Source organism: Corynebacterium sp. Marseille-P3884 (genome assembly GCF_017942225.1).
Taxonomy (GTDB): domain Bacteria; phylum Actinomycetota; class Actinomycetes; order Mycobacteriales; family Mycobacteriaceae; genus Corynebacterium.
Window position 1 is genome coordinate 1 of sequence record NZ_JAGKSD010000017.1, and the last position, 52450, is coordinate 52450.

General features: G+C 61.9%; 53 protein-coding genes and 4 pseudogenes. 32 read left to right on the forward strand and 25 right to left on the reverse strand.

Features of this window, described 5'->3' with window-relative positions:
- The 3 genes and pseudogenes from J5Y21_RS09705 to J5Y21_RS09715 all read left to right on the forward strand — a co-directional run.
- Positions 1–994 (forward strand): helix-turn-helix domain-containing protein (locus J5Y21_RS09705; RefSeq protein ID WP_210575067.1); only part of this gene is annotated, 994 nt, incomplete at its 5' end.
- A 153-nt stretch (positions 995–1147) separates the two neighbouring features.
- A complete protein-coding gene (locus J5Y21_RS09710; RefSeq protein ID WP_210575069.1) occupies positions 1148–2638 on the forward strand; it encodes an NAD-dependent succinate-semialdehyde dehydrogenase in 1491 nt (496 codons plus the stop codon).
- A gap of 105 nt (positions 2639–2743) precedes the next feature.
- Positions 2744–3379 (forward strand): annotated as a pseudogene (locus tag J5Y21_RS09715) (aromatic amino acid transport family protein); the annotation flags it as partial.
- A gap of 205 nt (positions 3380–3584) precedes the next feature.
- Here the strand turns inward: J5Y21_RS09715 and J5Y21_RS09720 are convergent.
- From J5Y21_RS09720 to J5Y21_RS09735, 3 genes are all read right to left on the reverse strand, one after another.
- Positions 3585–3959 (reverse strand): hypothetical protein, encoded by a 375-nt coding sequence (locus J5Y21_RS09720; RefSeq protein WP_210575071.1) that lies wholly within the window; start codon positions 3957–3959, stop codon positions 3585–3587.
- A 246-nt stretch (positions 3960–4205) separates the two neighbouring features.
- The gene (locus J5Y21_RS09730) at positions 4206–5978 is read right to left on the reverse strand and encodes an acetyl/propionyl/methylcrotonyl-CoA carboxylase subunit alpha (RefSeq protein WP_349236986.1); all 1773 of its coding nucleotides are present in this window, start codon (positions 5976–5978) and stop codon (positions 4206–4208) included.
- A 58-nt stretch (positions 5979–6036) separates the two neighbouring features.
- Positions 6037–6909 (reverse strand): sulfurtransferase, encoded by an 873-nt coding sequence (locus J5Y21_RS09735; RefSeq protein ID WP_210575073.1) that lies wholly within the window; start codon positions 6907–6909, stop codon positions 6037–6039.
- Positions 6910–7186: 277 nt separating this feature from the next.
- Here J5Y21_RS09735 and J5Y21_RS09740 point away from each other — a divergent pair, with 277 nt between their 5' ends.
- Positions 7187–8248 carry a Cj0069 family protein gene (locus J5Y21_RS09740; protein WP_210575075.1) on the forward strand — a complete coding sequence of 354 codons (1062 nt, stop codon included), beginning with the start codon at positions 7187–7189 and terminating at the stop codon, positions 8246–8248.
- Between the two features lie 97 nt (positions 8249–8345).
- Here the strand turns inward: J5Y21_RS09740 and J5Y21_RS09745 are convergent, their stop codons facing one another.
- On the reverse strand, positions 8346–8810 hold the full coding sequence (locus J5Y21_RS09745; RefSeq protein ID WP_349236987.1) for a BCCT family transporter: 465 nt from the start codon (positions 8808–8810) through the stop codon (positions 8346–8348).
- A 357-nt stretch (positions 8811–9167) separates the two neighbouring features.
- Here J5Y21_RS09745 and J5Y21_RS09750 point away from each other — a divergent pair, with 357 nt between their 5' ends.
- Together J5Y21_RS09750 and J5Y21_RS09755 are read left to right on the forward strand one after the other, a co-directional pair.
- Entirely contained in the window at positions 9168–10127 is a 960-nt protein-coding gene (locus J5Y21_RS09750; RefSeq protein WP_210575077.1) for a DUF4282 domain-containing protein, read from the forward strand.
- Positions 10128–10245: 118 nt separating this feature from the next.
- Positions 10246–12057, forward strand: coding sequence for a sodium:proton antiporter (locus J5Y21_RS09755; protein WP_210575080.1), 1812 nt, complete (start codon positions 10246–10248; stop codon positions 12055–12057).
- Positions 12058–12092: 35 nt separating this feature from the next.
- Here J5Y21_RS09755 and J5Y21_RS09760 read toward each other — a convergent pair whose 3' ends face one another.
- The 9 genes from J5Y21_RS09760 to J5Y21_RS09800 all read right to left on the reverse strand — a co-directional run bounded on the left by J5Y21_RS09760 (position 12093) and on the right by J5Y21_RS09800 (position 18773).
- The gene (locus tag J5Y21_RS09760) at positions 12093–12470 is read right to left on the reverse strand and encodes a hypothetical protein (protein WP_210575082.1); all 378 of its coding nucleotides are present in this window, start codon (positions 12468–12470) and stop codon (positions 12093–12095) included.
- Between the two features lie 20 nt (positions 12471–12490).
- The gene (locus J5Y21_RS09765) at positions 12491–13081 is read right to left on the reverse strand and encodes a nucleoside triphosphate pyrophosphatase (RefSeq protein ID WP_210575089.1); all 591 of its coding nucleotides are present in this window, start codon (positions 13079–13081) and stop codon (positions 12491–12493) included.
- Positions 13082–13098: 17 nt separating this feature from the next.
- Entirely contained in the window at positions 13099–13317 is a 219-nt protein-coding gene (locus J5Y21_RS09770) for an acyl-CoA carboxylase subunit epsilon (protein WP_210575091.1), read from the reverse strand.
- Positions 13318–13361: 44 nt separating this feature from the next.
- Entirely contained in the window at positions 13362–14879 is a 1518-nt protein-coding gene (locus tag J5Y21_RS09775) for a carboxyl transferase domain-containing protein (RefSeq protein WP_210575093.1), read from the reverse strand.
- Between the two features lie 168 nt (positions 14880–15047).
- A complete protein-coding gene (locus J5Y21_RS09780; protein ID WP_210575095.1) occupies positions 15048–15524 on the reverse strand; it encodes a carboxymuconolactone decarboxylase family protein in 477 nt (158 codons plus the stop codon).
- Positions 15525–15642: 118 nt separating this feature from the next.
- Complete coding sequence (locus J5Y21_RS09785; RefSeq protein WP_210575097.1) at positions 15643–16353, reverse strand: hypothetical protein; 711 nt, start codon at positions 16351–16353, stop codon at positions 15643–15645.
- 55 nt (positions 16354–16408) lie between these two features.
- Complete coding sequence (locus J5Y21_RS09790; protein WP_210575099.1) at positions 16409–17152, reverse strand: hypothetical protein; 744 nt, start codon at positions 17150–17152, stop codon at positions 16409–16411.
- A gap of 75 nt (positions 17153–17227) precedes the next feature.
- Positions 17228–17965, reverse strand: a complete 738-nt coding sequence (locus J5Y21_RS09795) for a hypothetical protein (RefSeq protein WP_210575101.1) — start codon at positions 17963–17965, stop codon at positions 17228–17230.
- 31 nt (positions 17966–17996) lie between these two features.
- Positions 17997–18773 carry a hypothetical protein gene (locus J5Y21_RS09800; protein ID WP_210575103.1) on the reverse strand — a complete coding sequence of 259 codons (777 nt, stop codon included), beginning with the start codon at positions 18771–18773 and terminating at the stop codon, positions 17997–17999.
- Positions 18774–19154: 381 nt separating this feature from the next.
- On the opposite strand from J5Y21_RS09800, the gene J5Y21_RS09805 reads away from it, so the two are divergent.
- Positions 19155–20558, forward strand: coding sequence for an aromatic amino acid transport family protein (locus J5Y21_RS09805; protein ID WP_210575105.1), 1404 nt, complete (start codon positions 19155–19157; stop codon positions 20556–20558).
- Between the two features lie 41 nt (positions 20559–20599).
- Positions 20600–20959, forward strand: coding sequence for a DUF2200 family protein (locus J5Y21_RS09810; RefSeq protein ID WP_210575107.1), 360 nt, complete (start codon positions 20600–20602; stop codon positions 20957–20959).
- Positions 20960–21224: 265 nt separating this feature from the next.
- On the opposite strand, the gene J5Y21_RS09815 is transcribed toward J5Y21_RS09810, so the two are convergent.
- Both J5Y21_RS09815 and J5Y21_RS09820 read right to left on the reverse strand, forming a co-directional pair.
- Entirely contained in the window at positions 21225–22160 is a 936-nt protein-coding gene (locus J5Y21_RS09815; RefSeq protein WP_210575116.1) for a hypothetical protein, read from the reverse strand.
- Positions 22161–22407: 247 nt separating this feature from the next.
- On the reverse strand, positions 22408–22650 hold the full coding sequence (locus J5Y21_RS09820; RefSeq protein ID WP_210575189.1) for a hypothetical protein: 243 nt from the start codon (positions 22648–22650) through the stop codon (positions 22408–22410).
- A 95-nt stretch (positions 22651–22745) separates the two neighbouring features.
- On the opposite strand from J5Y21_RS09820, the pseudogene J5Y21_RS09825 reads away from it, so the two are divergent.
- The 9 genes and pseudogenes from J5Y21_RS09825 to J5Y21_RS09865 all read left to right on the forward strand — a co-directional run.
- Positions 22746–22889: pseudogene (locus J5Y21_RS09825) on the forward strand (iron-sulfur cluster assembly protein); the annotation flags it as partial.
- 152 nt (positions 22890–23041) lie between these two features.
- On the forward strand, positions 23042–23257 hold the full coding sequence (locus tag J5Y21_RS09830; RefSeq protein ID WP_210575118.1) for a helix-turn-helix transcriptional regulator: 216 nt from the start codon (positions 23042–23044) through the stop codon (positions 23255–23257).
- Positions 23254–24399, forward strand: a complete 1146-nt coding sequence (locus J5Y21_RS09835; RefSeq protein WP_210575120.1) for a HipA domain-containing protein — start codon at positions 23254–23256, stop codon at positions 24397–24399. The genes J5Y21_RS09830 and J5Y21_RS09835 overlap by 4 nt, the downstream gene beginning before the upstream one ends.
- A gap of 41 nt (positions 24400–24440) precedes the next feature.
- A pseudogene (locus J5Y21_RS09840) lies at positions 24441–24835 on the forward strand (helicase); the annotation flags it as partial.
- 290 nt (positions 24836–25125) lie between these two features.
- A complete protein-coding gene (locus tag J5Y21_RS09845) occupies positions 25126–25290 on the forward strand; it encodes a helix-turn-helix domain-containing protein (protein ID WP_246875148.1) in 165 nt (54 codons plus the stop codon).
- The gene (locus J5Y21_RS09850) at positions 25287–27311 is read left to right on the forward strand and encodes a site-specific DNA-methyltransferase (protein WP_210575122.1); all 2025 of its coding nucleotides are present in this window, start codon (positions 25287–25289) and stop codon (positions 27309–27311) included. Before J5Y21_RS09845 ends, J5Y21_RS09850 begins: the two co-directional genes overlap by 4 nt.
- Before the next feature lie 4 nt (positions 27312–27315).
- Positions 27316–30294, forward strand: coding sequence for a type III restriction-modification system endonuclease (locus tag J5Y21_RS09855; protein ID WP_210575124.1), 2979 nt, complete (start codon positions 27316–27318; stop codon positions 30292–30294).
- Positions 30282–31913, forward strand: a complete 1632-nt coding sequence (locus J5Y21_RS09860; RefSeq protein ID WP_210575126.1) for an AAA family ATPase — start codon at positions 30282–30284, stop codon at positions 31911–31913. Before J5Y21_RS09855 ends, J5Y21_RS09860 begins: the two co-directional genes overlap by 13 nt.
- The gene (locus J5Y21_RS09865) at positions 31910–33049 is read left to right on the forward strand and encodes a UvrD-helicase domain-containing protein (RefSeq protein WP_246875149.1); all 1140 of its coding nucleotides are present in this window, start codon (positions 31910–31912) and stop codon (positions 33047–33049) included. The genes J5Y21_RS09860 and J5Y21_RS09865 overlap by 4 nt, the downstream gene beginning before the upstream one ends.
- Positions 33050–33450: 401 nt before the next feature.
- On the opposite strand, the gene J5Y21_RS09870 is transcribed toward J5Y21_RS09865, so the two are convergent.
- Positions 33451–33786 carry a metalloregulator ArsR/SmtB family transcription factor gene (locus J5Y21_RS09870; RefSeq protein WP_210575128.1) on the reverse strand — a complete coding sequence of 112 codons (336 nt, stop codon included), beginning with the start codon at positions 33784–33786 and terminating at the stop codon, positions 33451–33453.
- Positions 33787–33867: 81 nt separating this feature from the next.
- On the opposite strand from J5Y21_RS09870, the gene arsB reads away from it, so the two are divergent.
- Both arsB and J5Y21_RS09880 read left to right on the forward strand, forming a co-directional pair.
- Positions 33868–34971 carry an ACR3 family arsenite efflux transporter gene (gene arsB, locus J5Y21_RS09875; RefSeq protein WP_210575130.1) on the forward strand — a complete coding sequence of 368 codons (1104 nt, stop codon included), beginning with the start codon at positions 33868–33870 and terminating at the stop codon, positions 34969–34971.
- Positions 34972–34983: 12 nt separating this feature from the next.
- A complete protein-coding gene (locus tag J5Y21_RS09880) occupies positions 34984–35406 on the forward strand; it encodes a low molecular weight phosphatase family protein (protein ID WP_210575183.1) in 423 nt (140 codons plus the stop codon).
- Here J5Y21_RS09880 and J5Y21_RS09885 read toward each other — a convergent pair.
- On the reverse strand, positions 35403–35807 hold the full coding sequence (locus J5Y21_RS09885; protein ID WP_210575132.1) for a hypothetical protein: 405 nt from the start codon (positions 35805–35807) through the stop codon (positions 35403–35405). The genes J5Y21_RS09880 and J5Y21_RS09885 overlap by 4 nt on opposite strands.
- A gap of 54 nt (positions 35808–35861) precedes the next feature.
- Entirely contained in the window at positions 35862–36296 is a 435-nt protein-coding gene (locus J5Y21_RS09890; RefSeq protein WP_210575133.1) for a DUF488 domain-containing protein, read from the reverse strand.
- 247 nt (positions 36297–36543) lie between these two features.
- Between J5Y21_RS09890 and J5Y21_RS09895 the strand changes: the two genes are divergently transcribed.
- From J5Y21_RS09895 to J5Y21_RS09905, 3 genes are all read left to right on the forward strand, one after another.
- On the forward strand, positions 36544–36897 hold the full coding sequence (locus tag J5Y21_RS09895; RefSeq protein WP_210575135.1) for a hypothetical protein: 354 nt from the start codon (positions 36544–36546) through the stop codon (positions 36895–36897).
- 97 nt (positions 36898–36994) lie between these two features.
- Entirely contained in the window at positions 36995–37726 is a 732-nt protein-coding gene (locus J5Y21_RS09900) for a biotin--[acetyl-CoA-carboxylase] ligase (protein WP_210575137.1), read from the forward strand.
- A 10-nt stretch (positions 37727–37736) separates the two neighbouring features.
- Complete coding sequence (locus J5Y21_RS09905; protein WP_210575139.1) at positions 37737–38180, forward strand: hypothetical protein; 444 nt, start codon at positions 37737–37739, stop codon at positions 38178–38180.
- A 105-nt stretch (positions 38181–38285) separates the two neighbouring features.
- Here J5Y21_RS09905 and J5Y21_RS09910 read toward each other — a convergent pair whose 3' ends face one another.
- The 4 genes from J5Y21_RS09910 to J5Y21_RS09925 are packed head-to-tail and all read right to left on the reverse strand — an operon-like array spanning position 38286 to position 40795.
- On the reverse strand, positions 38286–38705 hold the full coding sequence (locus tag J5Y21_RS09910) for a hypothetical protein (protein WP_210575141.1): 420 nt from the start codon (positions 38703–38705) through the stop codon (positions 38286–38288).
- Positions 38706–38709: 4 nt separating this feature from the next.
- Entirely contained in the window at positions 38710–39129 is a 420-nt protein-coding gene (locus J5Y21_RS09915) for a YbjN domain-containing protein (RefSeq protein ID WP_210575142.1), read from the reverse strand.
- A 35-nt stretch (positions 39130–39164) separates the two neighbouring features.
- The gene (gene budA, locus J5Y21_RS09920) at positions 39165–39890 is read right to left on the reverse strand and encodes an acetolactate decarboxylase (protein WP_210575144.1); all 726 of its coding nucleotides are present in this window, start codon (positions 39888–39890) and stop codon (positions 39165–39167) included.
- A 14-nt stretch (positions 39891–39904) separates the two neighbouring features.
- Positions 39905–40795 carry a LysR family transcriptional regulator gene (locus J5Y21_RS09925; RefSeq protein ID WP_210575146.1) on the reverse strand — a complete coding sequence of 297 codons (891 nt, stop codon included), beginning with the start codon at positions 40793–40795 and terminating at the stop codon, positions 39905–39907.
- 70 nt (positions 40796–40865) lie between these two features.
- Between J5Y21_RS09925 and J5Y21_RS09930 the strand changes: the two genes are divergently transcribed.
- From J5Y21_RS09930 to J5Y21_RS09945, 4 genes are read left to right on the forward strand one after another with little or no spacing between them, the layout of a single operon-like run.
- Positions 40866–41774 (forward strand): hypothetical protein, encoded by a 909-nt coding sequence (locus tag J5Y21_RS09930; RefSeq protein ID WP_210575148.1) that lies wholly within the window; start codon positions 40866–40868, stop codon positions 41772–41774.
- Between the two features lie 24 nt (positions 41775–41798).
- Positions 41799–42962 carry a 5-(carboxyamino)imidazole ribonucleotide synthase gene (locus J5Y21_RS09935; protein ID WP_210575185.1) on the forward strand — a complete coding sequence of 388 codons (1164 nt, stop codon included), beginning with the start codon at positions 41799–41801 and terminating at the stop codon, positions 42960–42962.
- Positions 42963–42980: 18 nt separating this feature from the next.
- Positions 42981–43487 (forward strand): 5-(carboxyamino)imidazole ribonucleotide mutase, encoded by a 507-nt coding sequence (purE, locus tag J5Y21_RS09940; RefSeq protein WP_210575150.1) that lies wholly within the window; start codon positions 42981–42983, stop codon positions 43485–43487.
- Positions 43480–43959 (forward strand): YdcF family protein, encoded by a 480-nt coding sequence (locus J5Y21_RS09945; RefSeq protein WP_349236988.1) that lies wholly within the window; start codon positions 43480–43482, stop codon positions 43957–43959. Before purE ends, J5Y21_RS09945 begins: the two co-directional genes overlap by 8 nt.
- Positions 43960–43980: 21 nt before the next feature.
- Here J5Y21_RS09945 and J5Y21_RS09950 read toward each other — a convergent pair whose 3' ends face one another.
- Complete coding sequence (locus J5Y21_RS09950; RefSeq protein ID WP_210575162.1) at positions 43981–44697, reverse strand: TIGR03089 family protein; 717 nt, start codon at positions 44695–44697, stop codon at positions 43981–43983.
- Positions 44698–44742: 45 nt separating this feature from the next.
- Positions 44743–46344: an LCP family protein gene (locus J5Y21_RS09955; RefSeq protein WP_210575163.1), complete on the reverse strand. Its 1602-nt coding sequence runs from the start codon at positions 46342–46344 to the stop codon at positions 44743–44745.
- A 177-nt stretch (positions 46345–46521) separates the two neighbouring features.
- On the opposite strand from J5Y21_RS09955, the gene J5Y21_RS09960 reads away from it, so the two are divergent.
- From J5Y21_RS09960 to J5Y21_RS09970, 3 genes are all read left to right on the forward strand, one after another.
- Positions 46522–47436, forward strand: a complete 915-nt coding sequence (locus J5Y21_RS09960; RefSeq protein WP_210575164.1) for a glycosyltransferase family 2 protein — start codon at positions 46522–46524, stop codon at positions 47434–47436.
- A gap of 196 nt (positions 47437–47632) precedes the next feature.
- Positions 47633–48721 (forward strand): NDP-sugar synthase, encoded by a 1089-nt coding sequence (locus J5Y21_RS09965; RefSeq protein ID WP_210575171.1) that lies wholly within the window; start codon positions 47633–47635, stop codon positions 48719–48721.
- Positions 48722–49054: 333 nt separating this feature from the next.
- Positions 49055–49354, forward strand: coding sequence for a WhiB family transcriptional regulator (locus tag J5Y21_RS09970; RefSeq protein ID WP_076599791.1), 300 nt, complete (start codon positions 49055–49057; stop codon positions 49352–49354).
- Between the two features lie 8 nt (positions 49355–49362).
- On the opposite strand, the gene J5Y21_RS09975 is transcribed toward J5Y21_RS09970, so the two are convergent.
- Complete coding sequence (locus tag J5Y21_RS09975; protein ID WP_246875155.1) at positions 49363–49761, reverse strand: metallopeptidase family protein; 399 nt, start codon at positions 49759–49761, stop codon at positions 49363–49365.
- A 242-nt stretch (positions 49762–50003) separates the two neighbouring features.
- Here J5Y21_RS09975 and J5Y21_RS09980 point away from each other — a divergent pair, with 242 nt between their 5' ends.
- From J5Y21_RS09980 to J5Y21_RS09990, 3 genes and pseudogenes are all read left to right on the forward strand, one after another.
- Positions 50004–50477 carry a DUF3499 domain-containing protein gene (locus J5Y21_RS09980; RefSeq protein WP_210575176.1) on the forward strand — a complete coding sequence of 158 codons (474 nt, stop codon included), beginning with the start codon at positions 50004–50006 and terminating at the stop codon, positions 50475–50477.
- 96 nt (positions 50478–50573) lie between these two features.
- Entirely contained in the window at positions 50574–52001 is a 1428-nt protein-coding gene (locus tag J5Y21_RS09985) for a phosphomannomutase/phosphoglucomutase (protein WP_210575178.1), read from the forward strand.
- Positions 52002–52013: 12 nt separating this feature from the next.
- Positions 52014–52450, forward strand: a pseudogene (locus J5Y21_RS09990) (hypothetical protein); the annotation flags it as partial.

Genomic DNA, 52450 nt, shown 5'->3' on the forward strand with positions numbered 1-52450 from the left:
CCTGATCGGCGACAGCAGTGGCCGGATGGTCTCCTCCGCGCCGGCGAAACCCACCGAGCGGGCCCGCAAAGCTCTGCGGCTCGCGCTCGCCGACGGCGGACGCAGCCGCGCGTACCGCACGGAGAACCGCACGATCATCGTCCAGCGCATGCGCGCAATCGGCGACAAATTCTTCGTCGCCGTCGTGGATTCGCCGCGTCCGCTTCCGCCGTTGCATCGCAGCGCCATCAAGCATTTCGTGGGTCTGGCCGAGATCGTGCTGCGCGACCCGCTCGCGCTGCGGAGCGCGGAAACCCAGCTCCACGGTGCAGCGTTGGAGATGTTCTTGGGCGGCGGCACTTCTCCCGCGGCGGCGCGCTTGCTTGACCGCGCCGCTGACGCGGACGGAAACGTCGTGCCCGTGGCCATTGTCGCCGCGAACAAGTCGGCGTCCTCCCGCGCGCTCAACCAGCTGGACGAGGCATTGGGGCTGCGCCAGATACCGCTCGCGCACGTGCGCACCGATCCGGACGGCTTCGTGTTCCTTTCGCGCACGGCGATCGCAAAGCCGAATGCCGAGGACATCTTCGGCAGTTTCTCCTCCCGCCTCCGCGTGCTGTCCGGCCGCCAGTGCCACTGGAGTGAGCTGAGCGATGACGATGTCGGGGTGCTTGTCGGCCGTGCGCGTTCGCTTCCGCCGGGGACAGTCGACGAGTACCACCCGCGGAGGCTGGACTGGGCGGAGGGTTCCGCGGTGCACGCCGCCCTGTCCCGCCGCTACCGGGAGGTGCTCGGGCCGATGGCGGAGGACGACCCTGCACTGTTGGAGACAGTGCAGGCGTATCTCGTGCATGGCGGCGAGATCCGCGCGGCGTCGGAAGCGCTCGGCGTTCACCGGCACACGCTCAAGGCCCGTTTGGAGCGCGCGGAACAGCGTTTCGGCGTGCCTTTGGGGGATCCGCTGGGCCGGGCGGAGCTGCTCGTGCTGCTCAGTATTTCGGGCGAAATGAGCTAGCACAGCCGGAATACGATTGCAATGCCCCTATTCGGGGGCGCTGCCATGGCGGGCGCTGAGTAGTCTCCGGCGGTATAGCGTTGTTTTCTGGAACGTCCCGGCGCGAGCCGGGTGATGAAAACAGACGAGAAATCGACAACGAAAGGCTTGATCATGGCTGATTCCACCACTTCTGTGGACACGAAGGCTCTGCTGAAGTCACTGCCCACGGGGCTGTTCATCGACGGCGAGTGGCGCGATGCGTCGAGCGGCGAGACCTTCGACGTGCAGAACCCGGCCACCGGCGAAGTTCTGGCCACGCTTCAGTCCGCGAACAGCGACGACGCGGTGGCGGCGCTCGACGCGGCCGTGAAGGTGCAGAAGGACTGGGCGCGCACGCCGGCGCGTCAGCGCAGCGAGATCCTCGCCCGCGCGTACCAGCTGGTCACCGAGCGCAACGAGGAATTCGCGGCATTGATGACGCTGGAGATGGGCAAGCCGCTCGCTGAGGCGCGCGGCGAGGTCAAGTACGGCGCCGAGTACCTGCGCTGGTTCTCCGAGGAGACCGTCCGCCAGTACGGCAACTCGCAGGAGGTGCCGGAGGGCGGCATCCGCATGATCACCCGCCGCAAGCCGGTCGGTCCGTGCCTGCTCATCACCCCGTGGAACTTCCCGCTGGCAATGGCGACCCGCAAGGTCGCCCCGGCGATCGCCGCTGGCTGCACGATGGTGCTCAAGCCGGCTGAGCTCACTCCGCTGACCACCCAGTACTTCGTCCAGACGATGATTGAGGCCGGCCTGCCCGAAGGAGTGCTCAACGTCGTCTGCGGCACCGACCCAGCCGCGATCTCCGAGCCGCTTATCGACGACCCGCGTCTGCGTAAGGTCTCCTTCACCGGTTCCACCGCCGTGGGCAAGATCCTGATGAAGCAGGCGGCGGACGGTGTCCTGCGCACCTCGATGGAGCTGGGCGGAAACGCGCCGTTCATCGTCTTCGACGACGCCGATATCGACCAGGCTGTCGCCGGTGCGATGGCCGCGAAGATGCGCAATATCGGCGAAGCCTGCACGGCCGCCAACCGCTTCCTGGTGCACAAGGACGTCGCCGACGAGTTCACGGACAAGCTGGTCGCCGCGATGGAGAAGCTCACCGTCGGCAACGGCATGGACGACGGCGTCGACGTCGGCCCGCTGATTGAGGAGAAAGCCCGCCAGAATATCTCCGGCCTGATCGAGGATGCGAAGAAGGATGGCGCGACCGTGCTCACCGGCGGCGAAGCCATCGACGGCGACGGCTTCTTCTTCCAGCCGACCGTTCTGCGCGGCGCGAGCACCGATTCCCGCATCTTCCAGGAGGAGATCTTCGGCCCGGTGGCCTCCATCTACGAGTTCACCGACGAGGACGAGGTCATCGACCTGGCCAACTCCACCCCGTACGGCCTGGCCTCCTACATCTTCTCGGAGAACTCCGACCGCATGTGGCGCCTGGCCGACGGCCTGGAATTCGGCATCGTCGGATTCAACGCTGGCGTTGTCTCCAACGCCGCTGTCCCGTTCGGCGGCGTGAAGCAGTCCGGCCAGGGCCGCGAGGGCGGCGCCGAGGGCATCGACGAGTACACCGAGGTGCAGTACATCGGTGTGCGCGACCCGTACGCCAACAAATAGCCGCAGCTGCGCGAACGCGCAGGTGAAAGGGATCTGACCGGGTGATCGCTGGGCCACAACGGGGCCATAGTGTGACCCCGGTCAAGTTGTTGCTACATTCTCGCTATGTCTTCAACTGTCTCGAATCCCGCGCCGCTGCGCGACCATGAAGCGGACCCCTCCCGCGCGACAAGCCACGCGATCGGCTTTTGGCAGGGAGTGGCCCTGATCTTCGGCACCAATATCGGTGCCGGCATTCTTTCCCTCCCGTACGCGGCGCGCAACGGCGGGTTCCTCGCTCTGGTAGTGGCGCTCGCTATCGCGGGAACGCTCACCACCATCTCCATGCTCTATGTGGCCGAGGTGTCCCTGCGCACCACAGAGCCGCTGCAGCTTTCCGGCCTGGCGGAGAAGTACATGGGCCAGACCGGCCGCTTCCTCGTCTTCGCCGCGATCATGGTCAACAGCATCGGCGCCCTGATCGCGTACGCGTCCGGTTCCGGCCAGCTGGTGCACAATATCTTCGGCCTGCCCCCGCTGGCCGGCACGCTCATCTTCTACGCCCTGGGCGCCTACATCATGTGGAAGGGCCTGCAGGCCACCGGCCTCGCGGAGGGCCTGATCACCAGCGGCATGGCCGTGATCATCTTCACCCTGATCATCTGGACGATCGCGGGCCCCGGCATTGAACTCACCAACCTGTGGGTGCTCAAGCCGTACTTCATCATCCCGATCATGAACCTGGCCGTGTTCACCATTCTCATCGTTCTGCTCCTCATCCTGGGCACCATGGTGGCGCTCGTCGTGTTCGCGGCGCGCGGGCAGGGCCGCATCGCGCACTGGCAGATCCCCAAAGAACTCAAGTCGGTGGCGGCGTTGCCGCAGCTCGGCCCGGGCAAGGTGGACCGCGCGGCCGTCAAGGAGCTGTTCGACTAGTTTAGCCGCCCCCTCAGTGTATTAGATGCGGTCACAGCCGACTTACCGGATGGATGGAAGGACGGTTTTTCGGGGCCTGCATGTAAGCTGCAACACCCCAAACTGCAGCACAGCAAAGAATCACCGGCACAGTGCCTGACCATTCGATGAGTGCAATACCGAATATCGCAAGCGCCGATATCGAGTCTCGAATAAGCAGTGATTGAACTGATTGCCTGGTCCTGTCCGCTTTCAACGCGGCCACAGCAACGAAGCACAGTGCCGCAGCGGCCGTGACGGCGAAGAACACACCGGTAACCACAGGTGCATCTGCATAGGTGCCGTCATCGAGGTTGTGGCGTAGCGCAAGAGCAACGCCACCTACTAGCAGCGGACTCCAAAACCGCAGTCCCAGTTTCTTTTGCATAGCGCACGCCCTTCTCATTCAATCTTTGGCTTAACTGGCGGGAACCCCCAGCTAACGTACAATACAACGCCTTTACCTTGGACCATCCCGGTGTGGCAGGTGCGCGGCGTGGACCACGTTGTCGTGCAGGCCACGATCATCGTGGTCTACGTGGCCGCGTTCATCTACTCGGTGATCTCCCTGCTCGGGCTCGTCCCGGCAGGCTGGGCCTAAACGACTCCCGGCATGACCGCCGGGAAGTCCGCCTTAGCGGATCTCCAGGAGCACGGCGGTCTTGTTCACCTGGTCGCCCTGCTCCACGGCAAGCCCCTTCACGGTGCCGGACTTGTGCGCCTTGACGGGGTTTTCCATCTTCATGGCCTCGAGCACGAGCAGGATATCGCCCTCGTTGACGGTGTCGCCCTCGGCGACATTGACCTTGACCACGGTGCCCTGCATCGGTGCGGGCACGGCGTCGCCGGACAGAGCGGCGGCGGAATTGCGGCGCTTCTTCGCCTTGCGTTTGCCGGTGCCGCCGATGACCAGGGAGGAGGGGAGTGCGACCTCGATGCGGCGGCCGTCGATCTCCACGGCGTAGGTGCGTTTGGCGCCCGGCTCTTCGCCCTCTTCCTCGTCGTCGGTGTACGCCGGGATCTCCGCGCTGAATTCCTCTTCGATCCAGCGGGTGTAGATGTCGAAGCCGTTCTCGTCGCCGATGAACGCCGGGTCGTCCAGCACTGCGCGGTGGAAGGGGATCACGGTGGGCAGGCCGTCGACGATGTACTCGTCGAGGGCGCGGCGGGCGCGCTGGATGGCTTCCTCGCGGGTCTCGCCGGTGACGATCAGCTTGGCCAGCATCGAGTCGAACTGGCCGCCGACCACATTGCCGGCGCGCACGCCGGAATCGACGCGGATGCCGGAGCCGGCGGGCTCGATGTAGCGGGTGATCGTGCCCGGAGCCGGCATGAAGTTCATGCCAGGGTCCTCGCCGTTGATGCGGAACTCGATGGAGTGGCCGCGCGGGGCCGGGTCCTCGGTGTGGCGCAGTTTCTCGCCGCCTGCGACGCGGAACTGCTCGCGCACCAGGTCGATGCCCGCGGTCTCTTCGGTGACGGGGTGCTCCACCTGCAGGCGGGTATTCACCTCGAGGAAGGAGATGATGCCCTCCGGATTCTTCTCGTCAGCCGGGCTGACCAGATACTCGACGGTGCCGGCGCCGTAGTAGCCGGCTTCTTTGACGATGGCCTTGGCCGAGGAGTGGATCGCCTTGCGTTGAGCATCGGACAAGAACGGGGCGGGGGCTTCCTCCACGAGCTTCTGGAAGCGGCGCTGCAGAGTGCAGTCGCGGGTGCCGGCGACGACCACGTTGCCGTGCTGGTCGGCGATCACCTGCGCCTCGACGTGGCGGGCGCGGTCCAAGTAGCGCTCGACGAAGCACTCGCCGCGGCCGAAGGCGGTGACGGCCTCGCGAGTGGCGGACTCGAAGAGCTCCGGGATCTCCTCGCGGGTGTGGGTGACCTTCATGCCGCGGCCGCCACCGCCGTACGCGGCCTTGATGGCCACCGGCAGGCCGTGCTCGTCGGCGAATGCGATGACCTCGTCGGCGTGTGCCACCGGCTCCTTGGTGCCCGGCGCCATCGGCGCGGAGACCTTCTCCGCGATGCGGCGGGCCTCCACCTTGTCGCCGAGCAGAGCGATCGCCTCAGGCGAGGGGCCGATCCAGGTCAGGCCCTCGTCGATCACGCGGCGCGCGAAGTCGGCATTCTCCGACAGGAAGCCGTAGCCCGGGTGGATCGCATCGGCGCCGGAGGCCTTCGCGGCACCGATGATCTTGTCGAAGCTCAGGTAGGAATCAGCGGCGGTGTTGCCGCCCAAGGCGAATGCCTCGTCGGCGAGCTCGACGAACGGGCTGTCCGTGTCCGGCTCGGCATAGACAGCCACCGACGCAATGCCGGCGTCTTTGGCGGCACGGATGATGCGCACGGCGATCTCGCCGCGGTTAGCAATGAGAACCTTCGAGATGGTCGACGGTGTAGGCACTCTCAACAACGCTTCCTGATCGGTGAATAATTCGTGGAGTTAGATTTCAAGAACTCTACTAGGTCCTATCGATAGGCATCCGCACCATGTTTCCCCACTCGTACCAAGACCCGTCGTAGAGGGAAACTTTTTCCAGGCCAAGGGCGTAGCGGAGGATGAACCACGTGTGCGCGGCGGATTGGCCGTTGCCCGAGTACGTGATCACCGGGGCATCGGTGGGCACCTCGGCGTACGCGGCGGCGATGGAGGAGTGGTCCTTCACGCGGCCGTTCGGGTGCACGGCATCGCCCCACGGGTGGTTCACCGCGCCCGGAATGTGGCCGTGGCGCAGGACAGGGGAGACGCGCAGACGGTCCGTTTCCAGCTCGTCCTCGGAGCCGGAGAAGAACTCGGGCCCGCGGACGTCGATAAGCATGCCCTTGTCGTCGCGGTCGCGCACCTCGTCCACGAACGTGCGCCACGGCTTATCCTCGCGCTCCACGACCGGGTAGTTCTGCGACGGGTACTCCGGAACTGCAAAGGAAGTGTCGCGCTCCTCGCCCATCCACGCGTCGCGCCCGCCGTCGAGAATGCGCACGTCCGGGTGGCCGAACAACTCGAACACCCACGCCGTGTACGCCGCCCACCAATTGTTGTGGTCGCCGTAAATGACCACCGTGTCGTCGCGGCCGATGCCGCGGGCGTTCATCAATTCAGCGAATGCCTCGCCGTCGATGAAATCGCGCACCACCTCATCGTTGAGGTCCTTGTGCCAGTCAATGCGCACCGCGCCCGGGATGTGGCCGATGTCGTAGAGGAACGCGTCCTCGTCCGACTCCACCACGCGCAGGCCCTCGACGCCCAAGCGGGCGGACAGCCAGGAAGCGGACACGAACTTTTCCGGATGCGCGAAGTCCTGGAACAGCGGGAACGGATCAGCGGGAATTCCCATGCAAATAACCTCTTCGTGCAGGCGTACGGCGAAAATGAATATCGGGGCAAATGTGGCTACACGTTTCGTGTGGCCGGTCACCGCCAACACTACCTGTGAACCCCCGGGGACTGGTCAAGTAACTGTGAAGTTTCAAGCGTGTGAACTTAGTTACTATCCATTTCACTTGCACGGCGGGACCGTGAAAAACACCTTAATCTCAAGGTAGGAACCTCCGGGAAATTGGGACTGGGTGTTCCTCTCCGCATTGAAAGCACTTATCTTAAGGGGATTCACCGTGCACAAGGCAATCGTCGTCTTCGAGGTCGAAGGCGGTTCCGACAAGTACTTCGACGGGCACCGCAAGGACACCATGCCCATCGTCAACGCCATCAAGGAGAAGGGCTGGAACTCGGAAGTCGTGTACTTCCGCCCCGAGTGGTCCGACGACATCTTCGAGTACGTCTCCAATAGCTTCGACGCCTACATTTCCCGCGTGAACCCGGGCAATATCCCGGGCGGCGAGAAGGGCTACTTCGACCTGCTCACCCGCCTGTCCGAGGCTGGCCTCGTGGGCATGTCCACCCCGGAGGAGATGGTCTCCTACGGCGCCAAGGACGCACTGGTGAAGCTGAACAAGACCGACCTGGTCCCGGAAGACACCGCCGCGTACTACGACGTCGAGTCCTTCCACGACACCTTCCCGACCTCCCTGTCCTACGGTGAGCGCGTGCTCAAGCAGAACCGCGGCTCCACCGGCTCCGGCATCTGGCGCGTCCGCCTCGCCGACGAGTCCGTCGCTGAGTCCGTCGAGCCGGGCACCGCACTGCCGCTGGACACCAAGCTCAAGTGCACCGAGGCCGTGGACAACCACACCGAGGACCGCGAGCTGGGCGAGTTCATGGACTTCTGCGACCAGTACATCGTCGGCGACAACGGAATGCTCGTGGACATGCGCTTCATGCCGCGCATCGTCGAGGGCGAGATCCGCATCCTGCTGGTCGGCCCGCACCCGGTCTTCGTCGTGCACAAGAAGCCGGCCGAGGGCGGCGACGCATTCTCCGCAACCCTGTTCTCCGGCGCGAAGTACACCTACAACAAGCCGGAGGAGTGGCAGGAGCTCGTCGACATGTTCGCCGAGGCCCGCCCGGTCATCGCCGAGAACCTCGGCGGCGACAACATCCCGCTGATCTGGACCGCGGACTTCATGCTCGCCGACGACGACGAGACCGGCGAGGACACCTACGTCCTCGGCGAGATCAACTGCTCCTGCGTCGGCTTCACCTCCGAGCTGGACATGGGCATCCAGGAAATGGTCGCCGAAGAGGCCATCAGCCGCGTCGAGGCGAAGCACGCCTAAGACAGCTGGTTTCTAGCTGACAAGAGCCCCGGGCTCTTCCTCCCTGAGATGGTGTGGGGGAAGCCCGGGGCTCTTTTGCGTGTCCGGTCGGTGGGGGCTAAGCCTCGCCGGCGATCAGCTGAGCGGATGGACAGCGGCAGGTGTTAGCGGTAGCGGCCAGGCCCAGTGCCACGCTCATCAGCGCGTACATGGACCAGTCGGGGATGCCGTAGTGGAAGATGGTCCACACTGGCGCCATCTGCGCGTCGGCGTCGGAAAGCGGCTCGCTGTCCGGCGGGGTGAGGAAGTTCGTGGCCGGCTCGGAGATGGCACAGAACATCAGGTCCACGCCGATGCCGGCGGCGAAAAGCATCGATGCCCAGGTGAAGAGGCTGAATTGCGGCCGCGAGTGGTCGGGGCCTAAGCGGATTTCGCCGAATTTACTCAACGCAACGGTGAGCACGAAGATGACGATGAGTGCCGCGGTGAGGACGTAGTACCAGCCGAAAGTGCGGCCGATCCAGTCCATGGAGCCGAAGATGATGTTCTCGGTCTGGTCCGGGAAGATTGCGGCCCACAGCACGAAGCCGACGATCAGGATGCCGGAGGCAATAAGACTGGTTTGTTGACGCGGGAGTATCCCTTGGCGCCTAGTTCTTCGTGGGCTTCGTCGTGGAAGCTCTCCACGTCGATCCCTTCAGCGTCCTTGTCCTTGTTTTGATTGGTATCGGTTTTAGATTTTGTAGGGGCTGAAGCTCGTGCGCGCGACGCATCGGGGCTCACTGTTGCTCCTTCATATTCATTTGGGAAACGGAAAAAGACTGGTGTTTCGTGCCGAAAAAGGGCACAAGTCCACCACGATAGCGATAAGACGAGCGCTTATCCGTGCTGAACCGTAGACTGTCTTAGGTCTGACCGCGAAATTTGAAAAGGATTGCACATGTCTACTCCGTACAACCCTGAAAATTCCTCGAACCCGGATTACGGCTCCACCCCGGATTACGGTTCGACTTCGTCGTCCTCTGGCGCGGAGAACACCGGCTCCGGCGCCCACAGCGCCCCGGGTAACTACGGGTCCTCCGATTCCTTCGGTTCCTACGGCGCTTCCTCTGCCGGTGCTTCCAACTCCGGCTTCGGCGCGTCCAACAACTCTGGCTTCGGTGCATCCCACTCCGGCTCCACCGGCGCTGCTTCCACCGGCCAGAACACCGCATCCACCGGTGCAGCCAACACCAACTCCGGCTTCGGCGCGTCCAACAACTCTGGCTTCGGTGCATCCAGCCCCGGCTCCACCGGCGCTGCTTCCACCGGCCAGAACACCGCATCCACCGGTGCAGCCAACACCAACTCCGGCTTCGGCTCCTACGGTGCGACCGACTCCAGCAACGCCTCCGCAGCAACTGGCAGCTTCGCACAGACCTCCCAGCAGCCGAACTACGGCGACCAGTACGGTCAGCAGCAGTACGGCCAGACGCAGAGCAGCCAGGCACAGGGCGCCCAGTTCGGTCAGGGCCAGGCTCAGAACCAGAACTTCGGTGCTGGCGCTTTCCCGCAGGATGCACAGGCGGCTGCGGGCAAGAAGAAGGACGGCTTCTTCGGTGCTCTCTTCGACTTCGAGTTCCGCCGCTTTGTCACCATTGACTTTGTCAAGATCATCTACATCATCTACCTGGTCTTCGCTGCCCTCATGTGGGTCGGCGGCCTGATCGCCGCGTTCAGCGGCTTCTCTCAGGGCGCGGGCATCGGTCTGCTGATGCTCATCGGTTGGCTGATCTTCGGCACCCTCTGGGCGCTGTTCCAGGTCGTGATTTCGCGTGTGATGCTCGAGGTCCTCGTCTCGGTGGTCCGCATCGCGCAGAACACCACCGAACTGGTGGATCAGGGCGAGGCGCGGAAGTAGCAGCCTTGCGCTGAACCGCAGCGCATCAAACCGAGCCGCCCCGCACCCCCGTAAGGACAAACAGTCCGCTCACGGGGGAGCGGGGCGGTTTTCGTGTGCGCCACTAGAATTTGTGACCGTGACGTTCATCATCTTGCTTATCGTGATCATGCTGTCGGTCATCGCGCTCGCGGAACCGTTGGGGGAGCGCATCGGGGTGGTCGCTCCAGTACTTCTGCTTGTCCTCAGCGCGGCGGTGGCATTCGTGCCGCAGGTGCCGGAGGTGGTCATCGACCCGGAGATCATTCTGGAGTTGATCCTGCCGCCGCTGCTGTTCGCAACGGCGATGCGCATGCCGGTGCACGATTTCCGCCGGAATTTCAGTTCGATCTTCCTGTTGGCGGTCGTGCTCGTGGTGCTCACGGCAGTGTCGGTGGGCTGGGTGATCCACCTGATCGTCCCGGCGATCCCGCTGCCGATCGCGATCGCGGTGGGTGCCGTGGTCAGCCCGTCGGACGCGGTGGCTGTGGGCATTGTGAAGAAGGCGGGTGTGAATAGGCGCATCATCGCGATCCTGGACGGCGAGGGCTTGATCAACGATGCCTCCGCACTGGTCACCCTGGGCACGGCGCTGCTGGCGGCGCGGTCGAAGGTGACGGCGGGGGAGGTGCTGGCCAACTTCTTCTGGGCGGTGGCCGGCGCGGTGATCGTGGGCGTGCTCGTCGGTTACGGCGCGATGTTCCTGCGCCGGTTCGTCCACCATCCGACATCGAACACGGTGCTCTCGCTGGCCATCCCGTTCGCGGCGTTCCTCCCGACGGAGGAGATCGGTGCGTCGGGCCTGGTGGGCACGGTCGTGGCCGGTCTCGTGGTGGCGCGAAAGAGCGTGGGGGTGCTGGGGCCGTCGGTGCGCATGTCCGACACGCAGACTTGGGACACGCTCGGCCTCGTCCTGGAGTCGCTGGTCTTCGTGCTGATGGGATTGCAGATGCCGCACCTGATTGACGACGCACGGGCATCCGGCTACACGTTCATGATGTCGTTCACCGTGGCCATGGCGTGCTGGGCGACGGTGCTCGTCGTGCGCACGCTGACGGTCACCCCGATGATGTACGTGATGCGCTCGCAGGCGGAGCGCACGCTGAAGCGCATGGAGCGCCTCGACGTTCTCGATAGCCGCATCCAGGAAGTCTCCGCCGACCCGCGGATGCAGGACGAGCGTGCGCAGCGGCGCCTCAGCTCAGCACAGCAGACGGTCAGCCGCCGCTACGGTGATGCGCGCTATTTCGCGGAGAAATCGCTCGGTTTCCGCGCCGGCTCCGTCATCGTGTGGGCGGGCATGCGCGGTGCGATCACTCTGGCCGCGGCGCAGACGCTTCCGCACGACACGGAGGGACGCGGTTTCCTCGTGCTCGTCGCGTTCATCGTCGCGGGTGCGTCGCTCATTGTCCAGGGCGGCACACTGGGCTTGCTTGTCGACGTAGTCAACCCCGGCCAGGACGAGCCGAGTTCGTGGGAGGAACGCCAGCGTCAGCGCACGCTGCTCCGCGACGCGGCGACTGCCGTGCCGGTTCCGGCGGATCTGGAGCGCGCTTTGCGCTACGGCGGCCTGTCGGAGGAGAAGATTCACGCGGCGAAGGTCGAGGACCTACTCGGCGTGCTCCGCAATCCACACGGTTTCAGCGCGGCCGCCGACGAGGAGGAAGAGGTGGACCTCAAGGCGATTCCGCAGCAGCTCGCGGATTACGGCATCGCGCGCGTGAAGGCCCAGCGCGAGGCACTCGTCGCGGACCGCGACGCGGGGCGTATCGACGCCGACGATTTCTCCTACCAGCTCCGCCGCCTCGACGGTGCTCAACTGTCCATCGAGGCCCAGTCGGAGAGCTTCCTGCGCACGGGCATCATGGGCGGGAACGAACCGGTCAGGGAGGAAGAGGAGGTCAGCGGTTAGGATCATCCGCCGAAGGCGAGTGCCAGACACAGCGGCTAGACGCCCCGGGCGATGTCGAGCCCGGCGCGGATCAGCGGGATCTGCAAAGGCAGGCGGCCCAGCGAGATGAGCTGCTTGTGCCAGGGTTTATTCCGCCACTGGTAGGCCATGTAGAAGTTGCCCGGCCAGACAGCGGTGAATAGCGCGACCGCTGCTGCACCGCCGGTGCGGCGGGTCGAGGGGATAGCCAGAAGCGCAGCGGTGGCAAGTTCCGCGGCCCCGGAGACGTAGGTGTACGTGCGTTGGCTGCCTGGCAGCTGTGGCGGAACGATCCCGTCAAAGGGCTCGGGTTTGAGGAAGTGGATCACGCCTGCGCCAGCGAGCAGCGGGACGAGCGATTTCTTCACAAGGCGGCCGGGACTGTCAATATTCATGCTGCCCAGCCTAGGCCCGTTCACCGCCACAGCTCCGAGGCGTTCACCCCGAAGGAATAAAGGGCCTTGCGCAAAAGTGGCAGGGACAGACCGATGACGCTGGTCTGGTCGCCTTCGATGGAGTCGATGAACCAGCCGCCGAGGGCCTCCAAGGTGAAGGCGCCAGCGCATTCAAGGGGCTCGCCGGAGCGGGCGTAGGCCTCGATATCGGCGTCGGTGGCGTCGCCAAAGTGGATGCGGGTGGACACGGTGTCCACGACCCGTGTGCCCTTGTAGCCGATGGCGTGGCCGGTGACCAGCTCCGCGGTCTGCCCGCGCTGCGCTCGCCAGCGACTGATGGTCTCGTCCACGGTGTGGGGCTTGCCCTGCAACTGGCCGTTCAACAGCAGCATGGAATCGCAGCCGACCACGATGTCGTCCGGATACTCCGGCGCGACCGCATCGGCCTTGGCACGGGCAAGCGCCGAGACCACATCCGCCGGGGCAGAACCCGCCAGAGACGAGATGATCGCGTCCTCGTCGACATGCGCCGGGTGCTGGACGGGATCCACACCGGCGTTATCCAAGATCATCCGACGCGACGGGGACTGGGAAGCGAGAACGAGGCGCATAAGCAGAGCAGCGAAACCTAAAACAGCGTCTGCGAGTTGAACGCGGAGGGGTTGTACACCACCGGGCCGTGGTCGCGCGGGGTGGGGCGGCCCCAGAGGTTGCGGTGGCCGCCGGAGGTGCGCGACTTGGCTGCCTGCTGCAGGTCGGTGAGCACCTGGGTCAGTGCGGCGAGCTCCTCCTCAGTGGGCTGGCCTTTGACGACGGTGAACAGTGGTTGAGCCGTGGGCTGGGACATCGCAGGTGTGACCTCCTAACAGGGTGGGGGAAACAGACAGGGAACTAGAGCGGGATATTGCCGTGCTTCTTCGGCACGGAGTAGACGACCTTGCGCTCGAGCAGGCGCAGTGCCTCGAGCACCTGGGTGCGGGTCTGGGACGGCTCGATGACGATGTCGACGAGGCCGCGCTCGGTGGCCACGTACGGGGTCATGGTGGTCGCGGCATATTCATCGGCGTCGACGGACAGGAGCTCGGCGGCAGTGGTGGCGTCGGCAAGCGCGATCTGCGCGGTCGGCCATGCCAGCACGATGTCAGCGCCCAGGTCCTTCGATCCCATGGTCACGTACGACGGGCCGATCGCGCGGCGGGTGATCACGGTGATCTTGCCCACCTGGGCCTCGGCGTACGCGAAGGCGAGCGCCGCGCCGTGGGTGGCGGAGCCCAGGTGCTCTTCTTCCTCGGACGGGAAGAAGCCGGGGGAGTCGACGAATTCGACGATCGGGATATTGAAGGAATCGCACACGCGGATAAAGCGCGCGGCCTTTGTCGCGGCGGCGTGGTCGAGGCAGCCGGCGAGCACGCTCGGCTGGTTGGCGACGATGCCGACGGCGCGACCGGAGATGTGCGCGAAGCCGGTGACGATATTGTCCGCATAACCACGGCTCAGCTCAGTCAGGCCCTTGTCGGTGACGCGGGTGATGATCTCGCGGACGTCGTAGGACTCGGCGTCCGAGTTGGGGATGAAGGTGTCCAGGTCGCCGGTCTCCGGCTCGGTGGAGCTCTCGTTGATGGGGGAGGCCGCGCGGTTATTCTCCGGCAGGAAGCCGACCAGGTCGCGGACCGTCGACATCGCCTCCACGTCCGTCGGGGCGACCAGGTGAGCGATGCCGGTGACCTTGGAGTGCACGTCGGAACCACCCAGGGACTTCGCGGTGGCCACGCGACGAGTCACCTTCGTCACGGCGCTTACCGACGTCAGATGCATGGTCGCATTCTTGACCATCACGGTGATGTCGCTGACCGGCACGAGCAGCGCCGCCAGGGACGCGACCTCGCCCGCCACGACGGAGATCTGCGGCACGACACCGGATGCCTCCGTGGCCTTGCGCAGGATCTTCGCGGACATCGCCGCGGTGACCACGCCTTCCTGCAGGCGCCCGCCCGTGGAGTCGTGGATCGCGATGACCGGCACACCCGTCTTGATAGCCAAGTCGTAGATCTTCAGGATCTTCTCGGCGTAGACCTCGCCCATCTGACCGTCGAAGATCGAGGCTTCGTGGGCATAAACGGTGACCCGTCGGCCGTCGATAAGCCCATAGCCCGTGACAACGCCGTCGGTCGCGGGCTTGGTGCGTCCCATGCCGTATTCCTCGACGCGGTGGCGTGCGAGCGCGTCCGTTTCGAGGAAGCTGTCGGTGTCCAGCAACGCCTCGATGCGCTGCCGTGCGGTGGAAATCCCCGCTTCTCCCGCAGCCCGGGTTGCTTCGCTGCCCATCGGCTCGCGCGATTCAGCGAGCCTGTTGCGCAGGTCCTCGATTTTGCCAGCGGTCGTGGTCAGGTCGGGCTTTTTGTCGGTCATAGCGCTCCACTTTACGGGCTCACAGCCTCTTCATCAGGTTCCACACCGCCTATCGGTCGGCGCGTCCCCAATGTTTCGCGAAGCGCTTATCGACGCCCACTCTGCACCCCGAATCTCCTCATCCCCCGCCAGGAGAAACTGAAGTCCCAGGGAAACCGCCGACAAACGCTAGTTCTGGCCGAGATCGAAAGGCGTGACGCCGGAAAGGCTGTTCGGATCGAGCCGCGTGGTGATGCCGATCCTGTTCCACGCGTTGATCGTGACAATCGCCATCAGCAGATTGCGCGCTCCCTTTTCTCCGTGCAGGCGCTCAACGCGGTCCCAGAGCTCATCCGGCACGGATTCTTCGCCGTGGATCTTGGTCACCGCGTCGGTGAGCTCTAGCGCCGCGCCTTCTTCATCCGAGAAGACGTCGGGAGTTTCCGTCCAGTTCTCCACACGGCTGATTTTCTCTTCCGTCCAGCCGTCTTTCCTGGCATCGCGGCGGTGCATGGCAAGGCAGTACGTGCACTGGTTGATCGCAGAGGCCCGCAGCTGCACGAGATGTGAGTAATCCTTGTCCACGCGGGCCCGCACGTACGTCTCCATACCGAGCATGGGCGCGTAGGCGACTTTCGGGATTGGTTTCCGTTTATTCGGTGCCATGCAAGAAGTCTACGTCTCGCCCTAGCCACTCGCACCAGTCAATCTTCTAGACCAATCGATGGCCTAGCGTGGGAAAGCAACGGCAGGAAAACGCCGTTTAAAGCTCCTGTCCGAGCATTTAGTCGTAGTGGCCGAGCATGTATTGGTCGGAGCGGTTCCAGTACTGGTTGAATGCGTCGACGTCGCCGTCGACTACTTCGATGCGCCCGTTGTCGTAAGCAAGTGTGACGCTGTTTTCCAGCTTCACGCTGCCCATCAGGTCTTGTTCCCGTTCGTGCCAGTCGAAGCTGATGGTGTCGCCGTCAAGGGAAACGTTGTTGATCTTGCGGAATGTGCGCATCTCTCCGTCCGGTTCGCCGTTGATATAAAAGGCGATGCCCTGCGAAACGGAGGCACCGGTATACGCCGGGCCGTCTATACCGCCGCGTCCACCGTAGAAGATGATCCAGCTGACGGGCGCGCACGGGTCGTAGAAGTTGTCGATGTTCTCGATCCAATAATGGGTGTCGTGAGGGTTATCGCCCACCCGGGGCATGCGCCCCGGAGCAGTTCCGTCCTCGTACTGGTCCCGCGGGTCCTTTGGCAGGGACGCGCACTTCTCTTTCTTCTCCGGCTTCTCCGATTTCGTTTCTTTTTCCGCCGGAGCTTTGGTCACCGTCTCCGTGACCACTTCTTCTTCCGCCCCCTCGTCCTCAGACGGTGCGGACACTGTGCTCAGCGGTGCTGACTGCGGTTCGGGCTCCGCTAAGTTCTCGGACGTGGAGCAACCAGCGGTGAGAGTAGCGACAGCAGTCAGAGCTGCAAGGACCGAAGCGCGACGGGATCTCATACCTGTTGAGTGTAGCGACCGCTCCGGGCCGCACCATCACGTCTCAGTGGCCGGACTAGTCGTAGGTGCCCAGCATGTACTGGAACGATGGCTCGTTCCACCTGTCGTTGAATTTGCCCACTTCACCGTCAACCGCTTCAATGCGTCCGCTTGCCGCGCTGAGCGTGACTGAATAGTGCGCGGTGATGCCGTCGGCGGTGTAGCTCGTGCGCTCGCCCCAGGACAGTTCAATGGTGTCGCCGTCGACGGAAATATCCTCGATGGACGTGAGCAAACGCATCTCGCCGTCCGGCTCCCCGTTGATATAAAAAGCCACGCCGTCGGCACGCGCACCTGCGGTCATTGCGGGGCCTTCGGGCGAACCGGTCTCTCCGTGGAAGAGAACCCAGCTGACTTCGGCGCAGGGGTCGTAGTGGTTCTCGATGTCCGCGATCCAGTAGTTGTAATCGCTGTCAGGCTCAACGGCCGGCATCCGCCCCGGTGCAGTACCGTCCGCGTACTGGTCGCGCGGGTCCTTCGGCAGGGACGCACACGAGCCCGAACCCTTCTTCTTATCGGACTTGTCCGACGAACGGGACTTGTCTGAGGAGCCGGACTTACCGGCATCATCTGAATCTTTGTCCGGCGCGGCCTCACGGGTCACGACCTCGGTGACCACGCCATCCTCGGCTGCATCCGCGGGGGAGGGGGCCGCGACGGTGTTCATCATCGGTTCTTCCAGGCCCTCCGACGAGCAACCAGTGGCAAGAGCAGCTACAGCAGTCACAGCTGCAAGGACCGAAGCGTGGCGGGATCTCATGGTGTTTGAGTGTAGTGCTCAGCCGTGAAAACGCACGACAACCGGCCAATCACATGGAAGGACGGGGGGCACCGCCTAGTCGTACGTGCCCAGCATGTACTGGTACGACGGGTTATCCCAAAACGAGTTGAAACTGTCCACGTCACCGCTTACTGCTTCGATGTGTCCGCTTGCTGCGCTGAGAGTGACCGAACGGTGCAAGAGGGGGCCGTCGGCGTTAATACCGGTGCGCTCGCCCCAGGACACATAAATGGTGTCGCCGTTGACGTGAATATCCTCGATGACCCCGAACATGCGCATCTCGCCATCAGGCACACCGTTGATATAAAAGGCCACGCCGTCTTCACGAGTGCCTTCCCTCATCGATGGCCGTTCGGCAGAGCCGGTCTTCCCGTGGAAGAGGATGAAGCTGACCCTTGCGCATGGGTCGTAGTGGTTCTCGATGTCCGAGATCCAGTAATTGAAATCGGAGGCAGGGTCCACGATTGGCATCCGCCCTGGCGCGGTATCGTCCGGGTACTGTTCCCGCGGATCGTTCGGCAGGGCTGCGCACGAGCCGGTCTGCTTGTCGGACTCGCCCGACGAATGGGGCTTGCCGGGGAAGCCGAACTGACTGAAACCAAATGAACTCTTCTTTTGTGCTGCTTCGTACGACACCGCTTCGGTGACCACGTCGTCGTTGCCGGATTCAACCGGGGAAGGGGCCGCGGCGGTGTTCGTTGTCTGGTCGTCCGAGCCGACCGATGAGCAACCGGCGGCGAGTGTCGCTACTGCCGCGACAGCGGCAAGGAGTGGTGTGTGGTGGGTTTTCATGGCTGCAGTGATCCTTTCGTCGTGAGTGGGCCTAGCCGTGGCCCAATTGGTATTGCTTGCGGGGGTCATTCCATTTCCCGTAGAACTGATCGACGTCGCCGTCGACAGCTGTGAGTTCTCCGTTTTCGATGCGCAGCGTCACCGAGTAGTGGTCGGTGATGCCCGCGGCCGTCGTCTCGCCGAGTTCGCCCCAGGCGAAGTTCACCGAGTCGTCCGCATTCCTGGTGACATCCTCGACGGCGGTGAAGAGCTGCATTCCCTTCACGGGCGTGCCGTTGATGTAGAACGCGATGCCGTCGGTCATGGATGCGGCGGTTCCCGCCGGGCGGTCGACGTGCCCGAGGCTGCCGCGGAACACGATCCAGCTGAGAGGCATGCACGGGTCGTAGTTGTTCTCGATGTCTTCGATCCAGTAGCTGTCCTCGCCGGTCTCGTCGCCAAGGCCTGGCATGCGGCCCGGCGCGGTTCCGCTGGGGTACTGCTCCCGCGGGTCCGTCGGCAGTGCGCCGCACTCTTCGCCGCCGCCGGGTGCTTCCTCGCCCGGCGCGCCAGGTGCCTGTTCATTGCCGTCGGCAGGAGGTGCGGCTGGGTCGTCGGCGACGACTTCTTCAGTGACAGTTTCGACTGGGGCACTGCCATCTGCCCCCTCGCTCGTACCCTTGTCCGCGCCTTCACTCGGGGCGGTGTCGGTGGGCGGATCGGTGATTGCGGTCTCGTTCGGTTCGGTGATCTCGTCGGTGGTGGCACAGCCCGTCGCTAGTGTCGCGACAGCTGCGATGCTTGCGATTGCTCTGGTGGTGTGTCTCATGCCACGAAAACTAATTGCAAGGGGAACCATTGTGAATGCCTAAGGAGATACCGTTACCCCTTCGTCACGGATCGTCACATCGCCGTCACACTCGAAGCTTTTATCGCTCAAAACACCAGACCGTTAACTATTTCCTCAGTAACTGCAGGTCAGCGAGCCAGAGTCAATGCGCTCAACGAATCCGCCACAACAGTCAGAGAAACCCGCGAACCAACGGCACCCGAGCGACACCCATGCAGCACCCCAATGACACCCACGCGACACACTCCGACCCACCCCAGCATCACAGCCGAGTCGATGAAACAAAAGCGCGGGCAAAGCGGGAATCACGGCACAAGAGGCATAAAGTTTTACTAATCCACCCATGAAAGGCCGCCGTCTATGTCCACCGCTTCCGGTACACCGACCCCCAATTCGCCTGACAGCGACGCCGACGAACTGCCGGAGCTGCACAGCGACGAGCACCTCGAGCAAGCCCGCGACGAGTTCGAACTCGACCATCTTTCCGATGCCGACCGGGAACAGTACGAGGAGCAGGTAGCCACCGACGAGGTTCCCGACGGGACAGTCATGGCGTGGGCGATGACGCTCTTCGGCACTGCGGTCGGCGCCGGCATCTTGTTCCTGCCTTTGGATGCCGGCACGTTCGGGTTCTGGCCGCTGCTGGTCGCCACGTTATTCGTCGGCCCGCTGGTGTTCTTCTCGCACCGCACGTACGCGCGCATCGTTTCCGGCTCGCCAATGCCCGGCTTGGACGTCCTGCAGGTGGTCACCGCGCTCACTGGCCGCACGCGCGGCTTCATCACGGCCCTGGTGTATTGGCTGGCGGTCTACCCGACGGTGCTGATCTACGGCGTGTCCATCACCAACACCATCGACAGCTTCATTGCCAACCAGTTCGGCGGCCCGGAGATCAGCCGCTGGGTGCTGGCGCCCATCTGCGTGGGCATTCTCACCGGCGCATTCGCATTCGGGCAGAAGGTCACATTGGCCATTGCGAATTTCCTCGTCTACCCGCTCATCGTGTCGCTGGCGGGTGTGTCGCTCTATCTGATCCCGCGGTGGGACATCGCGAGCTTCATGTCGTACGAGTCGGATACCCCGATCTGGCAGTCGCTGCTACTGCTCCTGCCGGTCCTGGTGTTCTCCTTCAGCCACATGGCGGCGCTGTCCCAGTTCGCGCGCGACGTGCAGAAGAAGCATGACGACGACGTGGCCAAAACGGAGAAAGACGTGACCAAGATCGAGCTGATCGCGGTCATCGCACTGGTGCTATTCACCATGTTCTTCGTCTGGTCGTGTGCATTCGCACTCGGCGCGGACGGCCTGGATGAGGCGTCTGCGCAGAACATTCCGGTGCTGTCGTACCTGGCGAATGAGACAGGCACGCCGATCATGGCGTGGTTGAGCCCCATTGTGGCGATTTGCGCGATCTCCTCGTCCTACTTCGGTCACATGATGGGCACAGAAGAAGGCACGACGTACTTGCTGCGCGTTGCCGCCCCGAATTTCGCCCAGCGCGTCAGTGAGAACACCATGCGCTGGGTCATCAACGCCTTCATTTTTATCACCGGCACCCTGGTCGCGGTGTTCAACCCGTCGATCATGACCTTGATCTCCGTCGTCGGCGGCATCTTCGTCGCCTTCCTCGTGTACCTCGTGCCCACGCTTCTCTTCCGCAAGGCCACCGCCTACAAGCACTACGCCAACCGCCCCGACACCATCTTCGTGGGCGTGATGGGCGTCATCATCGTCGGCGTGACCATCTGGAATATGTTCCGCTGACCAGTGCTAACACGACACCAACTAGTTGTAAGGAGCGAGCCATGGACGAGCAGGCAAAGCTAGAGCGGGTGTTCAGCTACCGCTTCGGCGACATCTACGGCAACTACGTGGCCAAGGTGGAGCGCAAAGGACACACGTTAGACGAGCTTGACGACGTGCTCGGGTGGTTCACCGGGCTGAGCCCCGACCAGCTTCATGCTGCCGCCGAGTCCGACCGGACCCTGCGCGATTTCTTCGGCGAAGTGACGCTGAACGCGAATGCGGACCTCATTACTGGCAAGGTGTGCGGCGTGCGCGTGGAGGACGTCGATGACGTGCTCATGCGGAAAATCCGCCGAATGGATCTGCTTGTCGACGAGCTCGCCCGCGGCAAGAAGATCACGAGCATCAAGCGGTGCTGAGCCGTCCACCGCGTCACCGTAGCTCTTCCATCGCCCGCGCGAGTTCTTCGGTAAACGGGCCGTCGGATGCCTCACCGTCATCCCAGACCAGGGTCACCTGACGTCACACCGAATTCACCACGCGCGACCAGGTGAGACGCGAGTCTGTCCACCCTTCGCGAGGTGTCATGACCCACCAGGCCTTGAGGGCGGCCTCCTGGGCAGCTTGAATCGACTCGATTCCCGTCACGTGATCTTCGGTTCTGCTCTTGAGCTCAGCACGGAGCTACTTGACTGGCCAGTTCAGAGGCAGGCTACCGAACCGACACGACAAGAAATTCCGTGCCACGAAGAGGACGAGTTCGGTGCGCGTGTCCGAGGAGTCGACAGGGTTCGGCTTGCGCATGGTGCGACCCCACTGGTCGAGGGCGTCTTGCACCGTGTCGGCAGGGAGTGCGTCGACCGCTGCGAGCCCTACTGGGATCACTGTCCGCGCAAGTGCCGTGCGCTGGTCCTGCTGGGCACGACGCCCCTGGCGTCCAAAGATCGCGTCCTGCTCAGGCGCGGTCAAAGACCGGGCAGCGTCCATGAGCGGGACCTCAACCGCGTCCAGCACGTGTGAGAAACCTGGGTCGCGCTCAATCCAGGGCTGGGCAGGCAAGACACGTTCCGTGATGGCTTCGGCATCAGCAATGGTTTGCGGCATCTCACGACCAAGCCACGATGGGAATGCTGGCTGACCGGAGCGCTGAATGCCGACAAGGCGTTGCTTCCACCATTCGGGAAGCTGCTCTTCTGTGCGGGGGTGCAACTCAAGTTCGCGGCGCCACTCATCAACGGTTGGACGAATGTCCTCGGGCGCAAGCAGCTTGCGTTCCGCGTCAGCACCCTGCGGGTCAAGGATGAGTTCGCCATCGTTATTGACGTTGAGACCCGGCTTGGAGCCTGCCTGCAGGGTGACAAGGAGTGACAGTGGCCACAGGCCGTTCTGGGCCTTGGCAACGGCCGCTCGCAGGGCACGAAGCTCTTCAGCAACGTTGGCTGCGAGGGTCAGCGTCTCGAGTCCTCCATCATCGGCTTCGAGCTCCGTGGAAATCGCGTAGTCCGCACTGGCAATGGTTGCCCACTCAATGCAGATACGGTCCCACGCAGTTCCGTAGCAGTCGAGCGCCGCCGAATGAACCGCGGCGAGAGCTTCGTCAAGCGAACGCGGCTGGGCCATATGTCCTCGCTACTTCCCGTGGTCGATCATTACGGCTTGATGGTAACGAAACCGTCCTCACGAGGCTTGACGTATGGTGTGCGCGAATCTGAGTGGTCAATATAGACACGTTCACCCGTTTCCACATCGGTGTACGAGGAGCCGTACTTGAACTCCGTGGGGCGACCATAGTCCGGGTTCGTTTCCGGTGTTCCGTTGTAGTCGTAGCTCGTAAACGTACGCGGAGGCGCAGGAGGCGGTGGATTCGCTATCTGACAAGGAGTTCCCGGTGGAGAAGCTGTCCATCGTGTGCGTGGATCTGATGCAGCAGGGCACCAGTGCGTTCGAGTTCGGCGCGGATCTTCTCCGCGGATTGCTGGAAGGAGCGGCCCGGGATGTAGCCGTCGTAGATGCGGATGGGTTCCTTTGCGTCGATTCCCGTCGCTGTGCGGATATCGCGGGCACGGGGGCCATTGGATACGAAGCGACGGCCCTGTTGCCGCTGGCACACGGGAAGAGTTGTTCATGGGATTTGTCATGCCACAGTGTATCCGCTCGCCTGCAAGGCACCGTTATACTGCAGGGCAACATGGCTACTGAACAAAAATCAGAGAGCAGGACGTCCTCGCGGCACTCGAGCGCGTGGAAGACCCCGAGATTGGCAAGCCCATCACCGAACTGGACATGGTGGAATCCGTGCGCATTACCGGCGCGGATGTGGCCGTGGGCATCTACCTGACCATCGTCGGCTGGAACGAACGCACCGAAAATGAGATCCGGAAAGAGGGTTCGACGGCAAAGCACAACAAAAAGGAACGTTCGCACCGAAATGTCGGACTTGGTGGGTAGGATAAGGCGCTGAGCGAACATTTCGGAACGATCGATCCGCTAGGAGGGCCCTTATGGACATTGCGGCCTTGGGTGCGTTCGTGCGCCAGCAGCGCAAGGACCGTGGGCTAACACAGCTGGATGTGGCGGAGCTCGCGGAGGTATCGGACCGCTTTCTGCGCGAGTTGGAGCATGGCAAGCCGTCCGCTGAGATTGGGAAAGTCATCGACGTGCTCGCAGTGCTTGGGTACGATCTCGAGCCTGCGGTGCACAGGGGTAGCGCATTATGATCGCTGCGGACGTCTACGTAGGTAGTGACCTGGTAGGTCATTTTTCCAAGCGCGACGATGGGTTGGTGGAGTTTGCGTATCTCGTCTCTGCGGGGAAACCTGTCGCGTCGACACTGCCAGTCGCGGGTGGCCCTTATATTGCTGCAGGTGGCGCCCTTCCCCCGTTTTTCACCAATCTTCTCCCGGAGGGCCGTCGGCTTTCCACGCTGAAGCGAACCGTGAAAGCATCTTTAGACGATGAACTCGCGTTGCTTCTCGCCGTCGGTAGCGACACGATTGGCGACGTTAGCGTTCTTCCGCACGGGCAGACGCCGAGTCCCACAACAGCAGCCATCGACCTCGACGGTGAACTCGACTTTTCCGGTGCCCTCGCCTGTGCCGGTATCGCAGACCCCATTGCGGTCCCAGGCGTCCAGGACAAAGCGTCGGCACGCACCATCGCGGCACCCGTACGAGGCCAGAGCCGTGATTACATCCTGAAAGTCTCGCCGCCCGAGTACCCCAAACTCGTAGAGAACGAAAAGGCATGCTTCGACATTGCGAAATCCGCAGGTTACCCGCTTGCCGAGGTGCAGTTGCTTTACGACGTCCACCAGCGCCCCGGTCTCCTGATCACCCGTTTCGACCGTGAAGGTGACACCCGCCTCCACGTTGAGGACGCGGCGCAAATCATGGGGCTGTACCCGAGCGGAAAATATGACCCCCCGATGGAGGATGTTGCCCAGGCGCTCATGAGCGTCAGTTCCTCGCCCGTCCTAACGGCCCGTTCGGTTGCTTTTCAGACGGCGTTTGCATGGTTGACCGGAAACGGCGACCTGCACGCAAAAAACATCTCCATGATCTGGCGCGGAGCGACTGTCGAGGTCGCTCCCATCTACGACATCCCCTCCACCCTCCCGTACGGCGACAGCTCAATGGCCCTGTCGGTACAGGGCAGAAAGGACAACATCAGCGGAAGGATTTTCCGCGATTTCTGTGGAGAGATCGGGCTACCGGAACGCGCCACCGAACGCATAATGGCCACGGCATTGCGCGTGACCGAAGGGGCGGCAGAGCGGATTGTCTCCGCCACGGACTTCGATTCTCGGCGTGCGCGAGACCTGCGGCGCGTGCTGGCAAAACGCCGCGTTTTGTGGGCGTGAATGTTCCTCAGGTGGCGATGAGCGACAGTGCTCTCGAACATATGCCTACTCCTGCATCGTCAACAGCGTTCGCACCAGGTCTCATGATCCGTGTCCGCGATGAACTTTGGCTGATCACCCACGTGACGCAGTCCGTCGACGGCTACCTGTTGAAGGTGCGCGGGCTGTCGGATTACGTGCGCGACACCACGGCGAGCTTCTATACCGCGATCGACGATGTGGAGGTGTTCGACCCAGCCAAGGTTGAGGTGGTGCCGGACCACTCACCGGTGTACCGGACCACGCGACTCTGGCTGGAGACAACGCTGCGTCAAACGCCGGTCCCGCTGCACCAAGAGGAGCCTCCGTCGCAGAAGAGATGCTCGTGGATCCGCTGGATTATCAGTTGACTGCGGTGAAGAAGGCGCTCTCGGATGACAACCTTCGTCCCCGCTTGTGCGCCTCGACTCGGAAGGATCTAATGCATGCGCCGGTTACTTCCGGCAAGTCGGACCACGTTCACAAGTGATCGGTCACTCTATCGATAGACCATGAAGAAAACCTTCATGCTAGTGATTGTCGAGCGGGCCCCTCTGTTGACCTGGGTTCAGACTGGCTGACGCTACTATGAGAGGACAATCTTGTGGTGATATGCGGATTCATTAGGAACACTGCACTGAACGAAAGGGCAGAAGCAAAGTGACCATCATGTTCAGACCATTGTGGAAATTCCTCATGGACTGAGACATGACTAAGGAAAACCTACGTCTAGCTGCCGGCCTACCAGTAGCAACCATCGGCAAGGTGAGTAAAAACCGCAACATTACAACCGAAGCGCTCGCGCAAATCTGCGAAACAATAGCGGTAAATATCAACGACGTTTGCGAAGTAGCAAAGGAACCAACGAAATGATCCGAAACATCAGTGACCACAACGAGACTGTCAAGCCCAATGATTTTGAACTTGATCGGCTCCGCACTGCGCTACCCGAGTACTTCGATAGCAACGGCAATTTCATGATCGACCGCCTCCAACAGGCACTCCAAGACGGGGACGTCGATCTCACCCGCGAGGGTTACGAAATGAAGTTCCTCGGCAAGTCCTACGCCAAGTACCTCACGTCAACCAAGACAGAGACCGTGGTTGTGCCCGACCTCGAGCACAACTCAAAACCTGAAAACGCGGACTCCGAGAACCTCTATATCGTCGGTGACAACCTCGACGCACTTAAGCATCTGCTCAGCTCATATGCGGGCAAGATCAAGTGCATCTACATTGACCCGCCCTACAACACAGGCTCGGACGGATTCGTCTACAACGACGACTTCGGCTTCACCGCACCCCAACTCGTTGAAAAAGTCGGACTCACCGAGGATGAAGCCGAGCGAGTCCTTGATTTACGTGGCAAGTCGTCACACTCAGCATGGCTCACCTTCATGTACCCGCGCCTCCAACTAGGCAAAGAACTCTTAGCAGACGACGGTGTCATATTCATCAGTATCGACAATAACGAACACGCAAATCTGCGTATGGTTTGTGACGAAGTGCTCGGCGAAGAAAACTTTATCGAGTCGCTTGTGTGGAATAAGCGAATTCCAAAGAATGATAAAGGCGTTGGCAGTATTCATGAATATGTTCTGATATACACGCGCAATGCTAGCTTCCGACAATCCTTTACGATGCGAAAAGAAGGGCTTGAAGGGGTATTCGATCTGACTCAGAAACTTAAGCGATCTGCTGTCGATCTCTCGGAGGCAGAGCGTCAGATCAAGCTCTACTATAAGAAAAATCAACTCGATCGCGGGATCACGTTATATAACTCTTTGGACGAGAATTATAGACTCTGGGGAAAGATCAACATGAGCTGGCCGAACGGTGATACGTTTGGCCCCCAGTACGAAGTATTGCATCCAATAACAGGACGACCGGTGTCGATACCGGATCGTGGATGGCGCTGGAAATATGAAACGTTTTGCACTGCTGCAGGACTTAAGCAGGGGCGTTACAAATCCGTCGAAAAGCTTCACGACGGCAGCTATCGCACTGGAAACATCTGGTTTGGCAAAGACGAGTCAATACAGCCAAGTTCGATTAGTTATCTAGATGAGCTAAGCACTTTGCTTTTGCGATCAATTCAATCGACTAAAAGCGATGGAGGAGTCGAGCTCGAGAGGTTGATGGGTGGCAAGAGTGTCTTCTCGTACCCAAAACCAACTGCGCTACTTAGGACGCTTTTGGGATCGGTGGAGGTTAACGATGGTGATTTCTTTATAGATTTCTTTGCTGGGTCATCGACCTCTGCTCATGCTGCGCTTGAACTGAACGCGGATGACGAAATTAAACGGCGTTTCATTTCTATTCAGCTGGATGAATCCACCGGAGAATCCTCAGTGGCTTACAAAGCCGGCTATCGCACGATTGACTCAGTCGGTCGGGAACGGATCACGCGGGCGGCAGCAAAGATCAAAGAGGAGACGGATGCGGATATCGACTATGGCTTCAAACTGTATAGGCTGAACGAGCCGTCTGGTGGGGTTCTTGACGATCTACTGACGTTTGAGCCGGAGCAGGGCGCTTCATTGCTGGCTGCCGATTATGTTTCGAAGTTCGATCGGAACGGTACACCTGGGCATGACACGGTGCTGGCAACGTGGCTGGTGGAGGACGGTCACGGTTTGACCGCTGTCGCGCAGAAGGTTGCCTTGGCTGGTTATGAGCTGGACGTGTGTGGGGACTCTGCTTATATCATTTCCCCGGGGTTGGCGAGTGATGACGTGATGGAACTTGTTCGCCTGCTTGAGAACGGGGATCTTGCGGTTTCTCGTGTTGTGGTGTTCGGGTATTCGGTCACATTTGGTGTGATGCACGAGTTGAAGAAGAACCTCTCGGTGCTGAAGTCTGGACGTACCGTGTCGGTGATTGAGAGGCTGTAGGACGATGCAGATTAGGCTACAGACCCTTGAACACCAGCAGCGGGCACTGACAGCCATTACCCGTGTTTTCCAAGGCGTGGATCTCGATTCTAGCGGATTGATGGAGGCCAACCCGACCTTCGATCTTGCTGATTCGCAGCTGGCTCATAACATTTCTGAGTTGCAGAACGGCGCGGTTGTCGGTGTACCCGCTATCCCGCGTGCCTGGCGCGGCCGGGTGGATGATGGCGTGCTCGGTATCGACGTGAAAATGGAGACCGGCACGGGTAAGACGCTGGTCTACACGCAGATGATGTACGAACTCAACAGGCTCTATGGGTTTACCAAGTTTATCGTTGTGGTGCCGTCGACCGCGATCAAGCTGGGCACCAGGTCATTCATCACGTCCGAGTATACGCGTAACTATTTCGACGATACTTATGGTGGCAGCATCAAGCTGGAGCTGGATGTTCTTGATCCACAGAAGCGGTCAAAGGGACGGAAGTTCTTCCCTAGCGCGGTCGCGAATTTCGTGTCAGCATCCCGGCTAACCAAGGGCCGTGTACATGCGTTGTTAATGACTGATGGCATGTTGCGTTCGGCAGCGACGATGGGTGCTACCTATGACCAAACAGTGTTGGGTATGTCGAGCCAGCCGTATGAGGCATTGGCGGCAACTCGGCCGGTGGTGATTATCGATGAGCCGCATCGGTTCCGCCGTGAGAACAAGGCTTACCAAACGATCATTGACCAGATCCAACCCCAAGCTGTGGTCAGGTTCGGTGCGACCTTCCCGAAGAACGACAAGACCAGCCAGATCGATTACAACAATTTAGTGTTCAATCTTGGCGCGGTCGAGGCATTCAACGAACAGCTCGTTAAAGGCGTGGCTGTGCAGTACCCGGAAGACGATGGACAAGACTCCACGAGGCTGAAGTTGACAAGCTTGTCAGCTCGCAAGCCGAAACAGGCCACGTTCACCAACCTCGATACCTCCAAGACCTTGACAGTAGGGTTGGGAGGCTCGTTAGCTGAGGCTGATGGAGCATTCGTAGGCATCACGATCGAAGCTGTGGGAAAAACAGAGAACCCGACCATCAAGTCGGGGGTGACGCTGTCTAATGGTCAGATCCTGGGTAAGGGCGACACCGTGGTTGCCGGAGTGTATTCCCAGACCTATCAAGAACTAATGATTGCCCGTGCGCTGGATAATCACTTCGAGACGGAGTGGGAAAACTTCCGGCGCGCTACCCGCGTGAAAACCTTGACTCTGTTTTTCATTGACTCGATAGAGTCCTACCGTGGCGAGGACGGGCCAGGCCACTTACGCGTCCGGTTCGAGGAACTGCTGGCCGCCAAGCTCAAGGAGGTCATCGCCGAACACGAGGACAAGACCTCACAGATAGCCAAAGACTACGTCGCATACTTGAAGGCCTCGCTGGCCGATGTGTCAGCAACAAACGGTGGTTACTTCTCTGCTGATAATGCGTCTACCGATGAGGCAATCCAGGCCGAGGTGGACCTGATTCTGCGCGATAAGCAATCGATGCTGTCATTCACGAAAGCGGATGGGTCACCGAACACGATGCGATTCGTGTTCTCGAAGTGGACGCTGCGTGAAGGCTGGGATAACCCCAACGTATTCCAGATCGTGAAACTACGCTCGTCGGGCTCGGAAATCTCCAAACTCCAAGAGGTCGGGCGCGGACTGCGCCTTCCCGTTGATGTCAGCGGCAGTCGACTAGCTGATGAGGACTTCCGGCTGACCTACCTCGTCGATTACACCGAGGAATCATTCGCCAACAGCCTCGTGAGCGAAATCAACGCGGACACCGGCGGCCAGGCACCCTCGGTTAAGGAACTGCTGCCGCGTGTGGCAGCCAAACTGGGTAGAGGCGAGACCGAGCTGTTCATTGAACTACTCCAAAGTGGCCTGGTCGATAGCGACAAGAACCTGATAGAAGGCAAGGCCGAGGCACTCTTTGAGCTGTATCCGCAATTCGCAGAAGGCAAGCTAAAGCCCGGCAGAGTTGTCACTGACAAAAAGAAAGCCCGAGTCGGAATCCGCAAGAAACGCTACTCCGAACTCAAACAACTATGGGAGGCAGTCAACGCCAAGTACTACCTCAGACTCGATGACCTCACACCTGCCGAAATCAGTACCTGCATCGACGAGATCCTGGACGAGGGCATCTACAAGGCACAAACCGGTAGGTTCACCCAAGACCTGCTCACGACCGGCGAGGACGGGGCGCTGACGACCATCTCGTCGACGAAGGAAACCTACGCCGTTGACGGGTCGATGCCCTATGGACAGTGGCTGAGACTGGCCTACACCCAAACCTATCTACCCATCAGCGAGATTCACGCTGGCTTGGTGCGACGCAACGCGAAGAAGAAGCTTCCCAGCGATTTCTTCAATAAGGCCACACTGGGTGAGTTTGTTGCGCAGTTCCATGGCTGGATGCAGCGCGAATATGTCAAACGGTTTTCCTACACTCGGATCGACGGGCCACTGGGCGCCACCGCGCTGACCGACCCTGACGGGCAACCTCTGAAGACTATTGCGCAAGGAAACGTCGGTGTCTACCGTGACACCACCTCCGAGTTGCCAGAGAAGTACCTCTATGACGCGTTCGTTTACGACTCTCCGAAGGAACAGACCACGATCCGTGACTCTGTTCTCGACGAGGTCGTTGTCTACGGCAAAATCCCGCGTAAATCGATCCAGGTGCCCGTCTATTTCGGTGGAACGACCAGCCCGGACTTTATGTACGTGCTCAAGACCGCTGATGGCAAAATTACGCTGAACTTCATCGTCGAGACCAAGGACGTCGACTCTAAGGCAGACTTGCGCGAGACCGAGCAGTTACGCATCAAGGCCGCTCGGAGTTTCTTCGAGTCGATTAGCGACGAGAGCATCTCCGTACACTTCGCTCCACAACTCAAACGCGACGACATCGTCACCATGATCAAACAGGTGGTGGCGCAATGGCGCCAGTAATCACGAGAGTGCAGATTCGAGGATATCGAAGGTTCCAGGACTTTACGTTTGAGCCTGAGGCGGGAACGAACATTATCGTCGGCGGAAATGAGGCGGGCAAATCAACGCTCTTGGAAGCAATCACGCTAGCCTTATCAGGGCGAGTCAACGGCGTTCGCGCGGAAGAGTACCTGAACCCTTATTGGTTTAACCACACCATGGTTCACGACTTTTTCGAGAAACCGCCCAGCGAACGCAGTCACCGCGATGCACCAACGTTTCGCATTGACGTCTACCTGGATGTCGAAAGAGGTGAGCTGGAAAAACTCCGAGGCGTCAATAATATGGCGAGCGCAGACTCGGTTGGTCTGTCCATCTGGGCACATCCTGATCCGGAGTACACGCAGGAGCTTGATGATTACTTCCAGCAAGAAGACTGCGCTGAAGTTCTTCCAGTCGAGTATTACATGGTTGAATGGCTGAGCTTTGGTGGACACCCATTGCAGCGACGCCCCAAGGACCTCGGCATCTCATTGATCGATAGTCGAACAATCCGCTCCGAGCGTGGCGTTGACTACTACACGCGACAAATCTTGGAAACCCGTCTCGACCCGAAAGACCGCAGCAGAGTCTCTGTTGATCACCGTAAGCTCCGCGCAACCCTCGGCCGCGAGGTTCTGCGCGATCTCAACGAGGAACTCGCCAAAGAGAATCAGTCGATTCCAGGAGCAGTGGTGGGGCTGCAGATCGATCAGTCTCGCTCGGCCTCGTGGGAAGCCACGCTGATCCCCGATGTCGATGACGTTCCGTTGTCGATGGCTGGGCAGGGAAATCAGGCGGTGGCCAAAACCATCCTCGCTATGGGACGAAATGCAGACACAAGTAACCTCGTTTTTATCGAGGAACCAGAGAACCACCTAAGCCACACCCGAATGCGACAGCTCATTTCTTACATTGAACGCTCTGCTCAAGACCGGCAAGTGTTCATCACAACGCATAGTTCTTATATCCTCAACCGACTCGGACTTGGTCAAGTGACCCTGCTCAGCGACGGGACGCCCGCGCGGTTCAACACGCTGAACAAAGACACGATCCGGTACTTCCAGAAGCTCTCCGGTTTCGACACTCTCCGACTCATCCTGGCTGACACGATCGTGCTTGTGGAGGGTCCCTCCGACGAGATTGTCTTCACCAGGTTTTTCACCGACAGGTTTGGCCGCGAACCGTTGGAGTGCGGCGTAGACGTGATGTCCATCAATGGCGTGTCGTTCGGACGATGCTTTGAACTGGCAACTCTGCTGGGCCGCTCCTTATTGGCTATCCGCGACAATGACGGCCATGCCCCAGAGCACTGGCAGGAAAAAATAGGATCCTACCTGCAGGAAGGGCAGAGGGTCCTGTCCATTGGCGATCCGAACCTCGGAAACACGTTAGAGCCCCAAATTGAAAGCGCAAACACGAACGAGTCTCTGCAACTTGTGTTCCCCAAAGCAAAAGAACCTCCGTTTGCTGCATGGATGCAGAAAAACAAGACGGATGCGGCCCTAGCCATCGCCACATCAGAGCACACCCTGGATCCACCACCATACATCCAGGACGTATTGGATGCCCTCGGGAAAAGAATCGGCTCAGCGTCATGACGCACCAATTCGTCCACGCCTGCGCGGGCTCGGGAAAGACCCAGTACGTTATTGACCACTGTAGCCAGAGCCATCCCAACGTCCGGCGACTAATCATCACACTGACGCTGACCGGACAGGATGAAATCGAAGGACGCCTCCAGAAAAACATCGATCCTTCATCACCCGCGCCGGAAGTAACAGGTTGGTATGCATTCTTGACCCACCACATCGTCCGACCGTATCTTCCACTGCTCTTTCCTAAGCAACGAGTCACCGGATTCATATTTGATGCCGGTGATGCACGAGAGAGCTTGCGATATAAAAAGAAGACAGACCCACGACGCTATTTTAGTGAAACCGGGATGATCTATAAGGATAACCTCGAGGAGCTCGCTACCGGGCTGATCGATGAAGCTGACGGACTAGTAGAAAACCGTCTCCGGCTCATTTACGATGAAATCCTCATCGACGAGGCGCAGGATGTAAGCCGTAGCGGTTTAGACGTCATAGCACGTCTCCTGCGTCAGGATTCGGTTCGGTGCATGCTTGTGGGCGATAGTCGACAGTCCCTCCTTGACAGCAGCTTGTCCTCCCGGAAGAACAGGAAAGCCGACCGGCAGAACCTCATGGAGTGGTACCGGCAATTTGAGAATTCGGGACGTCTGAAGATCGTTGAGAAAGTTGAAACCTACCGGTTCAATCAGACTATCGCGGACTTCTCAGACACTATTTTCCCAAAAAGATTTGGATTCTCGTCGACCATGTCAAGGATGAACTACGAGTCTTCCCACGATGGAGTTTTTCTGGTTGCAAAAGAAGATCTCGACCACTACGTTGCAGAATTCACCCCAACTGTTTTGCGGCATTCAAGTAGCTCATGGAGAGATCAAACAGCGCGCAATCCGATAACATTTGGCAACTCAAAAGGGCGTACCTACCAGCGAGTGATCATCCTGGCAACTGGAGCAATCCAGGACTTCTGCCTCAAAGGTAAAGAGCTTCAAGGCAAGAGTGCTTGCGCATTCTACGTAGCGGTTACTCGTGCGCAATACTCAGTAGCAATCGTTATGAATCAAAGTCGGAAGAAACTCTTAAAATCAGCACCTCTCAGCCTCTCAGTATGGAATCCTGAGTGTGAAATCTTAACCTTTTGACACCATCACGTAATTCTTGATGGCTCTACTTGAGGCCAATGAATTGAGTGTAAACACCATGACAGAAAGTGCTCGGAAGCCCTTATGCAGGTGTCGTAGAGTATCGCGGTGTAAAGCCAAGAAGCCGGTTTAACGGAGATTTCGTGTGCATTTAGTGGTGTCCGGACCTCCAACCCACTTCCTATGCTCAAGCTGAGGTTCTATTCGTTGTTGATGCCTGTATCGAATGCTGCTGTTTATCCGTCGGGTTATCCGCTGCCGATGAATTGTTCTTTGAGCCATGCGGCGTGTGCGGCTCTCGCTGTTGTCGCGCAGAATGTCGAAGAATTCTTCCGCGCTCTTCTTCGAATACCCGATTGTGAAAAGCTTCATGTCCGACATGGTGCCCAGTGTAGAGCGGGCTAGTCCATCTGCAGGACCGTGCGCAGCTCGGCGAAGGGCTCGGGGCAGACGCTGTGGGTGACGGTTTTTCCGCGGCGGGTTTTGGTGAGTAGGCCGGCGTCGGTGAGCTTCTTCAGGTGGTGGGAGACCGTGGGTTGGCTCAGGCCGGATTGCTCGGCGAGTTCGGAGACACTGATCGGGCCGCAGCCGTCTTCGGCGAGCTGGGAGAGGAGTCGTAGGCGTGCTGGGTCAGCGAGCACTTTGAAGAGCTGGGCGTAACGGTCGGCTTCCTCGTCGGTGAGTGGACCGGCGCTCAGCGAGCAGCAGGATGCTGGTGGGGTGTTCGGGGCGGCCATGATTCTCACTCTTTCATATTGACAGGGATCAATAATAGCATTACGTTTCGTATTGATAGTTGTCGATACGAAAGGTGGGCTATGTCCGACCCGGTTGCGGCGCGGGAACCTGCGCGCATGTCATTTCTCGACCGATTTCTGCCTGTGTGGATCATCCTGGCGATGGCGCTGGGGCTTGGGCTAGGGAACTGGTTCCCTGGGCTCAGCGGGGCACTGCAAGGCATGGAGGTCGGTGGAATTTCTCTGCCGATCGCGCTCGGCTTGTTGGTCATGATGTACCCGCCGCTAGCGAAGGTGCGCTACGACAAGACGAAGGAGATCACCAGCGATAAGAGGTTGATGACGGTGTCGCTCATCCTCAACTGGCTCGTCGGCCCGGCGGTCATGTTCGCGCTGGCATGGATCTTCCTTGCTGATGAACCGGAGCTGCGCACGGGCCTGATCATCGTCGGCCTGGCGCGTTGTATCGCGATGGTCCTGGTGTGGTCGGACTTGTCGTGCGCGGACAGGGAGGCGACAGCGGTGCTCGTGGCGATCAACTCGGTCTTCCAGGTGCTCATGTTCGGCGTTCTGGGCTGGTTCTACCTGCAAATCCTGCCTAACTGGCTGGGACTGTCCACCACGTCGGTGAACTTCTCCTTCTGGGCGATCGTGACATCCGTGTTGGTTTTCTTGGGCATTCCGCTGCTTGCTGGCGTACTTTCGCGCATCATCGGGGAGAAGGCCAAGGGGCGTAATTGGTACGAGGAGAAATTCCTTCCGGCGATCTCCCCGCTGGCGCTGATCGGCCTGCTGTACACGATCGTGCTGCTGTTCTCCCTCCAGGGTGAGCAGATCATCGCCCGTCCGTGGACGGTGGCGCGGGTGGCAGTGCCACTGCTGATCTACTTCGTCGGCATGTTCGCGGTGGGACTCATCGCATCCAAGATGTCGGGGATGGGATACGCGCAGTCGGCATCGGTGGCGTTCACCGCTGCGGGCAATAACTTTGAGCTGGCGATCGCGGTGGCCATCGGCACCTTCGGTGCGGAATCGGCGCAGGCGCTGGCCGGCACGATCGGCCCGCTGATCGAAATCCCGATCCTGGTCGGTCTCGTTTACGTCATGCGGGGGATTGGCCCGAAGCTGTTCCCTGGTGACCCGACGTTGCCTAATCGGACGACCGCGGTCAGCACTGCGGCGTAGAAAGGACTCATGATGGCAACTACTCCGAAAATTCTGTTCGTGTGCGTCCGCAACGGCGGCAAATCCCAAATGGCTGCTGCATTGGCGGAAAAGCATGCGGGGGACAAGCTCGAGATCCACTCCGCCGGCACGGAGCCGGGGACGTCGATCAACGCTGAATCGGCAGCTTCCTTGGAGGAGGTCGGCGCAGACATGTCAGGCGGTCACCCGAAAGCGATCGACCCGGAGCTTCTCCGCACCGCGGACCGGGTCGTGGTCATCGGTGAGGAAGCGCAGTTGGAGCTTCCCGACGATGCGAGCGGAACTCTCGAGCGGTGGGTGACGGACGAGCCGTCGACACGCGGTATTGAGGGCATGGAGCGCATGCGTTTGGTCCGCGACGACATTGACGCGAAAGTCCGCGCACTCGTGAGTGACGTGCTCGGGAACGACTAGTTTTCCCGCCGACGCAATCCCTGCCGGGTATTCCTCGGCGTTGCGCGGATCTCCTCTGCAGGGATCGGCTCCCTTTTGATCTTCGGGCATCCCGGGATCGGCTCGTCGGAGAGTTGAACGACCCCGTGGGGAAAGTCGTCGGCGAAGACCGCATCAGTCCATCCGACTGGGACTGATCCATAGAACACAACGGAGTTGTCGCGGGTATCCACGATCGCGGGGCCGTGGCCGATGACTACGAAGTCGGGTTCAGTGTCGAATTCTGGACACCAGTAGCGGACGACGAGAAAGTCCTTGTACCACTTCGCCTCGGGCTGGAAGCCAGGCCAATTGACATTCGCTTCTTGGAGCGCCTGAATGATGGCCTGTTTTTCTTCGTCTGTCAGGTCGGGCAGTGGCATGGGTGTTTCCCTCGTCTCGGTTCCTTGAACTCACTCTTCCACAGGTTCGGGGTGTTAGAGATGGACGACGTCCACCCCAGACCACTTCTCCGCCAGATACTCCGCAGCCACGATGCGGTGGCACGAGGAGGGGTCGGCCTCAGAACACAGCAAGGCCGCGTGGTCGAAAGTGGCCTTGGTGGGCATCTCCCGGTCGTCGAATTGTGCGCGGAGCTTGTCCGCGAACTCGTCGAACGGCAAACCTTCCTTCCTGTACGCGTGCATGAGCTCCTCGCTCGGCGCGAGTTCCAGAACATGCTCGTAATCGATGTCGGCGATGGTTTTAAGGAACCACGCGAGATCGTCTTTCTTGGTGAAGCCGGCGAGCTGATTCGTGTTGTGCCGCCGGATGTCCACCACCCGCTTCACGCCGTTATCGCGCAGCAGGTCAAAGAACTCCTCGGCGCTCTTCTTCGAATAACCGATGGTGAAAAGCTTCAGGTCCGACATGGAGCCCAGTGTAGGTCTGGTGGTGTGTCTGCGGTGTGGCTGCGGAGTGGATGCAAAACCGCAGGGACTCCGCAGTGCGGAGTGGATGTAAACCCGCAGGGACTCCGCAGTGCGGAGTTTGTACAGAGTTTGTATCCAGTAAGCCGAGGTCGAGATAAACAACGTAGAACCCTTCGAAACCATATTGTAAAACCTGGGGCCCTATGGGGCGTCTAGTGCAGGATTTCGCGACTACGAGAGTGGATAGATGGATCTGGAGTTATTTCCTGAGGAAGTAAGGCTGGCCGGAATTGAAGCGGCGAACTACGGAGTGGGGAGCCGTAGTGAGTTTGAACGAATAGCTCGGGAAGCCGGTTACGAAGAACCTGCCTTTACAGGGAAGCGGGAGACCAAAGGCGAAGCATTCGCACGCATTTGGCATGAGCTTGATCAGAAAGACCAGCGGCTAGTTCAAACGAAGTTGATCGCCTACATACTCAAGTCTGAGCGGGATCCCCGGGATAGCTATGTAGGAGAAGAAGCTGAACGGGCGATGAAAAGACTTAAAGATGCCGCACTTCGCAAGCCTGTAATAGGGCAGGTACTTACATTTCTGATCTAATTACAGGGAATCGCCCACCGGAAAGCCAAAATAGATGGCGGCGGCCGGATATGCGCGGTTGTCACAGTTTAGTCTCAGTCTCGATATTCTGGTGCGCATGACAGTTCAGGACATTGCCCGAATTGAATCTGAAGTAGCCCAGTACTGGGGGCAGGTGCGCTACGTGGAAACGGCGTCCTCGACGAACACGGAGCTGATGGCATCGGGGGAGCCGGGGCATGTACTCATCGCCGAACAGCAGACCGGCGGCAAGGGCCGGCTCGGACGCGTGTGGGAAGCACCCGCTGGGGCGAGCCTGCTCATGAGTGTGGCGATCGAACTGGTCCACACCGACGATCTGGGGCTGGTGTCGTTGGCGGCGGGATTGGCTGTGACCGATGTGATCCCGAACGCGCAGCTGAAGTGGCCGAACGATGTGCTGCTGAACGGTAAGAAATTCGTGGGGATTCTCGGCGAGATCGACACGACGGCGGAGATCCCGAAGCTCGTGGTGGGACTCGGCGTGAATGTGGCGTGGCGCCAGGAGGACCTGCCCACGGACTGGTCGACGGCGCTGAACCTCGAAGGCATCGACGTGGACTGGGACGAGTTCACTATCGATCTGTTGAAGGCCCTGGGACGCCGACTAGAGCAGTGGCAGGACCGCGACGAAACATTGCTGGACGATTACCGCGCGGTGTCGGCCACGCTTGGTCAGGCGGTGCGGCTCGACACGGTGGAGGGGATCGTGGAAGGGGTTGCGGGGGACGTCGATAAGCGGGGCGCGATTGTCGTCGATGGTGTCAGTTACTCCACTGGCGACGTGACGCACCTGCGTACGAGCGATTAATGTTTTGGCCGTGGCAAAGATCAAGCTCGGTAGGGGAGAAGTCGTCTTGGCGGACATGGCGCCGCCGCTGCGCGGCGTGATCTACCCCTTCCTTGAGCTGATCATCGCGACCGCCCTGTTCTGGATGCTCATCGGGTGGATGGATACCGCTGGCATGGACGCGGGCATCCGCAACGCTGTCGTCGGTATCTGGTTCCTCGTCGTGCTCTGGCGGTTTTTGCTTCCGCTCATCCGGCAGCGGCGCCAGCGCTTCATGGTGACCAACAAACGCGTCATGTTCATCCCTGGTGGGCGCGGACGAACCGAATCTATCCCCTTCGCCCAAATCAGCGACGTGCGCCGGCGCCGCGGTGGCATCGACATCGGCCTGCTCGGCTACGGCGAGGCCGTGCATTTCCCCGACGTTGGGCGTGCGAAGCGGGTCGAGGCGATGATCGCGGAGCGGTTGGTTTAGGCGTCGAGTAGGTTTCGTGCCATCTGTGTGATCGTACGTGGCACGAAAAATGCTTATTTGGTAGGTTTTGTGCCGGTTGTTGGCTCGGCGGGGCCTGCTCGCGACTTACTGCGGGTGCTCGTCGCTGTAGCGCAGCAGGGTGTCGGCGACGAGCTGGACGCCGAGGAGAGCTTCATCGCGCAGCTGCGCTTCGGAGTACTCAACGCCCTTGATGATCCGGTGCTCGGCGCTAATGACGCTCGTGCCATTCTGCTCTGCGCGGAAAACCACCGGCCACAGCGCACGGTTGTTGAAGTCGCTGATCCAGTTGAGGTCCTCCCCCGCGGACTGACGAGCCTGAATCATCCCGCCGATCCCGATGTTCTGGTCCTGATCCACAACGTAGACAGGAACCCCGTTCACCTTAGTCAGCAGACCGCCGGTGGACAGCGGAGAGCAGCTGAAACCCTGCGCTGCGAGCGCTTCCCCGATGGATTCGACGGATGCTTCGCGTAGTGCTGGCTTATTTTTTCCGAACAATCCCATGTCTCTACTCCGTTCCTTTCAGCAGGGTTTCAATCTGGTCCAGCGCATTGAAACCGTCCTGCAGGCTTGCGTCGATAAGCGTGTCTAGCTGCATTTGGGACACGCCCTGGGTGAAGTTGAAATGGTTGCGGAAGACGACTGTCGGGCGCCCCTCGATGACGTTGGGCACCACTTTGCCGAAGGCGAGGTTGTCGTTCATCGCGTTAATGGCGTTCATGGCCACCGGCATCGCGTCCTGGCTGACTGTCCCGTGGGACTGGATGCGGATGGTGAAGTAGTCGCCGTCGGGAACGAAGATGACGGTGCCTTGCGGGAACTCTGCGCCCCAGTCGCCGTCGTCCTCCGCAGCAGCAATCTGCAATGTGTCCAAAGCGCTGACGAGCATGGATGTGGAAAAAGTAGTGATGTCTCTGCTTGAGTTCATTGAGCTCCTGGAGCGTCGTGGTGAGGGGACACAGCTTAGCTCTTCACCTCTGTGGTGTGAATCTGCTCGTCGATGTCGTCGGGGGAGAGGTTGCCGGCCGCGAAGTCCGCGGTGAGCGGCAGGTGGAGCTCCATGTCGGTGCCGGGGCACAGCTCGATCGTTGCGTCGTCGACGGTGTAGTCGAGGACGTGGCCACCGGAGGTGCGCTCCTCATCGATGAAGTGGACGTGGCAGCCCGGGATGCCGATGCCCTTCGCGTACTTCGGGGTACGGAAACCGCCGATGATGCCGCGGGCGTTGTCGAACGTGATCTCCTTGTCGTCACCCACCGCATCGCGCATCGGCGGGTACGGCTTGGACTGCTTCGTCACCGTGCGGGTGACAACGTTGGTGAAAGAGCCCGAAATACGCACCGCGTGGAAGTAATTGCCCGACGGCTCCAGATCGTCGATGAACGCGGAGAGCTCCTTGCGCCTCATGCCCTTTGGCGCGGGCTCCACGATCTTCGGCACGAAATTGGTCACCTGCGCGAACGGGCTCTTTTGGTCAAGGTCAGCGATAGTCGCCGTGCCGTCGCTGCGCAGCTGGTAGCACGTGCCGTCGAGGATGATCATCTCGCCGTCCAACCCATCGAAGGTGCCCAGGCCGAAATTGCCCTTGGACAGGATCTGTCCGATGGTCATCTCCCCGTCGTAGATCCCGTCGAGGAGCGCGGACATCAGCGAATTCTGGAAAACCGTGTGGCGACTGAAAGCGTTCATGTGGCCGATGGTAGCTATTCGGAGGCGAGAGCTACCGCGATGAAGGCCGCTACGTCGTGAGAGGGCTGCGAGCCACGGCGGACCACGGCGGAGATGTCGCGAACGAAGAGCGGCTCAGCCTTCACGATGGCCACCTCGCCGAGCGTCACCTGGTCGGTCACCGCCGCCTGTGGAATAACAGTTGGCTCCCCAAGGGCGAGCATGCCCGCCCTCTGCGCTGACAGCGAGCCGAACTCACCGGCCGGCTCGGCGAGCTCACCCAAGACCTCCTCGACGAGCGCCCTGCTGCCGGATTGCGGCTCGCGCACAACCAGCGGGGTCTTGCGGAGCTGCGCGGCGGTGATTGCGGTTTCGGCGCTGGCCCACGGGTGACTGGCCGGAACAGCCAACACCAGCTCGTCGCGGCACAGCACAGTCTCTGCGAGGTCATGGTGGGGTCGCCCTCCCTCAACGAGACCGAGGTCTATCTTCCCGCTGGCCACGACCTCACGTACCTCGTGGGAATTGCCCTGCATCATGGTCATCTTCACCGCCGGGTGTGCGGCGTGGAAACGGGCCGCCCACCCGGGGTAGTAGACTTCCGCCACCGTGTTGGACACCGCGACCGTCATGCGGCGCGGGGTGCCGGAGTCCCTGAGCCGCTGCACCGTGTCGAGAAACCTGGTGTGGGCCTGGATCAGGTCGGGAAGGGCGCCGATAAGCAACGCTCCTGGGTCTGTGAGCCGCACGCCGTATGGCGAGCGTTCGAAGACCGTGATTCCCAGCGTTTTTTCGGCCCGGGAGACGCGGGTGGACATCGTCTGCTGGTTGAGTCCAGCCGTGCGTGCGGCGCGAGAGATTGAGCCGGCGTGGGCAACGGCCAGCAACGCCTCAAGGTCCGCCATCGCAGGTAAAGCGGGATACATGATTGCATGGTACCCCTCACAGGGAAGCTCGTCATCCGTGTTGGGCGCCTCACGGGGATAGCGTTGCGGCATGAACCAATTGCCGCCGCCGGGACCCGCTTGGGCCGGCTCCTTGATGGGCACGTCGATCCTGGCCACCCTGTGCCACATTCACGGCGTGCCCGTCGCGCCGTGGGTGCTTCTTGCTGTGGCCGTGTGTGTGCTGGTGGTCATCGTGGCCGGATGGCTGCGCCACCGCACTCCGGGGTGGGACAGTGCCGCGATGGGGCCGTGGGGCATGTTCTCTATGGGGGTGTTGGCGCTCGGGTCCGCAGCGGCGGAGGTCACCGGCGCGCAGTCGTGGCAGGTGCTGTCGTGGTGGATCGGTGCTCCGCTGGGGTGGGCGGTGTGCTTGAACCAACTGAGGCGCTTCGAAGGCTCGCCGACCTTCCAATGGGGCCTCGCACTCGTCGCGCCGATGGTCGCCGCAACGAGCGCCGGTCAGCTGGGGTACCACTGGGCTGGCGTGGCATCTTTCCTGCTCGCGATATGCGCGGCACTGCCGGTCTTCGGCTACTGCTACGTGTCTCTGCTGCGCGGGCGCATGAACATTCCCGACGGATTGGCCGGCACGGCATGGATCCCGCTCGGTGTGGTGGGGCAGTCCACGGCCGCCGCGCACGTGCTTTTCGACGAACGTGCCAGCCTAATTTATGGCGTGACCATCCTGGCGATCGGTGTGCTGCCGTTCATTTATGCTACCCAGCGTTTCCTGCGCGGCGTGGCTGCTTGGGCCGACTACACCCCGGGCTGGTGGGGGTCGACCTTCCCAGTGGGCACATTGTGTTTGGGAATGCACCTGCTCTCGGAGCTGGACGGGTGGGGCTGGATGAATGCGATAAGTCAGGTGCTTCTGGCTGTGCTGGCCGTGCACTGGGTGCTGTGTGTGGTGCGTTTTAGTGCCTGGGCTCTTTCCCGTCGTCAAGGCTCACTAAGCTAGTCAGGCGTGAGAGATCCTCAAGGAATGCCCATCGTCGCCGTGATCGGCGACGGCCAACTCGCCCGCATGATGCACACCGAGGCAATTGAACTCGGTCTGAAGCCCCGCGTCCTTGCAGGCAGCTACGATGCTTCGGCAGCGCAAGTCTTCGGCGATGTCGTCATCGGCGACTACAAGAACCTCGACGACGTGCAGAAGGTCTGCGACGGCGCCACCGCCGCCACCTTCGACCACGAGCACGTGCCCAACGAGTTCTTGGACGAGCTGATCGCTGCCGGTGTCAGCGTGCAGCCGCAGCCGCGCGCGCTTATCTACGCCCAGGACAAGCTCGAGCAGCGCCGCAAAATGAAGGCGATCGGTGCGCCAGTGCCGGAATTCGTGCCGATCGAGTCAGCCGCGGATGCCGGTGAGTTCTTCGACTCCGTTGCCGGCGAGATGTGCCTGAAGGCCACCCGCGGCGGATACGACGGCCACGGCGTGTGGTTCCCGGACACCTGCGAGGAGGCGGAAAGCCTCGCGGCGGATCTGCTGGACAAGGGCACGCCGCTGTATGCCGAGCGCAAGGTCAACTTCGGCCGCGAGCTCTCCGCCATGGTCGCGCGAACCCCGTCCGGCGAGGTCCGTGCGTGGCCGGTCGTGGAGTCGCGCCAGCGCGACGGCATTTGCGTCGAAGCGATCGCGCCCGCGCCGGGCATGACTAATAAGCAGGCGGAGTACTGTCGCGAGCTGGCGAAGAAGATCGCCACCGAGTTGGATGTCACTGGTGTTCTTGCCGTGGAGCTCTTCGAATGCGCGGATGAGGAAAAGAGCGTGATCGTCAACGAACTCGCCATGCGCCCGCACAACACCGGCCACTGGACGCAGGACGGCTGTGTCACCAGCCAGTTCGAGCAGCACCTGCGCGCGGTGCTGGACTGGCCGCTGGGTTCGGTGGATACCACTGCGCCGTACACCGTCATGGTGAACACCCTCGGCGCGGATGTCGAGCCGGAAGAGCCGATGGAAGACCGCGTCGTCGAGGTCATGCGCCGCTACCCGGACGCCAAGGTCCACCTCTACGGCAAGGGCCACCGCCCGGGACGCAAGATGGGACACGTCAATGTCTCCGGCACGGACTTAGACACCGTGCTGGAGCGGGCCACCGCAGCGGCGGGCATCATCGTCAATGGCAGTGGTGCTGCTAAGTAGGAGAGTGAAGGAGCGCACATGGAACCGCAGGTAGGAATCATCATGGGGTCCGACTCGGACTGGGACACTGTCGCGCCCGCGGCGGAGATCCTCGCTGAGTTCGGCATCCGTTTCGAGGTCGGGGTTGTCTCCGCGCACCGCACGCCGGAGAAAATGCTGGCGTACGCCAAGGGTGCGCATGAGCGCGGCCTGCAGGTCATCATCGCCTGCGCTGGTGGTGCGGCGCACCTGCCGGGCATGGTCGCGGCAGCAACACCGCTGCCGGTCATCGGCATTCCGCGTGCACTGAAGGACCTGGACGGACTCGATTCGCTGTTGTCCATCGTGCAGATGCCGGGTGGGGTGCCCGTGGCCACCGTGTCCATTGGTGGCGCGAAGAACGCCGGCCTGCTCGCCGCGCGCATTCTCGGCTCTTCCGACCCGGCGATCCAGCGCCGCATGGTCGACTACCAGGCGAATATGGCCCAAGAGGTCGAGCGCAAGGACGAGGCGCTGCGCGAGCGTCTCCTCGGCGACGGTGAGTAGTACCCCGAACCCCGTGGTGGTGCTCGGGGCGCGCATTATCGACGGCCGGCCATCGCGCATGCTCGAAGCGCGCCTGGCCACGGCGCTGTCTGTCGCGTCGACGCATTCCACCGCCCCCGTCGTCGTGACGGGGAAAGGGGAATCGGCAGTGATGGCGCGCTGGCTCATCGAGCACGGTCTGCCCGCCTCACGCATCGTGGAGGAACCAGAGGCGACCTCCACCAACGAGAACTTGGAGAATTCCCGGAAGCTATTTCCGGAGGCAGCGCGCCTCATCGTGGTCACCAACGGTTTCCATGTCGCGCGCACGAAAGTCTGGGCGGCCCACCTCGGCGTGCCCGTCACAGTGGTGGCTGCACCGACGCCGAAGACGTCCAGGTTGAAGAACTACTCCCGGGAGATCATCGCCGTCCCGCACTCCGCCGCACGGGTGGTGTGGCGCAAGCTCGTCCGTCGCTGGTTCGGGCGGTAGACGCTGCTTCTCAGTCGGTGGCTAGGCGCGGCGGGCGGTGACCTTCTCGGCCTCGGCGATCTGCTCGATGCGGTCGGCGGAGGCCATCCCGGCGATGACCACCACGGAGCCACCAGCGGCGAGCGGGGCCATCACATTCGCGTCGAATTCCTCGCGCGATGTCCAAGCGGGAATGAGAATGCGTTCGGCTGTCGTTCCCGGTGCTGATTCACCGTCTGTGGGGGCGCTCCAGTCGGCGAGCTCGGGGGAGTCGCCGAAGTACTGGTCGCCGTAGAAACGGACGGTCGGGCCGAAGTCGACGATGCCGGGCGGGAGCGTCCCGCCGGTCTCCGTCACGCCGCGGCCGAAAGGATCATTCGAGACCACCACGACGTCGGTGCCCTTCGGCCAGTTCTCCATCCGGTCGACGGTGGTGAAGACCAGGTTGGGGTTCGGGGTGTTTGTGTTGCTGGCAGTTGTGCCGGCGGCGCCCGGGCTGAGGGTGAAGGTCAGGCCGGCGTTGTAGATGCCGATGGGCAGGACGGCGGCCTGCCAGGAGATGGGTAGGTCCACGACGATCGTGGGTGCGGCGGAGGGGTCGTCGAATTCGAATTCCTCGACGAGCATGTTGGCGATCTTGTTGGCCCAGTTCTCCAGCGTCACGCCGGAGAACTCCATCCGCGTGCCGGCGGTCTCGTCGTAGACCGTCAGCCGGGGGCTGGCAGGGTCGGTGGACACGATCGGCGTGAGCAGGCTCATGGCAACCCATCGTAGGGAAAACGCTGCGGCCAGGTGTGTGGGAAGTTAGTTCACACAGCGGGGGCCGGAGCCGCCGGCGTTGATCTCCGGGGCGACCTCGGCGGCGCCGAAGTCCTCGCCCGGGGTGCCCACGGTGTCTTCCTCCGTCAGCTCGTCGGCACCGGCATCGGGGTCGACCTCGTCAGAGGCGGGGCCGGTGTAATCGTCGGCGGTGACCACGATGACGGAGCCGGGGTCGAGGGACTCGTTGACGGTGACAGGCAGGCCGCCGAGCAATTCGGCGAGTTCTGCGGCGGCCGGGTCGTCGGCGGTGGGGGCGACGATCTGGGAGGTGGCGTAAATGCCGGGGGTGGCGTTGCCGATGCTCTCGATCGTGAGCTTCTTCTCCTCCAGGAAGCCGCCGACGGCGGCCGCCAAGCCCGGAGTGCTGCCGGCGTTCAGCAAAGTGACCGACGCACCGGTCAACGCGGCGGAGATGTCGGCGGCACCGTCCGCGCCATCGGGGTTGCCGGTGCCGGTCTCGTCGGTCGGCTCGGCGGTCTCTTCCTGCTTCTGAGCCAGGTCGTCCATGAAGTCGTGGACCTGCTGCGGGTCGACGGTGACGATGGACTCGCCATAATCGCCCACGCCGTTGACGGAGGTGACCGGAATGGTGGAGAAGGTGACATTGCCGGCGGCCAGGTCGGACATTTGGCTCACCAGGCCCATGACATTCCAGCCGGAATCGACGTTGACGGAACGCTCCACCGCATTGGACAGCTCACGCAGCTTCGCCGGGTTTGACAGGGTGCCGGCGGAGATCGCCTCGTTGACCAGGGAGGCCATGAATGCCTGCTGGCGGACGATGCGGTCCAGATCGCCGCGTGGCAGGTCGTGGCGCTGGCGGACAAATGCCAGAGCCTCCGTGCCGTCCAAAGTGGAGCGGCCGGCGGGGAATTTCGCGCCGGACAACGGCTCGTCCACTGCTTCGTTCAGGCAGACCTCCACGCCGCCGACAGCGTCGGTCAGCAGCACGAAGCCGAGCAGGCCCACCTGGGCGTAGTGGTCGACTTCGACGCCGGTGAGGTCAGCGACGGCGTCGATAAGCCCCTGCTGCCCAGCTTGGGCGGCCTTCTCCTCGAGCTCCTTGCCTTCCTTCTCCCCGTCTTCGAGAAGTTCCTCGCGCTTATCGTTCGCGTACTGGCCGTAGATGCCGTTGATCTTCGTATTGCCGTACGTCGAATCGTGGATGTACGTGTCACGCGGGATGGACACGGCGGTGGCGCGGGAACCGTCGTTGGGCACGCGGATCACCATGATCGTGTCTGTGTTCAGCTCACCGCCTGCCTCGCCCGCATTCAGTCGCGCCAACTCGTCTGCGGAAAGCGGGTTGCCCTGGGCGTCGGTGCGGGAATCGGAGCCGACCAGCAGGATGTCCACTGCGCCGTCCTCGCCGTCGAGGTTGTCGTCCGACAATGTCAGATCCGTCGACGAGAGGTTCCCGCCCAAGCGGCCCACGGAGTAGTACCCCAATGCGGAGACGAGCAGGATGAGGACAGACAGCACCGCCAGCACTGCCTTCAGTGCCGGGTGGCCTGCCTGGCTGATGTCCTTCACGCGGGAAGGGGCCGGCTGGATATCGCGCACCGGCCGGTATTTCACGCTCACGAAAATTGCCCCTCTAAGTCTCGTCCACACGCCGCCTGCCGTGCGGAGGTGCGGGCTGCCACGAGCAGCCCAGCGGAACCCCGCGCGGAGGGTTCTTCACATTAGGTGGAAAGTATAGTGCACACTCCCGCGCGCGCCGGGATCCAGCAGCAGCTGTCGGCTGTAAGCTGCCAGACTGTGAGTACGACTTTTGGACGAGATACCGCGGCGGGGCAGAGCGCTGCCCCGTTGGCCGTGGTCACTGTGACGTTCTCGCCGGGGAAGCACCTGGCGGGGCTCGTCGATACGCTCAGCTCCGCCTCCTCATGCGAAACGCGCCTGATCTGCGCGGATAACGGTTCCACCGACGGCGTGCCGCAGGCGATGGCCGCGGAGCGCGCGGACGTGGACTTCATGCCCACCGGCGGAAATATCGGCTACGGCGCGGCCATCAATGCTGCTGCCCGTCACCTCGCCGCGGCGCGTGAGGCAGGCGAGATCGACGGCGAGTACTTCCTCATCGTCAACCCCGACGTGGAATTCAGTCCCGGTTCCCTCGACAGGCTGCTTGCGTGCGCCCGCGAGCATCCGCGCGCCGGGGCGGTCGGTCCGCGTATCGAGGAGCTCGACGGCTCGGCCTATCCGTCAGCGCGCGAAGTGCCCACGCTGGTCACTGGCATCGGGCACGCCGTGCTCTACCCGGTGTGGCCGGGCAACCCCTTCAGTAAGGCGTACAAAGCGGGGGAGAACCTCACGACGGTTCGCCCCGCCGGCTGGCTGTCGGGCTCGTGCCTGCTCGTGCGCTGGGAGGCTTTCGACGCCATCGGCGGCTTCGATGAGCGCTACTTCATGTACTTCGAAGACATCGACTTCGGCGACCGTTTATCCCGCGCCGGTTGGGACAATATCTTCTGCCCTGATTCCGTGATCTTCCACGATCAGGGCCACTCCGCGAAGAAGCATTCTCGCGTCACCGTGCCCGCGCACCACGATTCCGCCTACCGCTTCCAGGCCGACCGCCACCCGCACGCCTGGCAGGCGCCGATCCGTGCCGCGCTGTGGTTGGGACTCAAAGGCCGCGCCGTGCTCGCGGGCTTTTGGGGAAGCGCTTGAAGGAAGGGCTTTCCAGGCGAGTTCCTAGCCACTGTCCAGTCGCTTGGCCCCGTCAAAGCGCCCTATTGGCAGACCGAACCGTTAGGTTAATGCGCAAGCTTCTCCCGCGGCGGTGATGCTGCGGGTGAGTTCAATTCCATACCTTCATCAACGAGACGACGAACGGTAGCAACCAACAGAAAGGCCGCACCACACAATGGCTTCCACGGTAGACCCCTCCCAGATCGATGCAGTCGTGCTGGTCGGCGGGCAGGGAACACGCCTGCGTCCGCTGACGGTGTCCACGCCCAAGCCGATGCTGCCCACCGCCGGTTACCCGTTTTTGGCGCACCTGCTCGCCCGCATCAAGGCCGCGGGCATCGAGCACGTGGTCATGGGTACCTCTTATAAGGCGGAGGTCTTCGAGGAATACTTCGGCGACGGCTCTGAGATGGGCCTGGATATTGAGTACGTCGTGGAGGAGGAAGCGCTGGGCACCGGCGGCGGCATCCGCAACGTCGAGTCGCGCCTGCGCTTCGACACGGCCATGATCTTCAATGGCGACGTGCTCTCCGGTGCGGATCTGGGCGGCATTTTGCAGACGCACGCCGATAAGGAAGCGGATGTCACGCTGCATCTCGTGCGCGTGCCGGATCCGAGCCAGTTCGGCTCCGTGCCCACTGACGCGGATGGCCGCGTGGAGGCCTTCCTGGAAAAGACGGAGGCGCCGCCGACAGACCAGATCAACGCCGGCTGCTACGTCTTCGAGCGCGATGTGATCCGTGCGATTCCGGAAGGCCGCGTCGTCTCCGTCGAGCGCGAGACATTCCCCGGCCTGCTCAAATCCGGCGCTCGCGTCTACGGCCACGTCGATGCGAGCTACTGGCGCGACATGGGCCGCCCGTCGGACTTCGTCCAGGGCTCGTCGGACCTCGTCCGCGGTATCGCGCCCAGTCCGCTGTTGGAGGGGCGCACGGGAGAATCGCTTATCGACGAATCCGCTGGTGTTGCCGGCGGCGCCATCCTCGTCGGAGGAACCTCTGTCGGCCGCGGCTCCACCATCGGCGCGGGCTGCCGCCTCGATGACTGTGTGGTCTTCGACGGTGTCACTATCGAGCCCGGCGCCATGATCCGTGATTCCATCATCGCCTCCGGCACGACCATCGGTGCGAATGCGCGCATCCAGGACTGCGTGATCGGCGACGGCGTGAATATCGGTGCGCGCTGCGAGCTGCAGGGCGGAATGCGCGTGTGGCCGGGCGTGGATATTCCGGACCTGGGAGTGCGTTTTTCGCCGGACGCGTAGCGACACGCCGGGGAACCAGCGCATTAGTTGCTTGCGGGGGCACCCACCACTATATCTAGTACCCCCGTGCGTCACCCCCGTCGCGAGGGGTATGTGGCGTATGTGACTGATGTTGCGTGCGACGGCCGAAACCCGCGCTAATGCCCAGCGAAGCGATAGTTTTGTCCCGCTTCGTGTTGACGCTATTTAGTGCGCGAGGGTTGAATCACACTTGTGTAATCAGCGGCGGCCACACGGTGGGGGCGGTGCTGACGGCATGGCACTATGGCGGGCATTGGCAATCAGCGCCACGACAGCAACACGGCGACAAACAAGACTCAGAAAGGGGACGGCGTGGAAGATATGGTTTCAGGCGCCACTCTCCGCGGCGCGGCTGCGGGCGGAATGACCCTCGACGAACTTTTCGGCACCGTCGAGCAGGAGTGGCAGGACCAGGCCCTGTGCGCTCAGACTGATCCGGAGGCATTCTTTCCTGAAAAGGGTGGATCCACACGCGAGGCGAAGCGCATCTGCCAGGCATGTGCAGTGCGCGACGAGTGCCTTGAATACGCACTCGAGCACGATGAGCGCTTCGGCATTTGGGGCGGTCTCTCCGACCGTGAGCGCCGCCGCCTGCGCAAGCAGATCGGCTAACGCTTCACTCAGTACTGGAAGTTCGGGTCGATATCCCGCGGGTCCAGATTCAGATAGTGCGCGACCAGAGCGGTCAGAACCACAGTGAGTAGTTCTGACCGCTCTACTGCGTTTGTGCAGCGCTGCTCGATCGGCATGCGGAAGATCACGATGCGTGCGCGCGTCGGATTCCCGGCGCGGTCCACGCCCGCCTGCAGTACGCGGCCCAGCGGGATCGGGCCGTCGGCGTAGATCTCGTCGGGCATGATCATGTCGGAGCGCAGCCGCATGCGCGGGATCGTGTCCACTGCCAGGTCCACGCCGGTCAGGTGGTCGAAATAGCGGTTCTGCAGCGGCGCATACGCTTCGAGCACTGCCTGGTCGAAGTCCATGGAGCGGGTGCGGTAGCGCGGGACGGACACCGGCATGAGCGGCCCCCGCACACCGTGGCCGTGGCGGTCGCGTCGCACGGGCAGGCGCGCGGTGTCCGTGCCTGCGCCTGCGGCCGGACCGTGGCCGGGGCCGTTGCCGGAGCTGGTGTCCAAGCGTGCGGGGTGTGCGCCGGGGTGAGTCATAGCTATCAATCTAGGACTGTGCGCCAGTGGGGCGAGTGCGGACGCGCCGCGCGTCGCGAGCCAAAAACTAAACCTTGGGTTTAGACTATTGCCCCGTGAGTACCTTCCGCCGTTGCTGTCGCCCCGGGTGTGGCCGCCCCGCCATCGCCACGCTCGTGTACGCGTACTCCGAGAAAACCGCCATCGTCGGGCCGCTGTCCCCGTCGCCGGACCCGCACGCGTGGGATCTGTGCCAGCGCCACTCCGAGCACATCACCGCCCCCGTGGGCTGGGAGATGGTGCGCATCGACAATATCGAGCTCTCCGACGAAGAAGAGATCACCGCCCTGGCCCAGGCCGTCAGCGAGGCCGGGCGCGTGACCACGGGCCTGGTGGATACCACTCAGGACCCGATCGAATTCGACACCGAGCGTGATTTCACTAACCCGGACACGTCCAACCACCCCGTGTACCGGACAAAGCGTGTCGGCGAGCACCTCGCCGAGCACAAGGCCGCCCGCCGCGCGCACCTGACTGTCGTGCCCGATCCGGATACGGATACAGAACAGACAGACAGCGATTCGCGCTAGCGGGCACCGATTCACGCTAGCGGGCGCCTGGGACTGCTCTGGGAGTGGCAGACAGGTCGACCCGTAGTACCCCGAACGCGTTTAAGATCGGGGGTCATGACTGAACAACCGTCACAGCCCGCACACCAGAACCACACCCGCACTCGCTCCCGCGAGGATGTCGAGGCGGCCATCAAGGCCTACGACATTCGCGGTGTCGTCGAACCGGCTGATCAGGCCACTGTTGACGAGGACTTCGTCTTCGACGCCGGCGCAGCATTCGCCTCCATCCTGCGTGGGGAAGGGGAGACCACCCTCGCTGTCGGCCACGACATGCGACCGTCTTCGCCGGCGCTGGCCGCCGCATTCGGCCGCGGTGTGACCAGCCAGGGCCTGAACGTCATCGATCTGGGCCTGACGTCTACCGACGAGCTCTACTTCGCCGCCGGCGTGATCGGCTGCGCCGGGGCGATGTTCACCGCCTCCCACAATCCGGCGCAGTACAACGGCATCAAGCTCTGCCGCACCGGCGCCACCCCGGTCTCCCAGGACACGGGTCTGGCGGAGATCACCGACATGCTGGTTGAGGGCGTGCCCGCCTACGACGGCGAGTCTGGCACGGTCAGCCAGCGCGATATTCTCGGCGAGTACGCGGACTTTCTCCGCGACCTGGTTCCGGTATCGAACGACCGGAAATTGGTCGTCGCCGTCGACGCGGCGAACGGCATGGCTGGCCACACCGTCCCGGCGGTGCTGGGCAGCGAGGAGAACCTCGATATCCGTCCGCTCTATTTCGAACTCGACGGCACGTTCCCCAACCACGAGGCGAATCCTTTGGATCCGAAGAACTTGGTGGACCTGCAGGAGTTCGTCGTCAAGCAAGGCGCGGATATCGGCCTCGCCTTCGATGGCGACGCGGACCGCTGCTTCGTCGTCGACGAGAAGGGCGAACCTGTCTCCCCGTCGGCGATCACCGCGCTGGTGGCAGAACGCACGCTCAAGGCGTCCCCGGGTGCGACGATCATTTACAACGCGATCACCTCACAGGCCGTGCCGGAGCTGATTGAAGCTAAGGGCGGCACCCCGGTGCGCACGCGCGTGGGCCATTCCTATATCAAGGCTGAGATGGCTGATAAGGGCGCGCTCTTCGGCGGCGAGCACTCCGCGCACTACTACTTCGCTGAATTCTTCAACGCCGATTCCGGCATGGTCGCCGCCCTTCACGTGCTCGCCGCCCTGGCGGAGCAGGACGCGCCGCTGAGTGAGCTCATGGCCAGCTACAACCGCTACGCCGCATCCGGCGAGATCAACTCCGAGGTCGCCGACCAGGACGCGACGATGGAGGCAGTGGTCGAGGCGTTCGCCGACCGCACGGAGAACGTCGACCGTCTCGACGGCGTGACCGTGTCGCTGAAGGACACGAAGGCCTGGTTCAACGTCCGCGCCTCCAATACCGAGCCGCTGCTGCGCCTCAATGTGGAGGCTGAGACCCAGGACGAGGTCGATGCGCTCGTCGCTGACGTGCTGGGCATCATCCGCGGTTAAGGAGCGTGGAAAATGGCACCTGAGACGTATTCTGACCTGGGCGCCGACGACCGGAGCTATTACGACGGGGCAGCCGGCTACGACATCGAGTCCGTCCGCTTCTTCGACGTCGCCCACGAAGGTGCGCATGTCCGCGCTGTCGCGCAAGCAATAGAGCTTCTCGATGGGCTGCGGAACACCTCGCCGCGCAGCGTCGTTGTGTTGGTCACCGACGCTGTCTCAGAGGCCGCGGCGCAGTGCGCTGTCGCGCTGCTCAATTTCGGCCGCGCCCCAGTGATGGTCACCCGTTTCGTGCCTGAATTCGTCGGCGCCCTCGATGTCGTCATCGTCGTGGGCGATGCCCCCGACGCGGAGAACGCCACCCGCCTGATCAGCGCGGCTGCCGGCCGCGGCGCCGAGGTCGTGCTCGCCGGTCCCGCATCCGGCCCAGTGGTCGAGGACATCACGCC

Coding starts and splice junctions, on each gene's coding strand:
- J5Y21_RS09790 (WP_210575099.1), bottom strand. CDS start 17,152: ATGAGATCCCGCCACGCTTCGGTCCTTGCAGCTGTGACTGCTGTAGCT.
- J5Y21_RS09935 (WP_210575185.1), top strand. CDS start 41,799: ATGCCCATCGTCGCCGTGATCGGCGACGGCCAACTCGCCCGCATGATG.
- J5Y21_RS09760 (WP_210575082.1), bottom strand. CDS start 12,470: ATGAATATTGACAGTCCCGGCCGCCTTGTGAAGAAATCGCTCGTCCCG.
- purE (WP_210575150.1), top strand. CDS start 42,981: ATGGAACCGCAGGTAGGAATCATCATGGGGTCCGACTCGGACTGGGAC.
- J5Y21_RS09870 (WP_210575128.1), bottom strand. CDS start 33,786: ATGGCCGCCCCGAACACCCCACCAGCATCCTGCTGCTCGCTGAGCGCC.
- J5Y21_RS09850 (WP_210575122.1), top strand. CDS start 25,287: ATGATCCGAAACATCAGTGACCACAACGAGACTGTCAAGCCCAATGAT.
- J5Y21_RS09985 (WP_210575178.1), top strand. CDS start 50,574: ATGACTGAACAACCGTCACAGCCCGCACACCAGAACCACACCCGCACT.
- J5Y21_RS09750 (WP_210575077.1), top strand. CDS start 9,168: ATGTCTACTCCGTACAACCCTGAAAATTCCTCGAACCCGGATTACGGC.
- J5Y21_RS09720 (WP_210575071.1), bottom strand. CDS start 3,959: ATGCAAAAGAAACTGGGACTGCGGTTTTGGAGTCCGCTGCTAGTAGGT.
- J5Y21_RS09845 (WP_246875148.1), top strand. CDS start 25,126: ATGACTAAGGAAAACCTACGTCTAGCTGCCGGCCTACCAGTAGCAACC.
- J5Y21_RS09880 (WP_210575183.1), top strand. CDS start 34,984: ATGGCAACTACTCCGAAAATTCTGTTCGTGTGCGTCCGCAACGGCGGC.
- J5Y21_RS09765 (WP_210575089.1), bottom strand. CDS start 13,081: ATGCGCCTCGTTCTCGCTTCCCAGTCCCCGTCGCGTCGGATGATCTTG.
- J5Y21_RS09885 (WP_210575132.1), bottom strand. CDS start 35,807: ATGCCACTGCCCGACCTGACAGACGAAGAAAAACAGGCCATCATTCAG.
- J5Y21_RS09895 (WP_210575135.1), top strand. CDS start 36,544: ATGGATCTGGAGTTATTTCCTGAGGAAGTAAGGCTGGCCGGAATTGAA.
- J5Y21_RS09830 (WP_210575118.1), top strand. CDS start 23,042: ATGGACATTGCGGCCTTGGGTGCGTTCGTGCGCCAGCAGCGCAAGGAC.
- J5Y21_RS09930 (WP_210575148.1), top strand. CDS start 40,866: ATGAACCAATTGCCGCCGCCGGGACCCGCTTGGGCCGGCTCCTTGATG.
- J5Y21_RS09900 (WP_210575137.1), top strand. CDS start 36,995: ATGACAGTTCAGGACATTGCCCGAATTGAATCTGAAGTAGCCCAGTAC.
- J5Y21_RS09805 (WP_210575105.1), top strand. CDS start 19,155: ATGTCCACCGCTTCCGGTACACCGACCCCCAATTCGCCTGACAGCGAC.
- J5Y21_RS09815 (WP_210575116.1), bottom strand. CDS start 22,160: ATGGCCCAGCCGCGTTCGCTTGACGAAGCTCTCGCCGCGGTTCATTCG.
- J5Y21_RS09925 (WP_210575146.1), bottom strand. CDS start 40,795: ATGTATCCCGCTTTACCTGCGATGGCGGACCTTGAGGCGTTGCTGGCC.
- J5Y21_RS09865 (WP_246875149.1), top strand. CDS start 31,910: ATGACGCACCAATTCGTCCACGCCTGCGCGGGCTCGGGAAAGACCCAG.
- J5Y21_RS09775 (WP_210575093.1), bottom strand. CDS start 14,879: ATGACCGACAAAAAGCCCGACCTGACCACGACCGCTGGCAAAATCGAG.
- J5Y21_RS09915 (WP_210575142.1), bottom strand. CDS start 39,129: ATGAACTCAAGCAGAGACATCACTACTTTTTCCACATCCATGCTCGTC.
- J5Y21_RS09795 (WP_210575101.1), bottom strand. CDS start 17,965: ATGAAAACCCACCACACACCACTCCTTGCCGCTGTCGCGGCAGTAGCG.
- J5Y21_RS09735 (WP_210575073.1), bottom strand. CDS start 6,909: ATGGGAATTCCCGCTGATCCGTTCCCGCTGTTCCAGGACTTCGCGCAT.
- J5Y21_RS09855 (WP_210575124.1), top strand. CDS start 27,316: ATGCAGATTAGGCTACAGACCCTTGAACACCAGCAGCGGGCACTGACA.
- J5Y21_RS09890 (WP_210575133.1), bottom strand. CDS start 36,296: ATGTCGGACCTGAAGCTTTTCACCATCGGTTATTCGAAGAAGAGCGCC.
- J5Y21_RS09835 (WP_210575120.1), top strand. CDS start 23,254: ATGATCGCTGCGGACGTCTACGTAGGTAGTGACCTGGTAGGTCATTTT.
- arsB (WP_210575130.1), top strand. CDS start 33,868: ATGTCCGACCCGGTTGCGGCGCGGGAACCTGCGCGCATGTCATTTCTC.
- J5Y21_RS09770 (WP_210575091.1), bottom strand. CDS start 13,317: ATGTCCCAGCCCACGGCTCAACCACTGTTCACCGTCGTCAAAGGCCAG.
- J5Y21_RS09800 (WP_210575103.1), bottom strand. CDS start 18,773: ATGAGACACACCACCAGAGCAATCGCAAGCATCGCAGCTGTCGCGACA.
- J5Y21_RS09710 (WP_210575069.1), top strand. CDS start 1,148: ATGGCTGATTCCACCACTTCTGTGGACACGAAGGCTCTGCTGAAGTCA.
- budA (WP_210575144.1), bottom strand. CDS start 39,890: ATGAACGCTTTCAGTCGCCACACGGTTTTCCAGAATTCGCTGATGTCC.
- J5Y21_RS09810 (WP_210575107.1), top strand. CDS start 20,600: ATGGACGAGCAGGCAAAGCTAGAGCGGGTGTTCAGCTACCGCTTCGGC.
- J5Y21_RS09910 (WP_210575141.1), bottom strand. CDS start 38,705: ATGGGATTGTTCGGAAAAAATAAGCCAGCACTACGCGAAGCATCCGTC.
- J5Y21_RS09785 (WP_210575097.1), bottom strand. CDS start 16,353: ATGAGATCCCGTCGCGCTTCGGTCCTTGCAGCTCTGACTGCTGTCGCT.
- J5Y21_RS09780 (WP_210575095.1), bottom strand. CDS start 15,524: ATGGCACCGAATAAACGGAAACCAATCCCGAAAGTCGCCTACGCGCCC.
- J5Y21_RS09965 (WP_210575171.1), top strand. CDS start 47,633: ATGGCTTCCACGGTAGACCCCTCCCAGATCGATGCAGTCGTGCTGGTC.
- J5Y21_RS09950 (WP_210575162.1), bottom strand. CDS start 44,697: ATGAGCCTGCTCACGCCGATCGTGTCCACCGACCCTGCCAGCCCCCGG.
- J5Y21_RS09860 (WP_210575126.1), top strand. CDS start 30,282: ATGGCGCCAGTAATCACGAGAGTGCAGATTCGAGGATATCGAAGGTTC.
- J5Y21_RS09975 (WP_246875155.1), bottom strand. CDS start 49,761: ATGCCGGTGTCCGTCCCGCGCTACCGCACCCGCTCCATGGACTTCGAC.